The sequence below is a fragment of the Kitasatospora aureofaciens genome (assembly GCF_001188955.3).
GTDB lineage: Bacteria > Actinomycetota > Actinomycetes > Streptomycetales > Streptomycetaceae > Kitasatospora > Kitasatospora aureofaciens.
This window is the reverse complement of the sequence record NZ_JPRF03000045.1, coordinates 1-57,671: the sequence shown is the minus strand read 5'-3', so window position 1 is coordinate 57,671 and position 57,671 is coordinate 1. Positions and strand designations below refer to the sequence as shown.

The following is a 57,671-nucleotide window of genomic DNA, read 5'->3' as shown; positions in this document are numbered from 1 at the left end:
GGGCATGGCCGTACTGCTGCCCGGCGCGCCCGACCTGGCGGCCTACTGGCGGAACCTGGTCGACGGCGTCGACGCGATCACGGACGTCCCCGAGGGGCGTTGGGACGCGGAGTACTACGACCCGGAGGCCGCCTTCGGGCCGGCCGCGCCGGACCGGCTGTACTGCCGGCGCGGCGGCTTCGTCGACGGGCTGGCCGAGGTGCAGCCGACCCGGTTCGGCCTGATGCCGAACTCGCTCGCCGGCACCGAGCCCGACCAGCTGATCGCGCTCCAGGTCGCCGCGGCGGCCATCGCGGACGCCGGCGGAGCCGACCGCCTCCCGGACCGCGACCGGGTCGGGGTGGTGCTGGGCCGCGGCGGGTACCTGACGCCGGGCCTGGTCCGGCTCGACCAGCGCGTGCGCAGCGCTCACCAGCTGGTCCGCACCCTGGGCGAGCTGCTGCCGGAACTGACGCCGCCTCAACTGAACCGCGTGCGCGAGGTGTTCGTGCAGCGACTGGGGCCTGACCGGCCGGAGTCGGCGATCGGCCTGGTGCCGAACCTGGCTGCCTCCCGGCTGGCCAACCGGCTCGACCTGCGCGGCCCCGCCTACACCGTGGACGCGGCCTGCGCGTCGTCGCTCGTCGCGGTGGACCAGGCGGTGGGCGAGCTGGCGACCGGACGCTGCGACGCGGTCCTCGCGGGCGGGGTGCACCACTGCCACGACGTCACGCTGTGGAGCGTGTTCGCCCAGCTGCGGGCGCTCTCGCCGAGCCAGCGGATCCGCCCGTTCCACCGGCAGGCCGACGGCATCCTGATCGGCGAGGGCACCGGCGTGGTGGTGCTCAAGCGGCTCGCTGATGCCGAGCGCGACGGGGACCGCGTCTACGCGGTGATCCGGGGCACCGGGGTGGCCGGCGACGGCCGGACGGCCGGGCTCACCAACCCCGACCCCGGCGGGCAGAGCCGGGCGGTGCGGGCGGCCTGGCAGGCGGCCGGGCTCGACCCGGCCGCGCCCGGCGCGCTCGGCCTGCTGGAGGCGCACGGCACCGCGACCCCGGCCGGCGACGCCGCCGAACTCACCACGCTGGCTGCAGTGTTCGGCCGGGCGTCGGAGGGTTCGGAGCGCTCGGTACTCGGCTCGGTCAAGTCGATGATCGGCCACACCATGCCGGCCGCCGGCATCGCGGGCCTCGTCAAGGCGGCGCTCGCGGTGTACCACGGGCTGCTGCTGCCCACGCTGCACTGCGACGACCCGCACCCGGCCCTGGCCGCGACACGCTTTCGCACCATCGGCGCGGCACAGCCCTGGGAGCCCGGTCCGGGCCCGCGGCGCGCGGCGGTGAACGCCTTCGGCTTCGGCGGTATCAACGCCCACGTGGTACTGGAGCAGGCCCCCGATGCAGGCTCCTCGCCCGCTCTTGCGCCCGTGCGGCCGGCTGTCGTGGCCGAGCCAGAGCGGGTGCTGCGGCTGGCCGCCGACGGGCCGGAGCAGCTGGCGCAGCTGCTGGCGGCCGGGGACTCCGCCGTCCTGGCCGCCGGCCTGCCCGAGCGGGGCGGACCCGCGCCGCGCTGCCGGGTGGCGATCGTCGACCCGACCGCCGAGCGGCTGGCGCTGGCCCGGCGGGCGGTGAGCCGCGGCCGGGCCTGGCGCGGGCGCAACGACGTCTGGTTCGCACCGCACCCCCTGCTCGGGGAGCACGCGGCCGGGCGGGTGGCGTTCCTCTTCCCCGGGCTGGAGGGCGAGTTCACCCCCCGGGTGACGGAGGTGGCCGACCACTTCGGCCTGCCCCGCCCACTCGGCGCCGACACCGCACAGGTGGGCGACGTCGCCCGGCACGGCGCCGGCGTGGTCGGTGTCGGCCGACTGCTGGACGCCGCGCTGCGCCGGATCGGCGTGCGGCCGGACGGCGTCGCCGGGCACAGCGTCGGCGAGTGGACGGCGATGATCTGCGCCGGGCTGCACTCCGGCGCCGCGGTGGACTCCTTCCTGGACACCTTCGACCCCGCCTCGCTGCACGTTCCCGGCCTCGCCTTCGCCGCCCTCGGCACCTCGGCGGCCGAGGTGCTCGATGCGCTGGCGACGGTGGAGGGCCTGGCGGAGGTGGTGCTGTCGCACGACAATGCGCCGCAGCAGGCGATCGTCTGCGGCCCGGAGCAGCCGGTCGCCGAGATGGTCCGGCACTTCCGCGCCCGCGGCATCCTCGGCCAGGTACTGCCGTTCCAGTCGGGCTTCCACACCCCGATGCTGGGGCCGTACCTTGCGCCGATCCGGGAGGCCGCCGAGCGCTTCGAACTCCACCGGCCCACCGTGCCGGTGTGGTCGGGGACGACCGCGGCGCCCTTCCCGGCCGGTGAGGCCGAGGTGCGTACGCTGTTCCTGCGTCACCTTCTGGAGCCGGTCCGATTCCGGCCGCTGGTCGAGGCGATGTACGAGGCCGGGTTCCGAGCCTTCGTCCAGGTCGGCACCGGGCAGCTGGGCTCACTGGTGGGCGACACCCTGGGCAAGCGCGAACACCTGGTCGTCGCCGCCAACTCCCCGCACCGGGACGGGCTGGCGCAACTGCGCCGGGTCGCCGCGGCGCTCTGGGCGGACGGCGCCTCGCCGGACGCCGCCGCCCTGCTGCCCACCGCCCCCGAGCAACGCCCGCACCCGGCCGTACCGGTCGACCTCGACAGCGCGCTGGTCTCGCTGGACCCGACCGCGCTCACCATCCTGCGATCCGAACTGGGTCCGGCCGCAGGGACGGTGTCCACGCCGCCGGTCGGCGAACTGGCCGCGCTCGCGGCCCGCTTCCCGGTGGCGGCCGAACTCGGCGCGCTGCTACGGGAGACCGAGCGGACGGCGGCCGAACTGATCGGCGCGCGACGGCGGTTCAGCCCCGCCCCGGCACTCGCGACACCGCGGACCGAACCGCCCCGGGCCGGCAGGCTGCGGATCTCCGTGGACACCATGCCGTACTTGCTGGACCACTGCTTCTTCCGCCAACGGCCGGGCTGGCCCGAGGTGTCGGACCGCTGGCCGGTGGTCCCCGCCACCACGATCATCCAGCACCTGATGGACGCCGCCGAGCGGGCCGACCCAGAGCGGGTCACCGCCGCGCTGTCCGACCTGCGGTTCGAGCAGTGGGTACCGGCTGCCACGCCGCTGGACGTGGAGATCACCCTCAAGGACGCCGGGCCGGGCCGCCTCGCCGCCTTCTTCGGCAAATTCGCCAACGGCACGGTCGAACTGACGCATCGGTACGATCAGCCGCCCGCCCCCTGGCCGGTGCAACCCACCGCCGAACGAACCCCGGACCTCACCGCCGCCGGGCTCTACCAAGAGCGCTGGATGTTCCATGGCCCGGCGTTCCAGGGCGTGACCGAACTGACCGCGATCGGCGAGAACCACGTCCGCGGCGTGATCACGGTACCCGCCGCCCCGGGCGCGCTGCTCGACAACGTCGGCCAGCTGCTCGGCTATTGGATCATGGCCACCCGCACCGACCGTTCCGTGGTCTTCCCGGTCGGCATCCGCCGACTGTGCTTCTACGGGCCGCCACCCGAGCCCGGCACCCGGCTCCCCTGCCACATCCGGATCACCGCCCTGACCGACGACACCCTCGAAGCCGAGGTGCAACTGCAGTCCGGCGGCCGGGTCTGGGCGCAGGTGCAGGGCTGGCAGGACCGCCGCTTCGACAGCCATCCCGACACCAGACCGACCGAACGCTTCGTGGAGCGCGCGACGCTCTCCCGGCCGCAGCCCGGCGGCTGGGTGCTGCTGCACGAGCGCTGGCCGGATCTCGCCTCCCGCGACCTGATCATGCGCAACCACCTGGGCTCCGCCGAGCGCGCCCGATACGAGCAACAGCCGCCCCGGACGCGCCGGGCCTGGCTGCTGGGCCGGATCGCGGCGAAGGACGCGATCCGACGCCTGCTGTGGGCCGAGGACGGACGCCGGCCGTTCCCCGCCGAGATCGAGGTACTCAACGACCCGTCCGGCCGACCCCTGGTCCGCGGCCTTCACGGCCTGCGGCTGCCCGAGCTGGAGGTCTCGCTGGCCCACCGCCCGGAGATCGCGGTGGCCGTCGCCAGACCGGCCCGGCCCGCTGGCGTACCCCGCGTCGGCATCGACATCGAGGAAGTCACTCCGCGCCCGGCCGAGACCCTCCAGGTCGCGCTCGGCCAGGCGGAGCTGGAGCTGCTGGCCGCCTGCCGGGCCGGCGACGGCGAGCCCGAGGCTCTGTGGTTCACCCGGTTCTGGGCCGCGAAGGAGGCCGCGGCCAAGGCCGAGCGGACCGGACTCAGCGGCCGACCGCGCGACTTCACGGTGGTCGCCGCGGAACCGTCCGCGCTGCTCGTCGCCGTCGTCGGGCCCGACGGCCCCCGCACCCACCGGGTGCGCTGCACCCGCCTCAGCAGCCCACCCGACCTGCCGCCCCGGCAGTACGTGGTGGCCTGGACCACCGACGACCTCGACCATTCCCACCACCCCGAGCATCCTGAAGGGAACCGAGCCAAGTGACCATCAGCGAACACCCCACGGGCCTGCGCCCGCCCACCGAGCCGGAGGTCCTGGCCGAGCTCGCCGGCATGCTGACCGTGGTGCTCGACGATTGCGGCCTGGGCGACGCCGAGGTCACCATGCAGACGCGGTTCACCGAGGACCTCGGCCTGGAGAGCATCGACCTGGTCACACTGGCCGGACAGCTGCGGGAGCGCTGGGGCGACCGGATCAACTTCGCCGAGTTCGTCGCGGGCATGGAACTCGACGAGATCATCGGCCTGACCGTCGGCCGCCTGGTCGAGTACGTGGTCGACCGACTCCAGCCCGGAGAACGGGCCTGACCATGACCTTCGTCGACCTCGACGGCCTGCGCTGCCACGTGCAGCGGCTCGGCCCGCAGGACGGCCGTCCGCCCGCCGCCACGGCCGTCCTGCTGCACGGGCTGCTCACGGACAGCCTCGCCAGCTTCTACTTCACCCTCGCTCCCGCCCTCGCCGCGGCCGGCGTCGAGGTGCTGATGTACGACCAGCGCGGCCACGGCCGCACCGCCCGGCCGCCCGCCGGCTACCGGCTGGAGCAGTTCGTCGGCGATCTGGAGCGGCTGCTGGACCGGCTGGCCGTCACCGACCGGGTGCACCTGGTCGGCAACTCCTTCGGCGGCACGGTGGCCTTCGGCCTGGCCTCCCGCCGGCCGTCCCAGGTGGCCTGCATCCTCGCGATCGAGTCGGAGCCGGCCTCACCCGGGTGGGCCGGCAAGCTGGACGGCATCCTGCGGCGCTCCGAGCAGCACCTGCGCGACGAGGACACCCTCGCCTGGGTCGCCACCCAGCGCGGCGCGCACACCGCCCGGCTGGCCCGCTCGGCCGGGGCGCTGCTGGCCGGCACCTCGCTGGCCCGGGACATCCCGGCGAGTCGGCTGCCCGCCGAAGCGGAACTGCGGGCGATCCACTGCCCGGTCCTGGCCGTCTACGGCAGCGAGTCCGACCTGGCCGACCAGGCCGCCTGGCTGGACGCCCTGCTGCCCGACTGCCGCAGCGTCGTGGTGCCGGGCCAGGAGCACTCCATCCTCATCGAAGCACCGGATGTGGTACGCGAGTTGACGCTTTCCTGGTTCGCCGGGCACGGCGTCGCGCTGCGCGGCCCGCAGGCCGGGCGGCGGCTGCAACCCGCGGTGGCCAAGAGGAGCCTGGTGTGAGCCGGGTGCTGTTCGTCGTCCCGCCGCTGGTCGGGCACGTCAACCCGACCGTGGGCGTCGCGGCCGAGCTCGCCGCTCGCGGGCACACGGTCGCCTGGGCCGGACTGCCGGAGCTGGTCCGCCCGCTCGCCGGGCCGGCGGCCGAGGTGTTCCCCTGTGCGGTCGCTCCCGGAGCAGAGCCCGGCAGCGCCGTGCGACGGCCGCCGGAGCTGCGCGGCACGGCGGCGCTGAAGTTCCTCTGGGAGGACTTCCTGGTCCCGCTCGCCGAGGCAATGGCTCCCGGAGTGGCTGCGGCGGTGACCGACTTCGAGCCCGACCTCCTGGTGGTCGACCAGCAGGCGCTGGCCGGCCCGCTGGTCGCCGAGCGGCTCGGCCTGCCGTGGGCCACCTCGGCGACCACCTCCGCCGAGTTCACCGGAGCGCTGGACGGCATGCCGCTCGTCGAGGCGTGGATCTCCGGCCTGCTGACCGACCTGCGCCACCGCCTCGGCGACCCGGCCGGCGCCGCCGATCCGCGCTTCTCCCCGCACCTCGTCCTCGCCTTCACCACGGCCGAGTTGGCCGGCCCGCAGGCAGACCGCCAGGTCTGCTTCGTCGGCCCCTCGATCGCCGGACGCCCGGCCTCCACGGCGTTCCCGTGGGAGTGGCTGGACCCGGACCGGGCCACCGTGCTGGTCACCCTCGGCACGGCCAACACCGACGTCGGCGCGGCCTTCCTGGCGGATGGCCAGACGGCCTTGCGGGCCCGGTCCGACCGCCTCCAGGCGGTGATCGTCGACCCCGGCTGCGTCCTCGGCGAGCCGGCGGCCGACCCGGACGTCCTGGTGCTGCCGTTCGTGCCGCAGCTCCAGCTGCTGGCGCACTGCTCGGCCGTGGTCTGCCACGCCGGGCACAACACGGTCTGCGAGGCACTGTGGCACGGCGTGCCGCTGGTGGTCGCGCCGATCCGGGACGACCAGCCGGTAGTCGCCGGCCAGGTGGTGGCGGCCGGCGCCGGTGTGCGGGTGCGCTTCGGCCGCAGCAGCGCGGACCGCCTCGGCCAGGCCGTGGACATGGTGCTGGACGACCCCGGGCACCGCGCCGCCGCCCGGCGTATCGCCGCTTCCTTCCGGGCGGCCGGCGGCGCGGCCCGCGCCGCCACCCAGGTGGAACGGCTGCTCCGCGAGGTCCCGCAGCCGTCGGAGAGGAGAACGCGTTGACCACCGCCGAAACCGGGCCCGCGGACCGCGGCGCGCAGGTCGCCGCCCGGCGTCCCGCCTACCAGGCCGAACTGGCCGACGGCACCGGCCGGTTCTTCGGACCGCGCCGCGCCACCTGCCCGTGGTGCGAGTCCGCCCGGCTGACCGTCCGGCTGCGCACCACCGACCTGCTCCAGCACAAGCCGGGCCGCTTCGTGCTGGACGCCTGCCAGGACTGCGGGCACGTCTTCCAGAACCCCCGACTCAGCAGTGCGGGCCTGGAGTTCTACTACCGTGACTTCTACGACGGCCTCGGCGAGCAGCGCCTCGGCGGCATGTTCGGCACCCGGGCGGCCGCCTACCGCAACCGCGCGCTGTCCGTCACCGCGTTCGCCGCCGCCCCCGGCAGCTGGCTGGACGTCGGCACCGGCCACGGACACTTCTGCGAGACCGCCCGCGGGCTCTTCCCCGACACCGCCTTCGACGGCCTGGATCTCACCGAGGGCGTCGAGCTGGCCGAGCGGCACGGCCGACTGCGCCGCGGTTTCCGGGGCTCCTTCCCCGCGCTGGCGCCCGAGCTCGCCGGGCAGTACGACGTCGTCAGCATGTTCCACTACCTGGAGCACAGCACCGACCCGGCCCGCGAACTCGCCGCCGCCCGACAGGCGTTGCGACCGAACGGCCTGCTCCTGATCGAGGTGCCCGACCCCGGGAGCCGCTACGCCCGGCTACTCGGCCGCTGGTGGCTGCCCTGGCTGCAACCCCAGCACCTGCATCTCGTACCGGTAGCCAACCTGCGCCGCCGCCTGGGCGAGCTGGGCTTCACCGTCCTGCTCGAACAGCACCGCGAACCGCACGACCCGATCGACCTGCTGGCCGCTTGCTGGCTCCTGCTGGACGAGATCGCACCGCGCGAGGACGCCCCCTGGCTGCCCGGCAGCCCGCCGGGCCGCCCGAGCCGGGCGCTTCGGACCGCGGTCCTCCTGGCCGGCGCGCCCGTCCTCCTGCTGGCCGCCCTGCTCGACCGTCTGATCGCCCGCGTCGCGGGCCGCACCGGAATGTCCAACGCCTACCGGCTGCTCGCCCGCCGCGCCGAACCGGGCTCATGAAGACCGCCCGACCCGCGCGGCGCCCTCCGGGAAACCACCGCCCGCCAGGGGATCACCGGCTCCCCGGACGGGTAGAGTCTCGCCACCACCGAGCGATGCGATCGGTGGTGGGGGACGGAGGGGACGTGGGCGAGCGACGGCGCGAGCACGGCGCGCTGGAGGCCGAGGTCATGGCCGTGCTGTGGGCCCGGGCCCGCCCGATGACGGCCTCCGAGGTGCACGAGGCGCTCGGTGATCCGGAGCTCCTGGCCAAGACGGTGCTCACCGTCCTGGGCCGACTGCACGCCAAGGGCCTGCTCGACCGTGAGCGGTCCAGCCGGGCGCACGCCTACGCACCGCGGCGGGGGCCGGCCGACGAGGTCGCCTCGCAGATGAACCAGGCGCTCGCCCGAGGTGCCGACCGCGCGGCGATCCTCCAGCATTTCGTCGCCGGGCTCGATCCGGAGGACGAGCGGGCACTGCGCGACCTGCTCGACACCCGCGAGTAGGTACTGCGACGCCGGGGGCCGCTCGTGTACTTCACCGTCTACCTGCTGCTGCTCGTTCCCGTCGCAGTGGCCGCCGTGGCACCCCGCGCCTCCCGGCACCTCGCGCCGGCGGCCGGCGTCCGGGTGCTCACCTGTCTCGCGGCGACGGCAGCCGCCGCCACCGTGTGGGGCCTGACCGCGTTGTCCCTCGCCGGTTTGGCCAACCTCCCACCCGTGCGGGCGCATCTGCACAGTGAGCCGCGCGTCCTGGCCGCGGCGGATCCGGTGCCGTGGGGAATCGGGGCGACTGCCGGGGCCCTCCTCGCCGTCCTCGCCGTGCGCGTGCTGGTCACCACACACGGAATGGCACGGCAGCGTGCGACGGTGGCGGCGGTACGACGCCTGCCGGCGGCAGGCCATCTGGTCGTCCTGGCGGACGATCGCGCCGACGCCTCCGCCCTGGGGCCGGTGCTCTACACCGCGCCCGACCGGGAACGGACCCTGCCCGCGGCCGTCCGCCGCTGACGTTCCCGCCCCGCCTTCCCGCCGCCTGCGGGAAGGCGGGGCTTTCTGTTGTCCTTCAACTTTCTTCACTGATTTGGTTTTAGGCATTCGTTATGAGAATTCCCTTCACTCCGACCCGTTGAGCCGCGAGGCTTCGGTCTGTTTCCGCCGGGACCGCACGACCTCGCGACCCGCCGCATGGGGAGGGACCCACCATCGTGCCCAACAGGCAACGCCGACGGCTGCTGCTGCCCGCCGTCACCCTGACCGCGCTCGGACTGACCACCACCCAGGCCCTCGCCGCGCCGTCCGAGACGCCCAAGCCCCGCCCGCACCAGGCCCAGCAGCAGGCCGAGATCGGCAAGAAGCACGCGAAGAAGGTCCAGGGCACGGCCGCGACCGCCGGCCCCGCCTTCAGCGCCAAGGCGTCGTCCGCCGCTCCCGGCGAGGACGAGGGCGACGAGGCGGAGAACTCCGCCGAAGGCACCGCCCAGTACACCGAGGCCCGCACCGCCCCCGGCGTCGTCGCCCCCGGCGCGTACGGCGCGGCCTGGTCGCAGCTGCAGTCGATGCCGCACACCGGCGGCAGCTGGGACCACGTCACCAACAAGCCTTACAACGAGGACGACCCGCGCTACCGCGACGTCAACTCCAACTCCAGCGGCGGCGCCGGATTCACCACCGGCCGGATCACCGGCATCGCGGCCGACAACGACGGCTACGTGTACGCGGGCGGCGCCAACGGTGGCGTGTTCCGCTCCAGCACCGGCGGCGGCCAGTGGAAGTCCATCTCGGACAAGCTGCCGTCCCTCTCCACCGGCGCGCTGAACCTCGACGAGGGCGGGCGGCTCTGGTACGCCACCGGCGAGTCCAACACCGGCGCCACCTCCTACGTCGGCACCGGCGTGTACGTCCTCGCGGACCCCAAGCACGGCGAGTTCCAGCCCGGCAACCGGGTCGGCGGCGCCGAGCTGGAGTCCACGATCATCCACGCGCTGCGCTTCGGCGGCGGCAAGGTGTGGGCGGCCACCAGCCGCGGCGTGTGGAGCCACTCCACCACCACCCTGTCCGGCCCGTGGACCCTGGAGTTCGCGCCCAACCCCGACTACCTGCCCGGCGGCGCAAAGGCGGCCGACCCGAGCGCGCCGTACAAGAACATCGCCAACGACATCGCGATCGACCCCAAGGATCCGACCAAGGTGGTCCTCGCGGTCGGCTGGCGCGGCGGCGACACCTACAACGGCTTCTACAGCAAGGCCGCGGACGGCAGCTGGCAGCGCGTCGCCTCGCTCGGCGACCTTCCCACCGACGCCGCGAACGTCGGCAACGTGACCTTCGCCCGCTCGGCGGACGGCTCGCGCTACTACGCCATCGACCAGTCCCCGGACGTCATGGCGCACAACCCGGACACCGGCCTCAAGGGCATCTACGTCTCCAAGTCCGGTTCCCCGTCCGGCCCGTGGACGCTGATCGCGGACAAGGACAAGATCAAGAACTCCGGCTCCGCCCTCCAGGGCGCCGGCTACCAGCCGGGCATCCAGGCCTGGTACAACCAGTTCCTCCAGGTCGACCCCGCCAACCCCGACCACGTCTACGCGGGCCTGGAAGAGGTCCTGGAGACGAAGAACGGCGGCAACACCTGGATCGTCCCCGGCCCCTACTGGAACTTCCCGTTCCCGTGCTGGAGCATCGACCCCACCAAGCAGACCGGTGACTGCTCGTCGACCACCCACTCCGACCAGCACGCCGTCGCCATCGGCAGCTACAAGGGCAAGACCAGCGTCTACGTCGGCAACGACGGCGGCATCTACACCCGCCCGGTCAACGGCGCCGTCGACTCCGGCGGCCACGCCAAGGACTGGAAGTCGCTGGCCGACGGCACCATCGACACCCTCCAGTACTACTCGGTCGGCGTCGGCAAGGACCCGGCGGACCGCTCCGGCAAGGGCGTCATCGTCACCGGCGGCCTCCAGGACAACGGCCAGTCCATCCTGCGCGCCCACGACAAGGTGATGGGCTCCGACTTCGGCGGCGACGGCGCCGACACCATCGTCGACCCCGCCAACGGCTGCAACACCGCCGCGGAGTACGTCTACCTCGACATGTGGGTCACCCAGAACTGCGCCGTCAACGACGGCAGCTGGAACACCGACCCGACCAAGGCCACCTCCTACGAGGTCGCCCCGCCCGACAAGGACACCAGCGCCGCCCGCTTCATCGCGCCGATCACCAGCGACCCGAAGAACGTCAACACCTGGATCGCCGGCGGCCGGCACGTCTGGGTCCAGAACAAGGGCTTCGCGATCCGCAGCGGCAGCGAGTGGACCTCCGCCTACGACCTCGGCGCCGGACACGTCGCCACCGCCGTCGCCACCGTCAACGGCACCGTCTACGCGGGCTGGTGCGGCCCCTGCAACAACCAGGGCTTCAGCCGCGGCATCGCCGTCGGCAACACCGACGGCACCGGCTGGCACCAGCTCGACCTGCCCGTCGACGGCGCCCTGCCCAACCGCTACATCTCCTCCTTCGCCGTCGACGAGAACGACGCCAAGCACGTCTTCGTCGCCTTCAACGGCTTCTCCCGGACCTGGACGGAAGGCCCGGGCGCCGGCATCGGGCACCTCTTCGAGACCCACGACGGCGGCACCACCTGGACCGACGTCTCCGCCAACCTCCCCGACGTCCCGGCCACCTCGGTCAAGATCCTGCCGAACGGCGGCCTCGCCCTCGGTACCGACCTCGCCGCCTTCTACCGCGCACCCGGCGAGACCGACTTCCGGGTGCTGGGCCGCAACCTGCCCACCACCTCCGTCCAGCAGCTCAAGCTCGGCCCCGACGGCAAGCTCTACGCCGCCACCTTCGGCCGCGGCATCTGGTCCTTCAACCTCCACAGCCTCGGCCACGGCCGGCGCGACGAGGTCGAGGGCTGATCCGTCCCCTCCGGCTCCACCGGTGCCCGGCCCGCTCCCCCGAGCGCGCCGGGCACCGGCGCAGTCGGAACCGCTTCCTCGTTGATGCCGTCCAACCGCGGACCGAACGAGACCGGAGACCGCCACTATGAAGAGAATCGCCGCCCTCCCAGCAGCCGCCCTACTCCTCGCCCTCACCGCGACCGCCTGCGCATCCAGCGGAGGAACCGGCGGCGGAACCCCATCGGCACCGCCCTCCCGGACCACGGTTCCGGCGTCCACCGCGGTCCCGGCACCACCGCCCGGCATCGCCTCCGGCGAGCCGGCCCCCGTACCGGCCCCGACCACCGCGAGCCCCAGCGCACGACCCCTGGCCACGGGCACCAGTGCGGCTCCCGGCCGGACGGCGCCAGCGGGCACCACCGCCCCGACACCGGAGCAGGCGACCCCGCCACAGGCGAGCCCCGCACCCACGCTCCCGCCGAACGACGGCGAGAACCCGGTCGACCTCCAGCACCGCCCCGTTCCCCCGCCCACTCGCTGACCCCACTGTCGACGTTCGTCATGTGCACAGGCCGAACAACTCGTTGAGCACGGCCGCCCTGTGCGCGGGCCCCGTATCTCCACGGGCCTCTGGACCGTCGAAGTGGAGCCGGACGTCGGGTCGCGACGGACCTACTGCGACAGATGGTGCCGGAGCGCCTGTCACTCGCGGTAGAGCAGGAGGGTGCCGCCGGCCAGGACGGCACTGGCGACCAGGGCCCAGGCGGTCTGTCCGTGCAGCACGAGGACGGCGCCCGGGGCGGCGCCGGCGAGCATGGTGACGACGGAGAGGATCTTCCTGCGTCGGCGGGGGGCGGTGCCGCCGGCGAGGCGGGAGTCGGCGGCCAGGCCGGTCAGGGTGAGGGTGAGCACGGTGGTGGTGAGGTCCGGCACGCCGAGGCCGCGTACGGTGCCGTTGCGGATGCCCATCGCCAGGGCGAGCAGGGCGATCACGGCGTACTGCGCGGGCCCGTCCGCGCTCCGGGCGAAGACGGTGGCGGCGGCCGCACCGTACAGCGCGACCTCCAGGATGAAGACCGTGCGCAGCTGTGCGGGGCGCCGGGTTCCGGCGTGCCGGGTGGCGATCCTGCCGGCCAGGAGCGCGCCGAGGAGGAAGGCTGCGAGCGAGGTCAGTGAGCCGGTGACGGAGAATCCGGGTGCTCCGGCGAGCGCGAAGGCGATGACGACGACGTTGCCGGTCATGTTCGCGGTGAAGACGTGGCCGAGGCCTAGGTAGCTGACGGCGTCGATCAGACCGCTGACCAGGGTGAGGCCGAACAGGGCCAGTGCGAGCGGGTGGCGGTCGTGGATCTTCGGTCCGGGAACCGGCGGCGGGGGTACGGTCCGGGAATCGGGTGCGGGCGTGGTCACGACGGGTCCTCGGGCGGTAGGGGGAACGTGGGGGGGCACCGCCGTGGTCCGGCGGTGCCCCGGGCGGAACCGGCTTCCGGTCAGAAGAAGTCAGAAGAAGCAGGGGTCCAGCGGCACCTGCGGCTGCCCGGGCAGGGCGAGGCCGCGCGCCGCGCGCCAGGCGTGCTGCTCGCCGGAGGCGGCCACGGCCTCCAGCACGCCCTCGGCCTGGCGGACGCCGGTCAGGCTGGGGGCGGTCAGGCTGGGGGCGGGGGTGGCGTGGTAGCCGCCGAACCGGGTGACCGGACTCCAGGACGGCGACACCTCGGGCAGTTCGGGAGCCAGCCCCTGGTGCTCCGCCGCGGCGTGGACGATGCGTCCGCCGACGACGGTGAGGACGGACTCGATGTGCGCGATGTCGGCCTCGGGCACGCTGAAGTAGTCGGCGCTGAGCAGTGCGAGGTCCGCGTAGCTGCCGACCGTCAGACGGCCCTTGACCTCCTCCTCGCCGGTGAGTCGGGCGCCGCCGAGGGTGTAGAGCTCCAGGGCCTGCTCGCGGCTGAGCCGGTTGTGCTCGGCCGCGAGGCGCCGTCCACTGACCGCCCGACCGGAGACGAGCCAGTGCAGGGCCACCCAGGGGTTGTAGGAGGACACCCGGGTGGCGTCGGTGCCCGCGGCGACGGTCAGGCCCCGGTCCAGCATCGCGCGCAGCGGCGGTGCCTCGGCGGCGGCCGGAGCGCCGTAGCGCGAGACGAACGCCTCGCCCTGGAAGGAGAGGCGGTTCTGCACGGAGACGGCGCCGCCCAGGGCGGCGATGCGGTCGAGGCTGGCCGGGCTGACGGTCTCGGCGTGGTCGAAGAGCCAGCGGTTGCCCTGCGGGAAGAGGCCCTCGGCGGCGAGCTTCTCGAAGACGGCGAGGTCGCGGCGGATGGTCTCGTCGTAGGTGGCGTGCAGCCGGAAGCCCCAGCCGTTCTCCGTCAGCAGGCGGACGGCCTTCTCGAACTCGCTCTCATACGCGCCCAGTTGCGGCCGGGGTTCGGTGAAGTTCTCGAAGTCGGCGGCGGCCCAGGTGAGGTTCTCCCCCGCGCCGTTGAGCCGCAGCCACTCGTCGCCCTCCCCGGGGCGCACGGTGTTGACCCAGCGGGTGAGATCGTCCAGCTCCTGCCCCGCGGTCTGCGGGAAGAGGTGGTAGGCGATGCGCAGGGTCAGCTCGCCCTGGCGGGCGAGTTCCATGACGGTGCCGTAGTTCTCGGGGAAGCTCTGGAATCCGCCGGCGGCGTCGATCGCGGAGGTGAGGCCGAAGCGGTTCAGCTCGCGCAGGAAGTGCTGGGTGGAGCCGATGCGGTCGGCCTCGTCCAGTACGGGCGCCTTGGCCAGGGTGGAGTAGAGCAGCAGCGCGCCGGGGGCGGCGATCAGCAGGCCGGTGGGCTCGCCGTCGTGTCCGCGGACGATCTGGCCGCCCGCCGGGTCGGGGGTGTCCCGGGTGAAGCCGGCGGCGCGCAGCGCGGCTCGGTTGAGCAGCGCCGACTGGTAGAGGTGCAGCACGAAGACGGGGGTGTCGGGCGCCGCGGCGTTGAGCTCCTCCAGGGTGGGCAGGCGCCGCTCGGCGAACTGGTCGGCGGACCAGCCGCCGACCACCCGCACCCACTGGCCGGGCGGGGTGCGCTCGGCCTGGAGCCTGAGCATGGCCAAGGCCTCGCGCAGCGTCGGAACGCCGTCCCAGCGCAGCTCCAGCACGTAGTTGAGGCCGCCGCGGATGACGTGCAGGTGCGCGTCGTTGAGTCCGGGAACGGCCCGACGGCCGAGCGCGTCGACCACCCGGGTGTCGGGACCGACCAGCGGGACGACGTCCGCGTCGTCGCCGACGGCCTGGATCAGTCCGTCCCGGATGGCCACAGCGGTGGCCCGGGGGCGGCGCGGGTCGTTGGTGTGCACCTTGGCGTTGCGCACGACGAGGTCGGCGGGCTGGTCGTGGGTGCCGGGACGGATTCCGGCGACGGGCATGGTGGACAAGGGAGGTCCCTTCGTTCGGTGGTGTTCGGCGGTGGGGGTGGAGGGTGTGCGCGGTGTCAGTGGAAGCCGAGCGCGGAGGGAGTCACCGCTGGGCTGCCGGCCGGCCGCGGATGCGCCGGGGCCGCGAGGACCAGCGCCGCGAGCTCTCCGCCGGCCCGTTCGATCCGCGCCGGCAGGCTGTCGGTGTGCGTGTCGCCCGTCCCGCCCCAGTCCTCGGAGGCCGCGAAGACCGCGGTCGGCGCGACGAGCGCGCGCTGGTAGGCGAACAGCGGGCGCAGCGCGTGTTCCAGGGCCAGGGAGTGGCGCGCGGTGCCGCCCGTCGCGCCGATCAGCACCGGCTTGCCCGCCAGGGCGCCGGGGTCGAGCAGGTCGAAGAACGACTTGAACAGGCCGCTGTAGGAGGCCGAGAAGATCGGGGACACGGCTATCAGCGCGTCCGCCGTGCTCACCTCCTCCAGCGCCTCACCCAGCGACTGGGCGGGAAATCCGGAGAGCAGGTGGTGCGAGATGGGGGTGGCCAGGGGACGCAACTCCCGCAGGTGCACCAGGACTTCACGGTCGGCCCGGGCCAGGTGGCCGGTGGCGGCCTCGGTGAGGCGGTCCGCGAGCAGACGGGTGGACGAGGGCTGGCTGAGCCCGCCCGAGATCACGGCGAGCGTGATCGGCGAGGTCGGTTCCATGGAGGGCTCCGTCCTGGTCAGGAGGCGGCGGGAACGGCGTCCCGGAGCGTGGCGTGGGTGGGGGCGTCGGGAACGGTCGCGGGCCGGCCCTTGGCGAACTCCTCACGCAGGACGGGCACGACCTCCTCGCCGAGGATGTCGAGCTGCTCCAGCACCGTCTTCAGCGGCAGTCCTGCGTGGTCCATCAGGAACAGCTGGCGCTGGTAGTCACCGACGGCCTCGCGGAAGCCGAGGGTGCGCTCGATGACCTCCTGCGGGCTGCCGACGGTCAGCGGGGTCTGCTCGGTGAACTCCTCCAGCGAGGGCCCGTGCCCGTACACCGGCGCGTTGTCGAAGTACGGACGGAACTCGCGCACCGCGTCCTGGGAGTTCTTCCGCATGAACACCTGCCCGCCGAGGCCGACGATCGCCTGCTCAGGCGTGCCGTGGCCGTAGTGGGCGAAGCGCTCGCGATAGAGCCCGACCATCCGCCGGGTGTGCTCCTGGGGCCAGAAGATGTTGTTCGCGAAGAAGCCGTCGCCGTAGTAGGCGGCCTGTTCGGCGATCTCGGGGCTGCGGATCGAACCGTGCCAGACGAACGGCGGCACGCCGTCCAGCGGCCTGGGCGTGGCGGTGAAGGCCTGCAGCGGGGTGCGGAAGCGGCCTTCCCAGTCGACCACGTCCTCGCGCCAAAGCCGGTGCAGCAGCGCGTAGTTCTCCACCGCGAGCGGGATGCCCTGACGGATGTCCTGGCCGAACCACGGGTAGACCGGGCCGGTGTTCCCGCGCCCGAGCATCAGGTCGATGCGGCCGTCGGCGACGTGCTGCAGCATCGCGTAGTCCTCGGCGATCTTCACCGGGTCGTTGGTGGTGATCAGCGTGGTCGCGGTGGACAGGATGATCCGCTCGGTCTTCGCGGCGATCCAGCCGAGCATGGTCGTCGGGGAGGACGGGACGAACGGCGGGTTGTGGTGCTCGCCCATGGCGAAGACGTCCAGGCCGACCTCCTCGGCCTTGAGCGCGATGGTCAGCATCGCCTTGATGCGCTCGCGCTCGCTCGGTGCCCGTCCCGTGGCCGGATCGACCGTCACGTCGCCGACGCTGAATATCCCGATCTGCACGGGTTGCCGCCTTTCCGCTGGCTGATCGCGGCCCGACGGGGCCACCCGGCGAACCTAGGCAGCCGACACGCGCGAAGGACATCCGCAGCGCATGACCGATGGCCCCGCAGCGCACTGAAGCGGCGGCCGGCCCGGTCCGGCCGGTCGTGCGTTGTCAGGACAATCCCGGGCGCACAGCGGGCAGAGCACCCGGGCCGCCGCGCACTAGCGTCGTCGAACGAGGCACCCCGGTGATCCGGGAGGCTCCTGATGTGTCGTCAATTATTTGCATCCACAAGGGAAGAGAAGACCCATGGTCGACTTCGCCAACGTCCACGCCGCCCCGAGCCCGGACCTGCTCACCCCCGACAACGCGATGATGCTGTTCGTCGACCACCAGCCGCAGATGTTCTTCGGCACCGGCAGCGGCGACCGCACCGCGATCATCAACGCCACCGTCGGCCTGGCGAAGGCCGCCAAGATCTTCGGCGTGCCGACGGTGCTGTCCACCGTCGCCGCCGAGTCCTTCTCCGGCCCGATCCTCCCCCAGCTGAAGGCCGTCTTCCCCGGCCAGGAGATCATCGACCGCACCAGCATGAACGCCTGGGAGGACGAGGCCCTGGTCGAGGCGGTCAAGGCGACCGGCCGCAAGAAGATCATCCTCTCCGGCCTGTGGACCGAGGTCTGCCTCGTCCTGCCGGCCCTCTCCGCGCTGGACCAGGGCTACGAGGTCTACGTCGTCGCCGACGCCTCCGGCGGGGTCAGCCCGCTGGCCCACGAGCACGCCCTGCAGCGGATGACCGCCGCCGGCGCCGTGCCCGTCACCTGGATCCAGGTCCTGCTGGAGCTCCAGCGCGACTGGGCCCGCACCGAGACCTACGTCCCGGTGACCGAGCTGGTCAAGGAGCACGGCGGCGCCTACGGCCTGGGCCTGGTCTACGCCCAGTCCATGATCAACCCGCACGCCGCCGGCTGACCGACCGCACCGACCCAACGGAGTCCGAAATGAACACGGGCCTTCTCCTGCTGCGCCTGGTCGCCGGTCTGCTGATCGCGGGTCATGGCGTCCAGAAGGTCAGCTTCCACCTCGGCGGCGGCGGTCTGGAGGGCGGCAGCGCCGAGTTCCGGGGCGACGGCTTCCGCGGCGGCAAGCTCACCGCGATAGCCGCCGGTGGCACCCAGGTCGGGGCCGGGCTGATGCTGGCCCTCGGCCTGCTCACTCCGCTGGCCGGCGCGGGCGTCATGGGGGTGATGACCGTCGCGCTGACGGTCAAGTGGCCCCACGGGCTGTGGGTGCAGCACGACGGGTACGAGTTCCCGTTCGTCCTGATCGTCATCGGCGCGGCGCTGACCGCCACCGGCCCCGGACAGTGGTCGGTCGACGGCGCCCTCGGCCTGGCCCAGTGGCCGCTGTGGTGGCTGCCCGCGGCCCTCGTCGCCGGTGTGGGCGGCGGCCTGGCCACCAGGCTCGCCCTGCACCGCGCCTGAGACGGCCGCGACCGAACGGGCCCGGGCCCCTGGACAGTTCCGCTGCCCGGGGGCCCGTTCGCATGCGGGGAGGCCCGGCTCCCTCGGCGGGCACGGGCGCAACAGCGGCCGTACACATCGGGACAAGTCCCGGATCATCCCAACTCATAGTCTTCTGAGGCGATTTCAGCCCACCAACCGGGGCGCGTCGCAGACGAACCGGGTGGCCACCCTGTTGGCGGCCACCCCGAGGACGCGAAGTACCGAGAGCGAGGAGCAAGATGATGGTGGCGGCAACGAGGGAAGACGGGCGCGGGCGTGAGCCGGCCCCGACGGTGGCCGGGATCGAGACGCCCACCGGCACGGATCCGACGGCCGGCACCGGAGCCGAGCCGAACCTGCACGCCATGACACGGATCACCCTGCGGCCGATCGCCTCGCCGATGCCCCTGGGCTTCTTCACGGTGGCCATCTCCTCGGTCGTGACCAGCAGCCTGCAGCTCGGCCTGATCGACGGTGCGCACCGGCAGGCCGTGGCACTCACGGTCTTCTCCGCCTTCGTACTCCAACTCCTCGTCAGCGTACTGGCGTTCGGTGCCCGGGACGTCATCGCGGCGACGCTGATGGGCGGGTTCGCCGGCGCCTGGCTGGCCAACGGGCTGGTCACGTCGACGGACGCCCACGGCGGGGGGCAGGTGCTGGGCGTGATGAACCTGACCTTCACGGTCTTCGCCGCGCTGATGGCATCGGTGGCCAAGCCGAAGAAGGTGCTGTGGGTGCTCCTGCTGATCGCCGTACCGCGCTACTTCGTCGCCGGCCTCTACGGCCTCTCGGGTGCGGCCTGGCTGGGCCAGGCCGCCGGGGCGCTCGGCATGCTACTGGCCGCGGTCGCGATGTACGCCGCCTACGCCCTGATGCTGGAGGAGCTCCGGGGCAGGGAGGCCCTGTGGATCGGTCGCAGCGGTCACGTGCGGGAGGCCATGCACGCGGGGCTGGCCGACCAGCTGAACCGGCTGGAACGGCAGGCGGGTGTGCGCCGGACCCTGTAGTCGGTGGCCCCGTCCGACCGCCCGGATCCGACGGCGGGACGCGACTCGCCGTGCTCCATCCCGGTCCTCGGGTACGAGCACGGCCGAGTCGCGTTTGCCCACGGCCTGCGGTCCGCAGCGCCTCTCCCCCGCCGCGACCGCGCCCGCCGCGGGGCCCCGGCGGGGGAACGGATGGCGTCCGGGCACGGCACTCCGAGCACGACGGGGGGACAGGTACGGCCGCCCGCCGGCCGCCCGCGCGGCTTCCGCGATCGCGCGGGCAGCGCCGAAACCGGTGAACGGCACGAAGAAGTGCCGGGCCCGCCGACGAACGGACCCGGCACTGAGCGGGCCGGGCCCGCCGACGAACGAACCCGGCCCGCGGTCACGCCCCGGTCTCGGGGGTGACGACCAGGTGCTCGGCGAGGAACCAGACCTGGGTCTCACCGGTGCGGATGATCTGGGAGACCAGGAGGTCCTGGGTGCCGTCGTCGCCGAGCCCGGCCACCCGGGTGGCGGCGTCGCGGACGTCGGCGAGGATGGTCTCGTGCGCGTCGAGGAGCCGCGAGAGCATCGAGTGCACGTCCTCGATGCCGTCCGGCGGGCGCGGCACCCCGGTGATCCGCGCGGCGTGCCGGGGGTCGCCCACGGCGACCCCGCCGAGCGTCTGCACCCGTTCGGCGAGCGCGTCGACCAGCTCCAGTTGCTCCTGGGCGTGCTTGTCGAAGAGCAGGTGCAGCTGGTATGCGGTCGGCCCGCGCATGCCCCAGTGGCACTTCTTGTACAGCGCGTACAGGAACTGGGTGTCCGCGAGGACGCGGTTGAGCCGCTGGCACGAGTACTGCCGGGCGTCGTGGGAGAGCGCGATCGGCAGCTGGGTGACGGTGCCGAACTCCTGGATCTCGGCGGCGTGTTGATGAAGGTGTGGCTGGCTGGTCATGGCGCTCCTGGGGACATCTGGATCGTTCGGGGGGATCAGGCTAGGAACGCGCGGGCCCACGGCCTGTTCCGACCGCGCACTTCCTGCGGTCCTTCCGCGCACCCGCGCGGGAGTTGAGCCCGTGTGAGCCGCCGGGCGCACGCGGAGCACTCTCGGACGACACCGGGTGCTCTCCGAGGCAACAAGCCGGCGACGGCCGCCCCTAGCGTGAGCCCCATCGCAGCCACACGCTGTCCGGAAGATAGGAAGAAACCCCATGCCGTTCATCACCGTCGGCCAGGAGAACTCCACCTCCATCGACCTCTACTACGAGGACCACGGCACTGGGCAGCCGGTCGTCCTCATCCACGGGTTCCCGCTGAGCGGGCACTCCTGGGAGCGGCAGAGCGCCGCGCTGCTCGACGCCGGCTACCGGGTCATCACCTACGACCGCCGCGGCTTCGGCCAGTCCTCCCAGCCCACCACCGGCTACGACTACGACACCTTCGCCGCGGACCTCAACACCGTGCTGGAGACCCTCGACCTCCAGGACGCCGTGCTGGTCGGCTTCTCGATGGGCACCGGCGAGGTCGCCCGGTACGTGTCCTCCTACGGCACTGCCCGCATCGCCAAGGTCGCCTTCCTGGCCTCCCTGGAGCCGTTCCTGCTGAAGACCGACGACAACCCGGACGGCGCCGCCCCGCAGGAGTTCTTCGACGGCATCGTCGCCGCCGTGAAGGCCGACCGCTACGCCTTCTACACCGGCTTCTTCAACGACTTCTACAACCTGGACGAGAACCTCGGCACCCGGATCAGCGAGGAGGCCGTCCGCAACAGCTGGAACACCGCGGCGAGCGGCGGCTTCTTCGCCGCCGCGGCCGCGCCCACCACCTGGTACACCGACTTCCGCGCCGACATCCCCCGCATCGACGTCCCCGCGCTGATCCTGCACGGCACCGGCGACCGCACCCTGCCCATCGAGAACACCGCCCGGGTCTTCCACAAGGCGCTGCCCTCCGCCGAGTACGTGGAGGTCGAGGGCGCGCCGCACGGCCTGCTCTGGACCCACGCCGAGGAAGTGAACACCGCGCTGCTCGCCTTCCTCGCGAAGTGACCCGGACGGCCGCGTTCCCCCGACCGCGGCCGTCCGTCCCATCGCCGGTACCGCCGTCACCGCCCCGGGTCCGGACGGCGACGGCGGTACCGACCACACACCCGCGCCCGGAGCCCGCTCGAGCGGGCTCCGGGCGCGAACCATGACCAGGAGGTCACCCGTGAAGCTTCGACTCGTCCGACGCGTGGTCCCGTTGGCGGCGGCGGTCGCCGCTCTGACGGCGATCCCCACCGCCTCGGCAACCCAGAGCACCCCGGCGAGGCCGGGCTCGCACCACCAGTTCGCCGTCGGCCCGCAGTACGACACCACCCACGTCTACGTCGCACCCGGCACCGAGCAGGCCTTCGTGACCAGCTGGACGTCCACCTTCGGCGGCACCACGATCGGGCCGGTCTCCACCCAGGTGACCCCGACGCCCAGCCGGACGCTGTCCGAGCTGGTGGTGTCGCCGGTCGGCACGCTGTCGGTGTTCGACTACACCACGCCCGTCCCGTATCCGTTCGGCACCGAGCGCACCGGCTGGCTGGTGACCGACCTCGACCAGGCGGTCCGAGCCGCCCGCGCCGACGGCGCGGCCGTCACCGTGGCGCCGTTCGCCGACCCGATCGGTCGGGACGCCGTTGTCCAGTTCCCCGGCGGGATCAGCGCGCAGCTCTACGTGCACAACGCCCCGACGTCGTATCCTGCCCTGGCCAGCGTGCCGGAGAACCGGCTCTACCTGTCGCCGGACTCGGTCCGCGCCTTCCTGGACAGCTACCTCGCCTTCACCAAGGGCCGCATCGTCTCCGACGACCGGCACGCCGACGGCGCCGCGATCGGCCTGCCGGGGACGACCTACCGGCTCATCCGTCTCACCTCCGGCTTCGGCACCACCACCGTCACGGTGACGGACGGCCACCTGCCCCACCCGTTCGGCCTGGAGACCACCGGCTACGGCGTGCCGGACCTCGGCGCGACCCTGGACCGCGCGAAGACGGCTGGCGCGACGGTGCTGTGGGGACCGGTCTCGGCCGGCGGCCAGGACAGCGCGATGGTCAGGTTCCCGGGCGGCTACATCGCGGAGATCCACACCGACCGGTGACCGCCCGCAGGCCGAGCCGCTACCCGGCGCTGCACCGTCCGTCGTCACCGGGACCGGCGGTGCGGCGCCGTGTGCACGGTGGCCGACCTGCGGCAGCGCGGCCCGGGTCGTGCCGGTGGGGCAGCGTGCGCCGAGCAGCAGGAAGCCGCGCGACACCCCCTGGTAGCGCGTCGCCACCACCGGGACGCCCGCCGGCCGGAGCCCAGGCGGCGTCCCCGAGCGACCAGCCCAGACCTGGCAGGAACAGCACCACCGGGCTCGGCTCGGCGCCGCCGACGGGAGGAATCAGGAGGCAGGGTTGTGGCCCTCGGTCCGGGTGGCGTAGGCCTGCCACTCGCGGGGCGAGACGCCGAAGGCCTCGCGGAACGCCCGGCTGAAGTGGGAGTGGCTGACGAAGCCCCAGCGGTGCGCGACGGCGGACACACTGCTCTGCCGACGGGACGGGCGCTCCAGCTCCCGGCGGCAGGCGTCCAGCCGGCGTCGCCGCACCCACTGGCCCACGGTCGTCCCGTCCTGCTGGAAGAGCTTGTGGAGATAGCGCACCGAGATGTGCTGCGAGCGGGCGATCGATTCGGGCGAGAGGTCCGGGTCGGCGAGGTTCTCCTCGATGTGGGCGCGGATCCGGGACAGCAACTCGGCCGCGCCGGTGGGGTGTTCCGGGTTCTCCCGGTCGAGCAGCTCGGTCACCAGAATGGCGACGATGTCGGAGACGCTGCGCGCGAGGTGGTTGCCCGGCCGGGCCCGGTGGGCCCGCGCCTGGGCGGCGAGCGTGCGGAGGAACTGGGAGGCGAGCGAGCCGATTCCCTCGTTCCCCCGGGCCAGCAGCCCGCCCGCACGCCGGACGTCGTCGTGCCGGACACCGAGGTAGAAGCAGGGGACGCGGAAGCGGAGCATCCGGCACTCGGAGTCCTGCAGCAGGCCCGCCGGATGCGGGGTGGTACCGATCAACAGGTCCCCCGGGGCCAGCACGGTGCTGGCCCCGCCGCGCCGGACGGAGGCCGCGCCGTGGACGTGCAGGGCGACGTGGAGGCAGTCCTCGGGATCGGTTCCGGGCGGCGGGGAGAGGACGTCGATGCAGCCGTTGCCGCCATCGTGGGTGGCCTGGTCAAGCTGGTGGACCGCGACTTCGGGCGCGGGGGTTTCGGACACGGGTGAGGGACCCGACTGGTTCACGGGAGGCTCCGACCGGTTGGAAGTGGTGCTGTGCGGATGCTGGCGAGGGTGGCTCGCCGCACGGCTGGGCGGTGAGCCACCGGCAACGGGGCGTTCAGGAGGGGAAGTCCTTCCGGCGCCATTCATACAAGGAGTGGAACGACTGGACAAACTTCAACAAGCCGAGGTTCCGGCGGCTCCGCCCGACCCGGACGGCGCTCATCCCGCGCGGCATCCACTCCTCGGAGAAGGTCCCGCCGACACGTTTCCCGGAAGATCAACGAGCTTGCACGGCAATGAAGTTCGGTCCACCGGCGCCGAAGCTGCGACGAGCGGCGAGACCACCTGACCGCGCCGCTCCCGACCAGGGGCACGGCCGGGGCGAGCCCGCTTCCCGGCCGAGCCCGCTGGCGGGAAGGTGCACGGGCCGTCACGTCGCCGTGCACCACCGGAACATCCCCGCCAACCCCCTCCCTGGCGTGGGCGGCGGATCCGCCGCCCCGAAGCAGGCGTCTGGCAGTTCTCCCGCGATCTCCTCCGGGAGGGACCGCAGCGGCCGGCCGGCGCCGGCGACGTCCGGATCCGGCCACCCCGCACCTGCCACGTGACAGCCGGACCGGCGCCACCTCCGGTGAAGCGGCCGACCACCCACGGCGTACCCTCTGGAGCCGGGAACAGCGGCACGGACGGAGCCCGGCTTCGGCAGGCGAGGGCGGACGGGAAGAAGCTCGAATGGCAGGGTCAGGCGGTCCGCTGTCCCATCGTGGCCTGCGCGGCCGGGAGGCCGAGCTCGCAGAGCTCCAGGCGCTGATCGCCTCGGTGGCCCGCACCGGGAGCGGGGGGCTGGCCCTGATCCAGGGGGAACCGGGCATCGGCAAGACCACCCTGCTGGCCGAGGCCGCGTCCCGGGCCGGTGCGGCGGGCTTCTCCGTGGGCCTCGGCAAGGCCGATGAGCTGCACCGCATCGTGCCGCTCTCGTCGTTGGCGGCCAGCGTCCTGCACGGCGACCGGCCGCTGCTGTCCGGCGACGACCTCGCCGATCTCGCCCGCAACCATGACCAGCGGATCTGGCTGGTGGAGCGCCTGGCGGAGGCGATCGAGGCCAGGGCCACCGACACGCCGGTGCTGATCGGCCTGGACGACGTGCAGTGGGCCGACGCGCTGAGCCGCTTCGCCCTGCAGCAGCTGCCGACCCGCCTGCGGACCTCGCCGGTCCTGTGGATGCTGACCGGGCGCCGGGAGCCGGCCGGCCCGGCGGAGGAGATCGTGGCGGCGGCCACCGGGAACCTTCCGACGGTCACGGTGTCCCTGGGCCCGCTGTCCGGCGCGGCCATCGGTCAACTGGCCGACGACACGCTCGGACCGGCGGTCGACGCATGGGTGCGGGACCTGCTCGACGGCGCCGGCGGGAACCCGTTCCTGGCGATCGAGATGCTGGCCGGACTGCGGACCGCCGACGCCTCGCAGGAGACCGTGCCCTCCCGGCTCGTGGTCGGCGTGCGCGGCAGGCTCCGGTCCCTGCAGCCCGGCACGCTGCGCTTCCTCCAGATGGGCGCGGTGCTGGGCCGCCGGTTCGGCTTCGAGGACGCCGCCGCGCTCTGCGACCGCCCGGCCGCCGCCCTGTTCCCCGCGCTCGAGGAGGCCGTCCGCGCCGGGCTCCTGGACGACGACGGCGACCAGCTGGTCTTCCGGCACGACTTGCTGCGCCAGGCGGTCTACGCCGACATCCCGCCGTCGGCCCGGAAGGCCCTGCACCGCGAGGCCGCCCGCCGCCTGGTCTCCGCGGGCCGGCAGCCGATCGACGCGGTGCCGCACATCCTCCGGGGTGCCGTACCCGGGGACGAGGAGGCTGTGACACTGCTCCGGCGAGTCGCCGACGAGGTGCTGGCGGTCACCCCGGGGCCGGCGGCCGACCTGATGCTGCGAGCCCTCGAACTGTCGCCATCGTCAGGACGGTTGAAGTTCGAGGTGGGCGAGCAGACGATCCTCTGCCTGACCCGGGCCGGCCGCAACAGCGAGGCGCTGGAGACCGGCGACCGGCTGTTGGCCGGCCGGCCGCCGCTGGAGACCTTCGGCCGGTTGCAGTCAGCCCTGGGCGGGGCGCTGTGGACCATGGACCTCACCGACGAGCTGCGCCGCCGGGCCGAGGCCGCGCTCGCCGCGGGCGGCTCCGCCCCGGAGATCTGCGCCCGGCTGGCCGCCCTGCGCGCGCTGGCCCTGTCCCGGGGCCGTGACCTGGCCGCGGCCCGGGAGGCCGGCGAGACCGCACTGCGGACCGCCACCGACATCGGCGACCGGGAGGCCCATGTGCTGGCCCTGTCCGGACTGGGCGAGACCGCGCTGAACGCGGGGGAGAACGCGGTCGCGCTGGAGCGCTTCGCCGCGCTCAGCGCCATCGACTCCGCCTTCCTCCCCGAGGAGGTCGTCGCGCACCTGCACGTGGACGACTTCGCCTCCGCCGAGCGCCTGCTCCTGCGGGCGGCGGAGCGGGGCGGGGCGGTGCGTCAGGCCATGCTGCTGTGGGCCCAGGGCCAGCACGACCTGGGGCTCGGCCGGCTCGACGACGCCGAGGCCGACTTCGTGACCATGGAACGTCTGGAGGACGAGGTGCGGGTGTCCGTCCAGCAGCTGAACGGTCGGGTGATCCGCTCCCGGATCGCCCTGCTGCGCGGCGACCGGGAGGCGGCCCGGGAGCACCTGCTCGCCGCCCGGGAACGACTGGCCGTCAAACCGAACCCGGGCAACACGGCCGCGGTGCGCTTCCTGGAGGCCGTCCACGCCGAGGCCGACGGGGACGTCGCACTCGCCGTCGACCGGATCCGCCGGGTGCAGCAGCAGGGGCCCTTCATGCGGTGGCGGCTGCTGCGCGACTGGGTCGACGCCGCGGTCCGGATGTCCCTGCGCGGCGGGGAGCGGCGGCTCGCCGAGGACCTGGCCGCGCAGGCCGAGGCCCACGCCGGACGCAACCCGTCCGTGCCGACCGCCACGGGCGTCGCGGCGCAGGCGCGCGGGCTCGTGCGGAACGACCCCGCCGTGCTCGGACACGCCGTGGAACTGCTCGAGGCGAGCCCCCGCCCGCTGACCCGGGCCGCCGCCCACGCCGATCTCGGCCTGGCCCTGCTGGCCGCGGGGCGGCCCGGCCCGGCAGCGACCGTGCTGGCCCACGCGCACGGCACGTTCGCCGGGGCGGGCGCCCACGCCGAGGCGGCACGCGTCCAACACGCCATGGAGAGCACCGGGGCCGGCGGCCGGCGGGCCGCGACCGTGCAGCGCCCCGTCCAGGGCTGGGGCGCCCTCACCGCCTCGGAGGAGAAGGTCGCGCGCCTCATCGCCCAGGGCCACACCAACCGCTCGGCCGCCGATGTGCTCGTGGTGTCCCCGCACACCGTCAACACCCATCTGACGTCCGTCTTCCGCAAGCTGTCGATCGGCTCCCGGGTCCAGCTCGCCAACCTGGTCGCCTCCCTGCCCGAGGGCTGAGCGGGGCACGTTGGTACGTTCACGCGATGCCCCGCCACGGCCGGACACGATTGGCTGGGTCATCGCCCGCCCCGCCCAGTCGAAGGTGATCGGCATGCACAGCCCCTCCCCCGTTCCGCCGACCGTCGTACTGGTGCACGGCGCGTTCACCGACGCCTCGTCCTGGGCGGGGGTCGTCGACCTGCTGCACGCCGCCGGAGTGGCGGTGCACGCCCCGGCGAACCCGCTGCGCGGCCTGGAGCATGACGCCGCGTGCGTCAGGAGCCTGGTGCGAGACCTCGACACCCCCGTCGTCCTGGTCGGCCACGGCTACGGCGGCGCGGTGATCACCCACGCGGCCGGCGACGCCGACCAGGTGGTGGCCCTGTGCTACGTCGCCGCGTTCGGCCTCGATGCGGGCGAGTGCGTGCTGGACATCACCAATCGCTTCGCCCCCTCCCCGCTGGCCGACGCCACCATCACCACGGCCTTCCCCTCCGGCCCCGACAGCGAGGTGTACATCCGTGCGGAACGGTTCCGACAGGTGTACGCCGACGACCTGCCACCGGCGGTCGAGCAGGCGCTGTCCGCGGCACAACGCCCGATCGCCTGCGGCGCGCTGACCGACAGATCGGGTTCGCCGGCCTGGGCGTCCAAGCCGTCCTGGTACGCCATCGCGACCGCCGACCGGATGCTCAACCCCGCCGCCCAGCGCTTCATGGCCCAGCGCATGGCGGCCACCGAGTACGTGCTGGACGCCTCGCACGCCGTCCCGCTGTCGCGGCCCGACGCCGTGGTGGCGATGATCCGGGAGGCCACCCGGCACGCCATGGGCACTTTCGGGGGTGTTTAATATGCGTTCGAACGGAAGGGTCCGGCTGGTCCGGTGAACGGCGCCCCCGCAGTCCGCCCCGTTTCGCACGACCCACCCCCGTCACCAGTCACCCCGTCACCCCGTCACCCGGCAAAGGCACCAGCATGACCTCACCGGCCAGATCGTCGGCTCGGCGGATCGCCGCCCTCCTGACCGGGATCCTCCTCCTGGTGCCGGCCGCCACCGGGTGCGGTCACAACGCCGGTTCCGGGGCGGCCGGGGGCGAGGTCACCGCCATCACCGCGCTCGACTACTACACCGACGAATCCGAACACACCCAGTGGGGCGACCTGCTCACCGCGTGCGGCCGGACGGTCGGGGTGCGGGTCGAGCAGACGAGCGTCCCGGGGGCGTCCCTGATCCCCAAGGTCCTGCAGCAGGCGTCCTCGCGAACCCTCCCCGACCTGCTGATGCTCGACAACCCCGATCTGCAGCAGATCGCCCGGACCGGCGCGCTGACCCCGCTGGACGGATACGGCATCGACGCCGACGGTTTCGCCCAGGGCATCGTGTCGGCGGGCACCTACCAGGGCAGGGTGTACGGACTGGCCCCCAACGTCAGCACCGTCGCCCTGATCTACAACAAGGACATGCTCGCCGAGGCCGGCGTCGCCGTCCCGAGGACCTGGGACGAACTGAAGGCGGCCGCGGCCGCGTTGACCCGTCCCGGGCGCTACGGCATGGCGGTCGACGCGAACGCCACCTTCGAGGGCACCTGGCAGTTCCTGCCCTTCCTGTGGTCCAACGGCGGTGACGAGCGGCAGTTGGACACCCCCCAGGCCGCGCAGGCGCTCCAGCTCTGGGTCGACCTGGTGAAGAGCGGATCCATGTCGAAGTCGGTGCTGAACTGGACGCAGGCCGACGTCCACGACCAGTTCGTCGCCGGACGGACGGCCATGATGATCAACGGCCCGTGGCGCATCCCGGCCCTGGAGAAGGACGCGAACCTGCACTGGGGAGTGGCCCCCGTGCCCGTCCCCCGGCTGGGACAGAGCCCGGTGACCCCGCTCGGCGGCGAGGTGTGGGCGGTCCCGCAGAACCCTTCCAAGGCCCGGCAGGAGAAGGCGGCCCGGGTCCTCTCCTGTCTGAACTCCCCCTCGAACATGCTCACCCTGGCCCAGGAGCACCACACCGTGCCCTCCCGCACCTCGGTGGCCGCCCAGCACGCCGAGGAGAACCCGTCGACGGCCGCCTTCGCCCGGAGCGTGGCGGCGGCGCGCGCCCGTACCAGCGAGCTCGGCACCGAGTGGCCCAAGGCGGCGACGGGGATCTACACCGCGATCCAGTCCGCGCTGACGGGTGAGCAGACACCGGAGGAAGCCCTCAGCCATGCGCAGCAGACCGCGACCGGCCACTGACCCGGTGCCGGTTCGGCACGGGGAGCGATGGGCACGGTGGCTGTTCATCGCGCCCGCCGCCGCGTACCTGCTGCTGTTCTTCGGCTACCCGGTCGTCGAGAACGTCGTGATGAGTTTTCAGCGGTACACCGTCACGACCTTCTACACCGGTGACGCCCCGTTCGTCGGGCTGCGGAACTACGCGGCGATCCTCTCGTCGAGCCGTTTCCCCCGAACCCTGCTGACCACGGCCGTGTTCACGGTCGGCTCGGTCCTGGGACAGTTCGCCGTCGGCCTGGCCCTCGCCCTGTTCTTCCGGCGCCGCTTCCCGCTCGGCGGCGTGCTGCGATCGCTCCTGCTGCTGCCGTGGCTGCTGCCGCTGGTCGCCTCCGGAACCACCTGGAAGTGGATGCTCGACCCCGACACCGGCGTCGTCAACGCGGTGCTGCGCGGCCTCCACCTCTCGTCGTCCGGCGTCCCTTGGCTCACCGGCACCTCCCAGGCGCTGCTGTCAGTGGTCCTGGTCAACGTCTGGGTCGGCGTCCCCTTCAACACCGCGATCCTGTACGGCGGTCTGCAGGACATCCCCCCGCACCTCTACGAGGCGGCGAAGCTGGACGGCGCCGGCTCGCTGGCCTCGTTCCGCCACATCACCTGGCCACTGCTGCGGCCGGTGGTGAGCGTGGTGCTCGTGCTGGGCGCGGTCTACACCGTCAAGGTGCTGGACATCATCCTGGTGGTCACGGGCGGAGGACCGGCCGACGCCACCGGGACCATCGCCACCCAGTCCTACGAACTGTCCTTCCGGCAGTTCGACTTCGGGCGCGGCGCCGCGATGGGCAACCTGCTCATCGTCCTGTCGCTGGTGTTCGCCGTCCTCTATCTGCGCGCCGACCGACGCGCCCGGACCGTCTGAGAGGCGATCCCGTGAAGCGCTCACCCGGCCGCGGCGGCCTGCTGTCCGCCCTCGTCGGGACCGTCGTGCTCGCACTGATGCTGTTCCCCGTCTACTGGATGGTGAACGCCTCCCTCCAGCCGGCCGGCAACACCCTGGGCGGAGGGTGGTTCCCGCTCCACCCGGACTTCAGCGGGTACGCCACCGCGCTGCGCGACCAGGGACACAACCTCGTCACCAGCCTCGTGGTGGCCCTCGGCAGCGCGGCGCTCAGCCTGGCACTCGCCGCGCCGGCCGCGCACGCGCTGGCCCGGTTCCGCCTACGCGGCACCAACGTCGTACTCCTCGGCATCCTGACCACCCAGACGGTGCCGAGCATCGTGGTGGCCAACGCACTCTACGGCGCCTACAACGACCTGGGGCTCCTGAACTCCCACCTGGGGCTGGTCCTCGCCGACTCCACCGCCGGCGTCCCCTTCGCGATCGTCATCCTGCACTCGTTCATGCGGGGCATCCCCGAGGAGATCATCGAGGCCGCGCGGGTGGACGGCGCGGGCCGACTGCGCGTCTTCCGTTCCGTGGTACTCCCGTTGAGCCGGAACGCGTTGATCACGGCCGGCGTCTTCACCTTCCTCTTCGCCTGGAGCGACTTCCTCTTCGCCCTCACCCTGACCACCACGGACACCGTCCGGCCGATCACCCTGGGCGTCTACCGGTACCTGGGCGCCCACACCAACCAGTGGAACGCCGTGATGGCCACCACCGTCCTGGCATCGCTGCCCGCCGCCGTCCTGCTCGTGGTCGCCCAGCGCCACGTCACCAGCGCCGCCACGGGTGCGGCCGTCAAGTGAGGGTCACCCCGATCTAGTGGGTTCACGCGATGTCCCGCCCCGGGCCCGCTGGCATGGTGACCCGGAAGGCGCAGCGGTGGACGGGACCACCGCCGGCCGACCGACCCGAGAGGAACCCGGTGCCCGTATCTCTCTCCACCGCGCGACTGTCCGCCTCCGACCGGGCGGCGAGCTGGCACGAGGCGGCGTCCCACGCCTTCGTGCCGATTGTGGTGGACCTCCTGGAGGAGGTGCCTTCGCCCGGGGCGATCGTCTGCCACCAGCTCGGCCCGGTGCGGATAACGAAGGTCCAGGCAGCCCCGCAGGTGGTGACGCGCAGTCGGCGCATGATCGCCGACGGTGGCCCCCCGTCACTGATCCTCAGTCTGCAGGAGCGTGGCACCGCGCTCAAGGAGCAGGACGGCAGGGAGTCGGTCGTCCGGCCGGGCGAGCTCCCCATCACCGACACCTCCCGGGTCTTCCGGAAGAAGATGGAGGAGGGGTTCGTCTTCGCGTCCTTCCACTTCCCCCGCGCGGCGCTGGACGTCTCGGAGCGGGACCTGCGGGCGCTGACCGCGACCCCGTTCAGCGGGACCGAAGGCAGCGCCGCGCTGGTGGCGACCTACCTCTCGCGGTTGGCGCGCGAGGCGGAGGTGCTGGACGAGGCCGCCGGCCGTCGGGCCGCAGCGACCGCGCTCGACCTGCTGGCGCTGCTGGTCGACGACCGGTCCCGACGCTCCCGGCCGCAGGCCCCGCGGAGCGCGGCCTCGCTGGAGCGGGTCAAGGCGCACATCCTGCGCAACCTCCGTGATCCGGACCTGTCGCCGTCCACGATCGCGGAGGCGAACTTCATGTCGGTCCGCTTCCTCCACAAGCTCTTCCAACGCGAGGGCACCACGGTCGGCGGGTGGATCCGGACCCAGCGGCTGGAGCGGTGCAGCCGGGACCTCCTCCGCCCGGTGGCCGCGGAACTCGGGGTGGCGGGGATCGCCCGCCGCTGGGGCTTCGCCAACTCCAGCCATTTCAGCCGCGCCTTCCGTGCCGCCTACAGCATGACACCGAGGGACTGGCAGGTCGGCGGCGAACCGGCGCGATGCCCCTCCGTCGCCCGCGACACCTCCGCCCCTGGCGGTCGGCGATCCGGTACCCGTACGGCGGGAGCGTGACGCCGGTCTCAGCCCCGGGCTGATCGTCTGCACACAGAGCACGGACGGCGACTCGGTCAGTAGCGGATAAATGGGACAAACCCCGACATAAACCGTGACCCTGCTCACACCTGAACAGGTCCACGACGGGCGATAGTGGTCGCCCCAGGCGCCACCCGCCACCCCCGACCGCGGCATTTGCCCAGCTCAGCACCGTCGCCGACCGCACGAGCCGCCCCGAGAACCAGCGCCGACGGAAGCGCCGGATACGACAGCGGATCGTAGCAAGGGGGGGCTTGTCGAAAACCGATCCCACCTGGCAACAATTGCTGCATCGCCACACCGGCACCTGTCCCGCCGGTGAGCGGCCTACCGCCAAGTCACTCCCCGCGACCGTTATGGCCCCTGTCCGGCCACGGTCCAAAACGGGGGGTGACTCGGCCCAACCCGATTGAGGTCTTGCTCTATATGCCCACTTTCAAGCTGCGTATGCGTACCTCTGCCGCAATCCTCGCCGGCGCCGCCGGTCTGACCGCCCTGGGTGCCGCCGCGGTCCCCACCATGGCCTCGGCCGCGGACGCCTCCCCGCAGGCCATCGCCGCCCAGATCGTCCCCGCGGACCAGCTGGCCTCCTTCAGCCAGATCGTCTCCCACGAGTCCGGCTGGAACGTGACCGCGACCAACCCGAGCTCGGGCTCCTACGGACTGGGCCAGGCCCTGCCGGCCTCCAAGATGGCCTCCGCCGGCGCCGACTGGAAGACCAACCCCGCCACCCAGATCAAGTGGACGCTGGACTACATGAACACCCGCTACGGCAGCCCCAACGCCGCCTGGGCCTTCTGGCAGACCCACCACTGGTACTGAGCCACCCCTCGGCCGCCAGCACCGCACCCGAGACCTTGACCATCCTCCCCCTCACCCCGGGGGCCGGACAGGGACCACTGGGATGACCCGAAAGGGCCCGCGCCCGCGCGATCCGCGTGGCACGGGCCCTGTCGCGGTTCACTCCGGAATCTCCGGCTCCACCGGGCCGCCGTTGTCCGGTGGTGCCCAGGCGCAGGCAAGCGAGCCGCCGATGAGCCCGGGCAGCAGCCCCAGGAAGAAGCCGCCGAAGTTGGCGACCGGCACGGAGAGCAGTGCGAGCAGGATCGCGGCGACCCCGGCGAAGATCCGCACCTGCTGCTGGAGCCAGAGCATGACACCCAGCGTGATCAGCAGGCACCCGATGAGGAGTGAGCCCGCGCCCGCGGTGGTGGAGAGCGCCAGGCCGAGACCGCCCGGGCTGAGGTGGGCATAGGGGAAGGGGAAGTAGAGGATCGGCAGGCCGCCGCTGAACGTCAGCAGGCCGGCCCAGAAGGGGCGGGTGCCGCGCCAGACGCGGAACTCCCGTCGGGCTGTGGCGATCGCCTCGCGCGGCTGGGACCACGGGGCCGTGGTTCTGTTCCACACGTGGCGACTCCCTGTGCGGTCGATGGGATTGAGACGGGACATCGGGGTACCGGATCGGCAGGTCAGAAGCACTCGTCCCGGCCGCGCACCAGCGAAACACCCAGACCGGGAACATCGAAGCTGCCGGCCGCTACCGCGACCGCGGTCACCCGCACGTCGGTCAGGTTGATCGAACTGGCCTGCTGTGCGGGGCTGTTGGGGTTGAAGAAGCGCGAGTCCCGATCGCCCTGGCTGATTTCGCCCTTGGTGAGCGCTCCGGCGGCGACCCCGATGTCGAGGTGGTGGGAGCTCGACTGGTCGGCCGCCAAGTGCTTCGCGTCGATGAAGAACCCCTTCGCGGTGGCCGCTCGCTTGTCACCGGTGAGCCGCAGCGTGAAGGTGCCGAGCACCGGGATCGGGAAGACTGCCGACTGGCAGAGCCCGTGGATCGTGGCGGACTCGAACCCCGTCACCATGACCGGCACCGGGTCGTGCTCGCGGGTGAGGTCCACCGTGCCGTACAGGCTGAAGCCTTCGCCATGGAGCTCCTCGGCGGAGACCTTGAACTCCTCGCCGGAGATGAGGAAGGACGCGGCGAGCGCGTTCTCGGCCATCCCGGCCACGAGGGCCGCGGTGGCCGCGAGAGACGGCAGCAGGACGACGGCGAAGCGCTTCCAGCGAGTCCTGCCGAAGCGTTGCGACATGCCGTCCCTCTCTGACCTGGACCGTGGCTCCCGTGCGCCCGGCCGGAAGCGGGCGCACGGGAGACCGCACCGACTGCCCGAGATCGAGGAAGACCGAACACGGCCGATCATGCGGTGCGGGTAACGGCTCCGCAAACCATTCACGACCACATTGACGACCATGTCGCCGCACATCACCCCAGCGGCCCATCGGCCACGGCAACAGGGGCTCGCCGATCAGTGAGGTGACCGGTGCCGGGCAGCCAAGGGGAAGATTCGAACGGTGCGGATCCTGCTCGAAAAGGCGTCTACCGTACGGCCCGGCGGTCGGGGGGCCACCGGGCCGGGGGCGCTGTCGAGGGGCGCGTCAGGTGAGGACGAGCTCCTTTGCGCGCCGGTACTCGTCCGCGGTGAGCGGGCGGCGACGGGGCCCGCTCACCTGCCGGAAGGGAGGCGGCGCGCCGGGGAACGGGTGATCATGGGCTGAGCGGGTTCGACGGTCGTCCCCGGCCGGGGACGGGAGGAGGCGCATCGTGTCCATGCCCGACAGCCGTCCTCCCACCGCGCGCGGGCCGGCCCCGGAGGGAACCGCCGACCGGACGGACTACGCCGGAGCGGTCTACGGTTCGATGCTGGCCGCCTCCGTGATCGCGGCCTCCGGAGTGCACGAAACCCGTCCGCGGCTGTCGCTCATCCTGCTGCTGGTGGTCAACGGGCTGGTCTTCTGGGTCGCCCACGTCTACGCGCACCTGGCGGGAGAGCGCGAGGTCGGCCGCCGGGTCGGGTGGCACCGGGTGCGGGAGGTCGGCCGGGAGGAGTGGCCGCTCGTCGAGGCCTCGGCGCTCCCGGCCCTGGCGGTGTTGGTCAGCCCCTGGCTCGGGACGGGCGACAGCGCCTGGCTGGCCGTCGGCGTCGCCGTGGCGCAGCAGGTGGGCTGGGCGACCCTGGGCGCCCGTCGGGCCGGCGCCTCCACCGGCCAGGCGGCCGTCGAGGGCGTGGTGAACCTCCTTCTGGGCCTGTGCATCGTGGCGGCCAAGGTGGCGGTCGGGCACTGATCCGGCCCCGACGGGTCCCCCGGCGGGTCCCGGGGGCCGGTCCGGATGCCGTGGTGCCCCGTCCCGACGCCGGACCGGGGCGGGGCGCCGGCCCGGGGTTGCGGCGAGTTGCGTCTCCAGGCCCGCCAGCGTCCGGTAGCAGGACATCACCTGGGCGACGGGCGGGCAGCCGTGCCGCCGACCGACCACGCCGACGGCGCCGGGGAGACGGCGACCGCCGACGGCGACCGGGCAGCGGGCCGGTGAGGGGGCGCAGGCCGTCGGGACGGCCTCGCCCCCGCCACCGGGGGCCGGGCTAACCGGGCGCACCGGCCCGGGCCACCAGCAGGGTCCACTCCGCGAGCAGCACGGTCAGCTCCTCGCGCCCGACCCGGCCCGGCGAGCTGACCGCCAGCCGTGACCCGGACCGGACCGTGAACTGCACCGGACCGAACGCGGGGTTGACCCAGGACTGGAGCAGCCACCCGTCGGGGAGCACCGGCTCCGCGTGCAGGGCGAAGGAGTAGCGGCTCCGGTCCTGCTCCGGACGGCGCCGCAGCAGTTCCTGCCAGCCGGCCAGGGCGAGCACGGCCGCGTCCTCGACCGCGAGCCCCGCCGCGGCCGGGAACGGCCCGGTCAACGTGACCGCCCGCGCCCCGGCCGTGGGCACCTCGCCCGCCACAGGCACCGCCCCGGCAGCACCGCCACCGGGAACGCGCAGCACCCGCTCCACCTCCCCCGCAGCTCCCGGACCGGCCGGACAGCCGACCCACGCCTGGGGCCCGTCCCAGCCGTCCCGCACGACGACCGTGAACCGCGGGTCGTCGGCCACCGGGGCCAGGCGCTCGCGCAACCGCTGCACCGTCAGCAGTGGGACCACCGCGTGCAGCACCGCCGACTCAGCCATCTCCCGCACTCCCCTCCGGCGGCCACCGCCGCAGCCAGATCCGACCGAGCTGACCCCGCGTCACGAATGAGGCCATCAGCCGGGCGTCCGTCGTCGCCGGCGCCTCCAGCAGCGCCGTGCTCGCCGCCCACGGCTCGCCCCCGGTCCGGGCGATCCCCAGCAGGGCGGCGCCGCCGCGCGCGGGGAAGGAGAGGGTCACGTCCCCCACCCCCTGGGCCAGCCCCCGCCCGGTGGCCTTCACAGCGGCCTCCAGCAGGGTCCAGGCGGAGAAGAAGAACTCCGGTCCGGCCCCGTCGGCCTGCGGGGGCAGGGCCGGGTAGAGCGAGGCGAGCACCTGGGTGGCGGACGGGATGAGCCGGATCCGCTCCAGGTCCACCCCCAGCGCCCCTCGGTCCGAGATGCCGAGCAGCAGCAGGTCCTCCGAGCGCGACCAGCTCACCTTCAGCTCCGGATGGTCCGGCAGGTAGGGCTTGCCGCCCCTGGTCCGCGCCAGCCGCACCGCTCCCGGGGCCTCCCCCAGCCGCGCGGCCAGCAGCCGCCGGACGACCAGTCGGGACCGCAGGAAGAGCCGGGCGTCCTCGCCGTTCAGGTAACCGGCCGCCCGGCGGCGCTCCTCCTCGGTCAGGTCCACCTCGTAGTGCGCCGGCGACAGGGGCTCGGCGTCGGCCGCCAGGTCGGCGAGCCAGGCCTCCACCCCTGCGCCCGGGGCCGTCACGTCGGCCGCAGGCCGAAGACCTGCGTGGCCGATCGGGAGGGGTCACCGGGTCGCAGGTGCAGTTCCCCGCGCCCGGGCAGCAGCACCACGGCGGCGACCGTGCGCTCGCGCCGGATGTCGCCCTCGTCGGGCACGCAGATCGGCGGCCTGGACAGCAGTGCGAAGTGCTCCTCCGGCCCGGCCGCCGGGTCGAGCTCGGCGAGCCCGGCCTCGGCCTCCTTGAGGCGGCGCACCGAGGAGTTGCGGGCGAACACGTTCAGCTCGTCGCCGCGCGCCAGGTCCGGGTCCAGGAAGTGGTTGGTGTGCGCGGTCTGGTACCCCTCCCGCACCCGCAGCTCGTCGCCCAGGACCTCGACGCAGACGGCCCGCTCCCGGTCGCACAGGGTCAGCGAGCGGGAGCTGGCCAGCCGCATCCCGCGCAGCAGCTCCAGCGCCCGCGTCACGCTGTCCGCAGTGTCCAGCAGGTGGCGGATCGCCAGGTACGGGGGGAGCCCGGGACGCCAGTCCCCGCCGAGCACCAGGTTGATCCCGATCGCCAGCCCGTCGCTGTTCAGCCCGAGGTACCCGAGCAGTCCGGCGAAGGAGAGCACCAGCGAGCGCCGGGCGGACCCGGCCGGCGCCACGTCCAGCACGCTGATCGCGTCGTCCAGGTTGCCGTTCAGGTCCACGGTCTGGGCCAGCACCGGGTGCCCGGTGTACCGACCGCCGGCCCGTGCGTAGGTGGTGCAGTCGCCGGCCGTCGGCACCTTCTGGTAGCCCATGATCTCCCGCCGCAGCTGGAGCAGCCAGGCCTCGGCGGGGCTCAGCCCGGCCCCGGCGGCCAGGCCCTCGACCTCGGCGGCCAGGTCCGGGGTTGCGGCCTCGACCGCCGCCCGGTAGGCGTCGATCCGCGGCCGCAGCCCGTCCAGGGTCAGCGGGGTGGCCGTCAGGTGGTTGAGCCGGGCCAGCCCGTCGTCCAGGAAGGCGCGCAGCTCACCGGCCAGTGACCGCCCGTGCTGCTCCCCGCGCTCGAACGCGGTGCCCTCCAGCAGCAGTCGCCCGGTCATGCCCCCTCCTGTCGGACCACCCGGGGGCCGCGGGCCAACTGCTCGCGCACCTCGGGCCATTCGTCGCGCAGCACGCTGTAGAAGACGGCGTTGCGCCGCCGACCGTCGGGCATCGGGTTGAAGCTGCGCAGCGTCCCCTCCTCGCGGGCGCCGATGTTCAGCAGTCCGCGCCGGGCCTGCTTGTTCAGCTCGTCGGTCTTGAACTCCACCCGCAGGGCGCCCAGGTTCTCGAAGGCATGCCGCAGCAGCAGGTACTTGGCCCAGCGGTTGACCCCCCGGCCCTGGAAGTCCAGGCCCAGCCAGGACCAGCCGATCTCCAGGCGCCCGTCCGCCTCGGCCATGTTGCCGAAGCTCATCGACCCGGCCACCCGCCCGGTCCGCTTGTCGGTGATCACGAACACCGCCCGCCGGCATGCCTGGTGGTCCGCCAGGGTGGCGTCGAAGAAGGCCTCGTAGTCCTCCGGGGTATCGATCCGGGTGACGAAGTACCGCCAGATGTCCGGCGCCAGCGCGATCGTGCGCAGCCCGTCCCGGTCGGCGGCGGTCAGCGGGCTCAGCCGCACGAACTCGTTCTCCAGCACCACCGGTGCGTGAACGGCCCAGGTTCCCATGGTCACACCGCCTCGATGGTCGACGGGGCGACGGCGTCGACGACCTTGCGCAGCGTGGTCATCCGGGCCAGGTCGTGCTCGGTGAATCGGGACAGCTCGGTGCCGGTCTCGTCGCACAGCGAGGTGAGGAAGAGCACCTTGTTGAGCGAGGTCAGGCCGTAGCGGGCAGCCAGGTCGGCGTCGGGGTCGACCTCCTCCGGCTCGACCGGACTGGTCAGCACCAGCACCAGGTTCTCCCGGGCCGCGGTCTCGGTCTCAGCGTGCATGGATACCCTCCTGGGGGTTGGCGAGGTCAGCTGCGTAGGCGGCCCGGATCTGCGGGCGCCGGGGTTTGAACTGCGAGGTGAGCAGGCCATTCTCGACGGTGAACGGCTCACGGGCGACGATCGCCCGGGCGATCCGCTCGTCCTTGCCGAGCGCCGCGTTGGCGTCGGCGAGCGCGTCGGCGATCACGGCCTCGTCGGGCGGGTAGTGCGCGGGGCGGACCACGGCGACCAACTCGGTCTGCCGCGGACAGAACAGCACCGCCTCGGTGATGGCGGGCCCGGAGGCCAGCCGCTCCTCGATCGGCCGGACCACGATCTTCTTGCCGTTCTCCAGCACGATCACGTCGTCCGCGCGGCCGAGGATGTAGAGGTAGCCGTCCTGGTCGATCAGGCCGAGGTCGCCGGTGCGGACGATGCCGCCGGGCCGGAAGACCTTCTCGCTGTCGCCGGGGGCGGCGTAGGCGTAGTGGTCGTTGACGGGGTGGTCGCTGCGCACGCTGATCACGCCGTCGGCGTCCAGCAGCACCTCCTTGCCGGGCACCACCCGGCCGACGCTGCCCTCGCGGGAGGCGCCGGGGTGGTTCTTGGCCACGATGCAGGTCTCGTTCAGGCCGTAGCCCTCGAAGATCGGCAGTCCGGCCTCGTTGAAGAAGCGCAGCGTCGCGGGGGCCGCCGGGGCGGAGCCGGTCCACAGGTAGCGGATCCGGTCGCCGAAGAGCTGCACGGCCTGCTCGCCGACCGGCTTTCCCGACCGGGCCGCCCGCGCCCCGATGTGCCGACGGGCGGTCTCGAAGAAGGCCGGCACGCCCATCACCACGGTCGGCCGGGCCCGCCGCAGGGTGGCGAAAGCGGCCTCGTAGGTGGAGACGGTCACGTCGTGGCCGTGCCGCAGCGCGGAGTAGATCCAGTACCGCTGCTGCAGCAGCGACAGCGGCAGGAAGACGAACAGGTCGTCGCCCGGCCGGTGGTGGAACATGTCCTGGACCGCGCGCAGCGAGCTGTCGATCGAAGCGGCCGTGGCGCCCAGGCCCTTGGGCTCGCCGGTGCTGCCGGAGGTGAACTTGACGGTGGTCACCCGGTCGGGCTCCCAGACCACCGGTTCGGGTGCCGAGTCGGCCTTCTCCACCAGCCGGTCCACCTCGGCCAGCGGCAGCACGCCGGCGGCCTCGGCCGGGCGGTCGGTGAACAGCAGCCGCAGTCCGTACCGGCTGACCAGCTGCTGGTCGGGCTCGAACTTGCCGGGCTCGAAGCCGGCCGTCTCGGCGCCCAGCCAGAGCGCCGCCAGGTCCAGCAGCACCCACTGCGGACTGTTGGCCGCCAGGATCCCGATCCGGTCGCCCGGACCGATTCCCAGTTCGGCCAGCGCGCCCGCCAACCGCCCGGCCCGGCGGTGCAGTTCCACCAGCTCCAGGGTCTCGGTGCCGTCCAGCCTGGCGAACGAGATCCGCCCGCCGGTCGGCGCGTTCGCCGTGATCCGGTTGACGATCACCGCTGCGCCTCCTTCGCCGCCACGACCGCGTCCACGTGCGCGGCCATCAGTCGCACCGTCTCCAGCGCTGCCAGCTGGCCCAGTTGGATGCCCACGCCGAACCGCTTGCGCACCGCGGTGAGGATCCGCGCGGCGCTGATCGAGTCGCCGCCCAGTGCGTAGAGGTTGTCGTGCGGCCCGACCACCGGCCGGTGCAGGATCTGCGCCCAGATTCGGGTCAGTTCGGTCTCGGTCGGCCCGGCCTCGCCGTCGTCGGCCACCGGCGCGGCCGCCTGCTCGGCCGGCTCGGCCGCCGGCGCCCGGCGGATCAGCTCGCCCCGGTCCACCTTGCCGTTGCGGGTCAGCGGCAGCTCCTCGTGCCACACCACGGCGGCCGGCACCATGTACTCGGGCAGCGCCTCCCGCAGCTCCTGACGGATGGCCAGCACATCGGGCCGGTCGGCGGCGGCGGGCACCAGGTGGGCCACCAGCCGGTCGCCGCGGCTGCCCTCCTGGCGGACCACCACGGCCTGCCGCACCGCCGGCAGCGCGGCCAGCCTGGTCTCCACCTCGCCGGCCTCGATCCGGTAGCCGTTGACCTTGATCTGGAAGTCGCTGCGGCCCAGGATCTGGATCTCGCCGCTGGGCAGGTAGCGGCCCAGGTCGCCGGTCCGGTAGAGCCGCTCGCCCAGCCGCTCGTCGTAGCCGAACTTCTCGGCGGTGCGCTCCTCGTTGCGCCAGTAGCCCCTGGCCACACCGGTGCCGGCGCCGCAGATCTCGCCGGTCACCCAGTCCGGCGCATCCTGGCCGTCCGCGTCCAGCACGTAGGCGCGGTTGTTGGCGTTCGGACGGCCGTAGGGGATGGACTCGGAGCCGTCCTCCCACTCCTCGACCGGGTGCAGGATGTTCCAGACCGTGGTCTCGGTCGGTCCGCCGAGCGAGACCACCTCCAGGCCCGGTACCAGTCGGCGCAGCGCCGCAGGCAGCGCCGGCGGCAGCCGGTCCCCGCTCATCATCACCAGCCGCAGGGCCGGCGGCGCCGTGCCCTCGGCCAGCGCCTGGTCGTGCATCAGGCCGACGATGGCGGGCACCGAGTTCCACACCGTCACCCCGCCCGACTCGCACATCCGCAGCCAGTGCGCGGGGTCGACCGCCCGGTCGGCGTCCGGCATCACCAGCGCGGCGCCCGCGGTCAGCGCGCCGAACACGTCCCAGACCGACAGGTCGAAGTTGAAGGCGCTGATCGCGAAGAACCGGTCGTCCTGGTGGATGCCGAACCGGGTGTAGCAGTCGGCCACCACGTTGGCCACGTTGCGGTGGGTGACCATCACGCCCTTGGGCGCGCCGGTGGTGCCGGAGGTGTAGAGAACGTAGGCCAGGTCGTCCGGGTCGGCACCGGCCAGCGGTTCGAGCAGCGCGGGCGCACCGGTCGGCGCCGGGGCGGTGGCGTCCAGCCGCAGGACGGCGCGGCCGTCCCGGTCGGCGTCGGCCACGTTGGTCAGCACGCAGCGGACCTCGCCGTCGGCCAGCATGTACCGGCGGCGCTCCTCGGGCAGTGCGGCGTCCACCGGCAGGTAGGCGGCCCCGGCCAGCACCGTGGCCAGGATGCCGATGATCTGCTCCGGCCCGCGCCGCATCACCAGGCCCACCAGCTCGTTGCGCCCGACTCCGTGCGAGCGCAGCCAGGCGGCGGTCAGCGCCGCACGGCGGTGCAGTTCGCCGTAGCTCATCCGGAGCTGGGAGGTGATCAGGGCGGGGTTGTCCGGGCAGCTGGTCGCCCGCTTGGTGAAGGCGTCCTGGAGCAGCACCTCGGGCAGCTCCACGGCGGTGTCGTTGGCCTCCCACCGGCGCCGCAGCTGGTCGCCGGGGAGCAGGTCGAAGCCGGTGCGGGCCCAGCTCCGCTCCTCCAGCAGCTGCTCCAGCAGGGACTGGTAGCCCTGGGTCAGGGCCTCCAGCAGGCCGGCCGGGAACAGCTCGTCCAGCCCGTCGAGCTGGATCACCAGGCTCTGGTGCTGCTCCATCGCGAAGGCGTTCAGCCAGATCTGCGGGGTCTGGCTGACGCTGAACACCTCCGGACCGAACAGTTCGAACGCCGAGCCGTCCACCTCCTCGGTGTAGCCGATCGCGCTGTTGAAGGTGAACGGCATCCGCGCCTCGGCGCTGCCGCGCCGCCGGCCCAGCTCGCGCAGCACCTCGATGCCGGACTGGTGCCGGTGGTCCAGGTCGGTGCGCAGCCGCCGCTGGAGCGCCTGGGCCCGGGCCGCGAACGGCTTGCCGCGGTCGACCTCGATCTCCACCAGCAGGGTGTCGGAGAACTGGCCGACGGCCTCGGCGATCCGGTGGTGCACCGGCGGGCGGTTGGCCACCGTGGTGGTCACGGTGAACCGCTCGCCGGCGCCCCAGCGGGAGAGCACCTCGCCGTAGGCGGCCAGCAGCGCGCCGGACGGGGTGAGCCCCTCTCCCGCCGCCCGGCGCTTGAACGCGGCCCACTGGGCGGCGTCCAGCCGCACCTGGCGCTGGACGAACCGCGGCCGGGTGATCGCGGCCGGGCTCGCCGCCACCGGCAGGTCGGGGTGGGCCGCCAACTGGTCCAGCCGGCCCGCCCAGTAGGCCCGGGAGCGGGCCGCGGGCGCCTTGACCGCCGCCGCCGCCAGCGCCGAGACGTAGTCCTCCAGCGCCAGTCCGGTGCCCTCGGCGGCCAACTCGCCCTGGTAGGCCCGCCACCACTCGCGGAAGAACAGGAAGGAGCTGATCCCGTCCATCACCAGGCCGTCGTGGCTGACGTGCAGCACCATCGCCCGGTCGGAGAGCTCGGTCACCTCCACCGCCAGCAGCGGCGCGCGGTCGGCGGGCAGCACCCGGTGCGAGCGCTGCTCGCGCAGCGCGGCCCGGGTCCGCAGCTGCTGCTCGGGGCTCTGCCCGCGCAGGTCCAGCCGCTCGATCAGCACCGGGGCGACCGAGGCCTCCACCACCTGGCGGCCGTCCTCGGTGAACCGGGCCCGCAGCGCGTCGTGCCGGCCGATCACCGCGTTCAGCGCCGTCTCCAGCCGGCCGACGTCCCAGTGCCCCTCGATCTCGTGGTAGACGTGACTGGCGGTGGAGATCTCGAACACTCCGCCGCGGCCCAGCAGGTAGGCGTGCTGCAGCGGGGTGAGCGGGAAGCTGCCGCTCTCGTGCGGGGTGGCCTCGCTCAGGTGCTGGATCAGCTCGGCCTTCAACCGCTTGATGCGGCCGACCAGTTCCGGGTCCATCCGGTCGCGCATGCCCTGCAGGCGAAGGTCCCCACCGGTCACCGAGACGGACAGGCCCCGCTCCTCGATGTCATGGACCAGTTCGACGAGTTCGGCGTTCATGCCGCCGCCTCCACGACCGCCGTGGCCGCCCGCTCGCCGATCAGCCCGGCCAGTGCGGTCAGGTCGTGCTCGCCGAGCAGCTCGTCCACCAGCACGTCCACGTCCAGCGCGGTGAGCAGCTGGTACTGCAGCTGGACCGCCTGCAGCGAGCTGGTGCCCAGGTCGATCAGGGTGGCGTCGGCGGCCGGCCGTTCGGCCAGCTGGAGCGCCTCGGTGACGAGGTCGGTGAGCAGGCCCAGGTGTTCGGGCGGTTCGGCGGCCACGGCGGCCGGGGCGGCGAAGAACACCGCGTCCGCCAGGGTGACCTCGGTGCCCGGCGCCAGCAGCTCGACCGAGGTCGGCCAGTGCGCCGGCTCCGGCAGACCCAGCGCGGCCGACAGCCGGGCGGCGAAGCGCGGCATCACCGGCGCCGCCACCCGGGCCAGCAGCTTCGCGGCCGCCAGCTCCAGCGCCACCGCGGTGCGGGCCTCGGCCCGCCAGCGGGCGTCGTCCGCCGTCAGGCTCTCCAGCTCGGCGAACCGGACCGTGTCACGCACGATGCCGTCCAGTTCGGCGGCGGCCTGGTTGAGCGAGAACCCGGCCTGGCCGAGCGCCCCGGTCACCGCGGTCAGCCGGGCGCCGAGCCGGGCCAGGAACGCGGTCTGCTCCGGGGTCCAGTTGCCGGCGTCCGGCGCCGCACCGTCGTACCCCTTGCGGACCCGGGCGCCCAGGTCGGTCAGCCAGTGCTCCCAGGTGCCGACCAGGGTCTCGGTCAGCACCCTCTGGTACTCCTCGCGGCGGAAGTTGGTGCGCCGGCCCTCGGGTCGGGTCAGGCTGAGGAAGAACCGCACCGCGTCGACCGTGTCGGCGCCGAGGATCTCCTTGCCCCAGATCGCGTGCCGCCGGCTGGTGGAGAACTTGGCGCCCTCCAGCAGGTAGAACTCGTTGACGTGGTAGTCGATGTCAGGCGTCCAGTCGGGGTACGCGACCCGGTACAGCGCCGGGTAGAGCACGCCGTGGTAGAAGCTGTTGTCGTAGCCGAAGAAGTGGACGATCTTCCAGTCCGCGGCGGGCTCGGCGGCCCGCCAGTCCTGGTCCAGCCGGCGGCCGAGCGCCTGGATGCCGTGCAGGAAGCCGTAGGACATCTCCGGCCAGACCCAGATCACCTGGTCGGCGCCGGCCTCCTCGGCCGGGCGCACGCCCCAGTCGGCCGGGTGACTGACCGGGATGTCCAGTTCCGGGCGGGCGAACAGCCGCCGGGCGAGGTCACGCAGCCGGACCGGGACCCGGCCCAGTCGGTGGTGCGCGGCGATCTCGTCCTCGAACTCGTGCAGCGGCAGCGAGAAGCGGGTCGCGGTGCCGGTCCGCGGCGCTGCCTGCGAGCGGGCCGAGCGCGGCGCGACCAGGTCGACCACCAGGTTGGGCTCGCCGCACTCCTCGCAGATGTTGCCGCTGGTCCCGGCGGCGCAGGTCGGGCAGGTGCCCTTGGCGTCCACCTCGTAGAGGTAGGCGCCGGTCTCACCGTCGAACAGGGCCGGTGCGGCCTTGGGGGCGACCGTGCCGGAGTCGACCAGCCGGGTGAAGAACTCCCGGAGCCCGTCCGGGTACTCGGCGTCCGCGTTGGTCACCGTGTACTGGTCCAGCGGGATGTCCATCAGCTCCAGGGTGGCAGCGATCTCCGCGCTGAAGTGCGCGGCGGTCCCGGCCGGGGTGTTCCCGTCGCGCTCGGCCGCGCCGACCACGTAGCTCTGGAAGTCGTCGCTGCCGGTCAGGTGCCAGGCGCGGGCGCCGTTCATCCGCTGGAACCGGACGAACGCGTCGGCCCCCAGGTACGGGCCGGAGAGGTGGCCCAGGTGGAGGTCCCCGTTCGGGGTGGGCGGAGTGGAGAAGACGAAGACCGGCCGGTCCCCGAAACCGGTGCCCGCGGGGGCGGTGGCCGCCCGGGCCGCGCGCTCGGCGTCGCGCCAGTACTGGGTGACGAACACCAGGTCGTCGGCGCCGGTGTTGTGCAGCACGTGCGTCTCGAAGGGCTCGAACAGGGCCACCGTGCCCGGCACCGCCGGATGGCGCTCCCCGTCGACCTCGAACTCGCCGCGGCCGGCCACGATCACGAAGAACTCGGTCTCGTCGTGCCGGTGCAGCTCGGAGCTGACGCCCGGGGCCACCCGGCCCCAGCCGGCGCCCGGGCCCTGGCTTCCCGCGATTCCCTCGATGCTGCTCATGTCGATGCCGAAGGCCTCGTGCAGCACGCCCTCGTCGTAGCTGCTCAGTATCATGCGTGACTCCTGGTCGGACTGGTCAGGAACGGAATGTCGATCAGATCGGCGGCCTGCGCGGCGATCGCGGGGGCCAGCCGGTAGCCGGAGCCGTTGGCGGCGCCGGCGAAGACCACCCGCGGGTCGGCGGGCAGCGGGCAGACGATCGGCTCCCCGGTGCCGCTGTAGGCGTCGCAGAAGACCCGCCCGGAGGCGCAGTGCGCCGCGTACTCGGGGGCCACGGCGCGCAGCACCGCCAGCGCGTCGCCGAGGTCCTGGTCGGACAGGCCCTCGCCCAGCGCGTCGGGGTCCACGCCCCACTCCTGGCAGGTGTAGCTGAACAGCCAGTGCCCGCGGTCGTGCAGCGGGAGCAGGAAGGCGTCCTCCGCCTGGAAGACGACCACCCGGTCGGTCGGTGCGGGCACCAGGTCGATGTGCAGCGCGACCACCTTCTTCACCCGCACCCCCAACGGAGCGACCAGCTCGCGCCAGGCGGGGGCCGCGATCCACGGCCCGGGCGCCAGCACCACCTGACCCACCGTCAGTTCGCCGCCGCTGCTCAGCGCCAGGGTGATCCGCTCGGGGTCGAGCCCGATCGCGGTGACCCCGGTGCCCTCGTGCACCACCGCGCCGCCGCGCAGCTCGCTGGCGAGCCGACCGGTCAGACCCGACACGTCCGCGTACTGGCCGCCCTCGACCTGCCAGACGCCCGCGGTGGCCGGGGTCGGCCGGGCACTGGCCAGGTAGCTCCGGCGCACCGTCTGCTCCGCGCCGACCACGTCCATGCCGACCTGGTGGATCGGCAGTTCCGGTCGGTGCGAGGACAGTTCGGCGTAGTACTGCTGGCTGTAGGCGGCCATGCCGCGCACCCGGCCGGTCGCGCCGCGCGGGAAGTGCAGGCCGGCCGAGCGGCGGCTGGCGCCGGAGCCGACCGAGTCCCGGTCCAGCACCGCCACCGTCCGCTCCGGGCGCCGGGCGAGCAGTTCGCGCGCGGTCAGGCAGCCGATGATGCCGCCGCCGACGACCGCGATGTCCACCTCGTTCATCGCCGCTCACACCCCCCAGCCGGCGTCGGCCCCGACCTTGGCGGACCAGTCGATGAAGGACTCCAGCGGCTCGTTGCTGCGCAGCCCGCGGATCCGGTCGACGATCCGGCGGCTGCGCCAGGCGTTCAGGCTGAGGTTGGGGTCGGCCAGGCCGCGCTGCTGCTTGGCCGCGTTCTGCACGAAGACGTTCCGGTCGGCCGGACCGTCCCAGCGGACCGCGTAGTCCTGGTCGATCCGCAGTTCCTCACCCTCGCGCTCCAGGCGGTCGGCGATCGGGGCCAGGAAGTCGGTGGCGGCCGGGCGGAAACCGGTGGCCCAGACGATCACGTCGGCGTCGAAGCGCTCGGTGCCCTGGCGCTGGTCGTTGTGGCGCACCTCGACCGTCCAGCCGCCGCCCTCGGCCGCCCGCACCGTCTCCATGGTGCGGTTGGGGGCCAGCGCCACCAGGTCCTCGGCGCCCTCGATGAACCGGTGGACGTAGATCCGCTGGTAGATCTCGCGCAGGGTGGCCTCGGAGACCCCGTCGCTGGTCAGGTTGTGCTCGGCGTTGAACCGCTCCCGGGCCGCCGGCGCCAGCCGGTAGAAGTACTCGGCGTGGCCCGGCATGTAGAAGTCGTTGGTGAAGGGCGAGTCGTCGATCGGGAAGTAGTTGCGCCGGCGGGAGATCCAGGAGACCCGGCGCGGCAGCTCGCTGCCCGACCGCGAGATGAGCTCCAGGAAGGCCTCGGCGCCGGACTGGCCGCCGCCGATCACCGCGACCCGCTTGTCGCCCAGGTGCTGGGCCCGGTCCAGGAACTCGCTGACGTGGAACTGGGTCGGGCCGATCAGCCCGGCGGCCTGCGGCGGCACCCACGGGCGGCTGCCCACCCCGAGCACCAGGTTGTCCGCGGTCAGCCGGCGCCGGTCGGTGTCCACCACGAACCGCGCGCCGTCGAAGTCGACCGCCCGCACCTCCTCGCCGAACCGCACGTTCGGGTTGCGGCGGCTGGCCCAGTCCAGGTAGTTGCGGAACTCCTGCCGGGGCACGTCGCTGAACTGGGCGTTGAGGAAGTGGTAGATCCGGCCGTGCTCGTGCAGGTAGGCGAGGAAGGAGAACGGGTTGGTGGGGTCGGTCAGGCTGACCAGGTCCTTGTAGAGCGAGACCTGCAGGGTGGAGCCGGGCATCTGCTGCCCGTCGTGCCAGCCGAACTTCTCCTTGCGGTCGAGGAAGAGGTTGCTGACCTCGGGCACGCTGTGCAGCAGTGAGGCCAGGCTCAGGTTGGCGGGGCCGGCGCCGACACCCAGGCAGGTGTAGTGGGCCTCGGCGGGGTGGGTGTGGGACATGTCGCGGGCCTCTCTTTGTTCTCGGACGACGAAGGTGGAGAAGCGGGCACAGCGCACTGCCCGCCCAACGGGGCGTCGGGGAAGTCGGGTGGGGGGGAGGGTCAGCCCGCGCGGGGCGAGGGCCGAACGGCGGCCAGGCCCAGTACGGTGGCCGCCAGCGAACCGAGCGCCAGCAGCGGCCAGACCAGCACGCCGGCCTGGATGAACAGCCAGCCGCCCAGCATCGGACCGAGCGCACTGCCCAGGCCGAACACGAACTGGAAGCTGCCGATGTAGCGGCCCTTCAGCTGCTCCGGCCCGGCGGTCCCGGGGTAGGCGAACACCGTGGGGCCGCCGATGATCTCGCCGATCGACCAGACCAGGGTGCCCAGCACGATCGCGGCCGCTCCGATCGGCAGTGCGTAGCAGGCCACTCCGGCACCGACCAGGGCGAACCCCAGGCCGATGGTGATCCGCGCCGGCCAGGACTGGGCGAGCCGGGTGACCAGCAGCTCGAAGGCGATCACCACGACACCGTTGAGCGAGACCGCGACCGTGTACCAGACGATGGCAAGGTGCCGGTCCTGCACGAACAGCGGCAGGGTGGACAGGTACTGGACGTAGACCACGGCGTGGCAGAAGGCGGCGGCCAGGTAGCGCAGGTAGCGGCGGTCGCGCAGCACGGCCCGGTAGCCGCCGGCCTGCGGCGCCGCGGCCGCGGTGGCACTGCGGCGGGTGGCGGCGGGCAGCGTGGCCAGTGCGAGAACCGCGTAGGCCAGCGCGATCAGCGCCTCGCCCCAGAAGAGCAGCAGGTACCGGTCGTGGCCCGCGTGGTAGAGCCAGAAGCCGACCAGCGGGGCCGCGGTGGCGCCCAGGTTCAGGCCGAAGCGGTACATCGCGAAGACCATCACCTGCCGATCGTCCGGCGTGAGTTCGGCGAGCAGCGTGGCCGAGGCGGGCCGGAAGACCTGCGCGCTGAGGCCGGCCAGGCCGACCGCCGCCATCAGCAGGCCGTACCCGGGCAGGTAGAGCAGGGCCGCCGTGAGCACCGCGGTCGCGCCCATGCTGGCCACGGTGGCGTTGCGCACGCCCAGCCGGTCCGCGAGGGAGCCGCCGACCAGTACGCCGAGCACGGCGCCACCGCCGTACACGCCCAGTGCCAGCACGGTCTCCGGTTCGGAGTAGCCCTTCGAGCCGAGGAAGAGCACCAGGAAGACGTTGAGGAAGCCGCTCAGCCGGTTGACCAGCACGCCGGCCAGCACGGTCTTCACCGCGAGCGGCGCGTCCCGGAAGGTGGCCCAGACGGTCACCCGGGCCGGCGCCGGTTCGGCCACCGTCTGCACCTGCGCAGCCGGCTCCGGGCGGACGGTGTCAGTCGACATCGCGCACCTCGATCGCCACCGCCGCGCGCACCCGCTGCTCCAGCGCGTCCAGCTCCTCGGGTGACGGGGCGTCGATCAGGAAGCAGACCGCGCGGTCCTCGGAGCTCTCCAGCGGGCCGAGCCGGCTGCCGCGCTCCTTGAGCACCAGCACCGCGCGCAGCTCCCCCGGCCCGTCGGGGCCGCCGACTGGCGGGTCCGGCCAGATCCCGGCCTCGCCCAGCCAGACCGGCCGGACGCCGGGCCAGTCCACCCGGACGTCGTCCAGGACCCCCTCCCGGTGCTCCAGGTAGACCTGCCGGGTCCAGCGGCGCGGCTCGGGGTAGTCGGCCGGTTCGCCCAGCGCCAGCCGGACGATCTCCGGTTCCAGCGGCTCCCCGGTGGCCAACCGGTAGAGGGCCAGCAGGCCGTCGCCCGGGGTGCGGGCGGCCACCTCCATCAGCACCGGGCGGCCGGCGGCGTCCACCCGCCACTCGGCGTGGGCTATCCCGCTGCCGAAGTCGAGCGCCGCCAGCATGGTGGCGTTGGCCTCCAGCAGCGCCCGGTCCACCGGCTCCGGCGCGCTCGGCACCGAGTGCGACAGCTCGACGAAGGTGGCCGCGTGCGACTCGGTGGTGGTCTTGCGGGTGACCGAGGCGAAGACCACCTTGCCCTCCTGCACCAGGCTCTCCACCGAGTACTCCTGGCCGACCACCTTCTGCTCCACCAGCAGCGTCTCGTGCTCCGGGTAGTCGGCCAGCCGCGCGGCCAGCACCTGCTCGTCGCCGACCGTCACCACACCCGAACTGGAGTGTCGGGCAGCGGGCTTGAGCACCACGGGGTATTCGACCGAGGCCGGTTCGAAGGCGGCCCGCTCGGCCGCCGGCAGCACCGCGCCGGGCGGCGCGAACTCCGGCAGGTACCAGCGCTGCAGCGGCTTGGAGCGGCAGACCCGGGTGGCCCGCAGGCCCGGGCCGGGCAGGCCCAGCGCGTCGGCCAGCAGCCCGGTGGGCTCCACCAGGGTCTCGCCCACCGCGTAGGCGCCGACGATCCGGTAGCGCGCCCGCCAGTCGGCGGCCCGTGCCAGCACGCCTGCGGTGAACGAGCCGTCCTGGTTCAGCTCACCGTCCACGAAGGCGATCTCGTCGATCATGGCGGCCGGCCCGGTCGGGTCGGCCTGGGCGGCCAGCGCGCGCTCGCGCCAGCCGCGCGGGGTGATCAGCAGGATCTTCAGCCCGCGGGCGGCCAGCTCCTGCAGGTAGCGCGGATTGCGGCAGACCACCCAGAAGGCTCCGGTCAGGACGAAGGCCGGTGGTCGTCGATCGGTCACAGCAGTGCTCCTCGCGTCGTGCTTTCGGTGGTGCGCAGCTCGGTGGTGATGCCGCGCGCGGCCAGGAAGTCCAGCCACTGTTCGGCCTTCCGGGCGTCCTCGGCGGCCCGGTGCAGGCCCGGGGCCAGCGCGCCGTCGAGGATCCGGGTGATGCCGTACGCCAACGGCAGCGAGACCAGCAGGGCCATGGCGCTCTCCCGCTCGTCGCCGCGCAGGTCAAGCAGGCAGTTCCCCGACCAGGCGCCGTCGGTCCAGCTCAGGTCCAGTGCCACGGCGAGCACCACGCGGTCGCGGTCCGTCTCGCGCATCGGGTGGCGCTCGGCCAACTCGCCCGCCAGTGCCGCGATCCGCCCGTCGTCGCCGGACTCCACGGTGGCGAAGACCTCGGACCAGGCGGCCCGCCAGCCGGCCGGGCGCAGCGTGCCGCGGACGAAGGAGCGCTTGCGCCACTGCGGCGGGAAGTCGTACTGCTCGGCGAAGGGCAGGCTGTCGCGGTTGGGGTACACCTCGAACTGCTCGCCGGCCACCGGGTACTCGGTGGTCGCCTGCCAGGGGCGCGGCGCGGTGCGCACCTGCCAGTCGCGCAGGTAGCGGGCCGGCGAGCGCAGCGCGTTGAGCACACCGAGCGGGGCCCAGCTGAAGCGGTAGCGGAACTCGTTGAGCTCGGCGGGCAGTCCGCCGCAGTAGGAGGTGAAGTCGGCGGTGCAGGCGGCCTCCCCGGCGGCGGTGCGGCCGAGTTCGACCAGGCGATGGGCCATCAGGTGGTCGATGCCCGGGTCCAGGCCCGCCTCGGTGAGCACCACGGTCCGCTCGGCCGTGGCCGCCAGTTCGGCCAGCTCCGGCGAGACGTAGCTGGAGCAGGCGAAGTGGGCACCGTGCGCCAGCGCGAGGCGCAGCAGCTCGGGGTGGTGGGCCGCCGGGAGCATCGACACCAGCACGTCGCCGGGGGCCAGCGCGGCGGCCAGGGCCGCCGTGTCGAAGGCGCGGGCCCCGGCCCGGCCGGCCAGGCCGCGGGCCGCGAGGCACTGTTCGGCCTTGGCCGCGGTCCGGCCCCAGAGCACCACGCGGGCACCGTGCTCCAGCAGCAGCTCCAGGCCGCTGCGGCCGGTGGAGAGCCCGGTGCCGATCCAGTGCACCGTGCGTATCGCGGTCGAGAGGTCGGTCACGGACGGCTCAGACATGGACGGCCTCCAGTTCGTGTCGGCGGCAGGCGGCCCGGAAGTCGGCCCGGCAGTGCCGCCAGGGCGCGGCCGGGTCGGCCAGGGTGCGCAGCTGGGCGACCAGTTCCGCGGAGAAGGCCCGGCTGGCCTCGGCCGGCAGCAGCGAGGGCAGGTTGTCGATGGCGATCAGGTCGAGCGGCGGGTCCTGGTGCAGGCGGCGCACCGGCTCGGACCAGTCGGTGACGGCGCGGTAGACCGGCAGCACGTTGAGGTCGGAGGTGACGTCGCAGGTCACGTCGACCACCAGGCTCAGCCGCCGGTCGGCGACCGGGAGGTCGGCGGGGCGCAGGAACGGCGGAATCGGACGGGACGTCAGCACGGTGTTGACCAGCAGGTCGTGGTGGAGCAGCGCGGCGCGGTCCAGTTCGCGGGTCTCCTCCTGGTCCCAGCAGGTGGCGGCCAGCCCGGCCACCTCCAGCGCGTCCACCGCGCCGCGCCCGCAGCGGCCGAGCGCGCCGATCACCAGCGCGTCCGGGGCGCCGGCGCGCATCGAATCGCGCAGCCGCCGGTCCAGCTCGCCCTTGGACAGCGGGCACAGCGGGGCGGTGAGCCGACCGCGGGCCTGCAGCACGCCGAGCGCCGCACCCACATAGCCGGCCCAGTAGCCGAAGGCGGCCAGCCGGCGCCCGGTGTCGTCCACCAGGTACTCCAGGTCGAGCAGCTCGCCGCCGCCGCGGGCGAACCTGGCGAGCAGCTCACGACTGCCCTGCTGGCCCTTGTAGGCGTGCCCGAAGAAGATATGACGGTGAATCAGCTGCTCGGGCAGGTCCGGGAGCTCCTTGAGCCCGAGGACGTACGCCGGTTCGGGGGCCTCGGTCCAGGAGCCGGCCTCGGCTCCCTGGCAGCCGGCGGCCAGGTACTCGTCCAGCGGGTACACCCGCTGCGGGGACTCCTCCACGGTCAGGTGGAATCCCAGCTCCACCAGCCGGCGTGCGTCCTGCGGCACCAGCGGGGCCCGGCGCTCGCTGGCGCGCACCTCGTGCCGGATCCACAGCCGCGGCTGCTCTGCCATCGATCTCGTCCTTCCTGGATGTGGTCGTGCGGGGGTAGGGCGGTGCCAGTCGAATGCGGCTGGGCCGAAGTCGGACGGGGCTGCTCAGAGCAGCGGGATGCGCGCGTTCGCCAGGGCCCGGTAGCTCGGCCCGGCGGGCAGCGCGGCCGCCTCGAAGCCGTGCGCCAGCAGTTCGTCCAGGACGCCCGCGGTGATCGCCACCGCGAGGTCGGCGCCCGGGCAGCGGTGCGGGCCGGCGCCGAAGGTGAAGCAGCTGGGCGCGGGGCGGGCGGGGTCGAAGGCGTGCGGGTCGGGATTGGCCGCGGGGTCGCGGTTGGCGGCGGCGAGTACCACCAGCACGGCCTGTCCGGGCTGCACGGTCGCCGCGCCGAACCGCCAGGGCTCGGCCGCGAACCGGCGGGTGTTCTGGATCGGCGCGTCGTGCCGGGCCACCTCGCGGGCCAGCGCGGCGAGGTCGCCGGCCGGCTGCTCGCGCAGCGCCAGCAGCGAGTTGCCGATCAGACCGGCCGTCGCGTCGTAGGTCTGCGAGAGGAAGCCCACGGCGTTGGCCAGCAGCGGCGCCGTCCGCGGCCAGTCCCGCCGACCGGCCGCCCGGACCAGGGCGGCCAGCAGCCCGGTCGGCTCGGCACCGGTCAGGCCCGGCCCGAGCAGCTCCCGCAGCCGCGCCGCGGCCTCCGCGGCCGCCCGCTGCTGCTCCGCCGTGGCACCGGCGGGGATGCACTGCACGAAGTCCCCCACCAGTCGCGCCGCCTCCGGCTCCAGCCCGGCGTCCAGGCCGCACAGCGCGGCCACCACGCGGGCCGGCACCTGGAACATCAGCTCCTCGAAGCCGGGGCCGCCGGCCCGCTCCAGGCTCTGCCGGGTCCGCTCGGCGGCCAGCTTGCCCGCCTCGGCCGGCTCGGCCTCGCCGAGCGCGTCCAGCACCACCTGCTTGAGGCGCTGCTGGTCCGGGCCGTCGGTCATCCGGACCAGGTCGCCGAAGACCGCGCCGGCAGCGGTGCCGAGCAGCCCGGTCGGCACCGGCTCGCCCGGCGGGCGGACCCGCAGTTCGGCGGCCGACAGCGCGGCGGTGACCGAGGCGGCGTCGGCGGCCACCCAGGCCTGCAGCCGCTCGTCCCAGCCGAACGGACGTTCCGCGGTCAGCCGCGCGTAGTACGGGTACGGGTCGGGGTGCCGGACGGCCTCGACCGGGTTCGTCGGGGTCTGCATGGAAGCTCTGCTCCTTGACGGGACGTCAGCGGGCCCGGCGCGCGTCCAGCGCACCGGCGATGGTCAGCTGTTGAACCTCCGAGGCGCCCTCGTAGACACGCAGCGCCCGGATCTGCCGGTACAGGCGTTCGGGCAGGCTGTCGGCGACCAGCCCGGCGGCGCCGTGCAGCTGCACGCACCGGTCGACGATCCGCTGCGCCGCCTCGGTGGCCTGCAGCTTGGCGATGCTGGAGTGCTTGCCGAACCCCCGGTGCCCCCGGTCCAGCTCCCAGGCGGCCCGCCCGACCAGCAGCGCGGACGCGTTCAACTCGACCTCCATGGCAGCCAGGTCGAACTTGACCGTGGGCAGGTCGAACAGCACCCCGCCGTAGATGGCGCGCTGCCGGGCCCGTGCCTGGGCCGCGTCGGCGGCCCGCCGGGCGAAGCCGAGCGCGGCCGCGCCCACCGTCATCCGGGCCCGCTCCAGCAGGTCCATCGCCACCACGAAGCCACGCCCGGGCCGGCCGAGCACCGCGTCGGCGGGCACCCGGCAGTCCTCGAACGCCAGGTGGGCGAACGGACGGGGCGCGATCGCGTCGATCGGCTCGCGCACCCGCAGGCCCGGGGTGTCACCGGGGACCAGGAAGGCGGTCAGCCCCAGCGGCCCCGGTCCCTCGCCCGTCCGGGCGATCACGCAGACCACGTCCGCCACCGTTCCGTTGGCGATCCACGCCTTGCCGCCGTTGAGCACGTACTCCTCGCCGTCCCGCTCGGCGGTCAGCGCCACCGCGGCGACGTCCGAGCCGGACTGCTCCTCGGAGACCGCGAAGGCACCGGCCAGGGTGCCGGCCGCCAGGCCCGGCAGGTAGCGCCGCCGCTGCTCGGGACTGCCGTACCGCAGGATCGGGGTGGCCGAGAGCACCTGGATCGCGAAGGCGAAGTCGGCCAGGTCCTCGGCGTAGGCGAGCGCCTCGCGGGCCAGGCACACCGAGCGGTAGTCGCCGTCGGTGCCGGGCTCCTCGTCGTCCAGGAAGGCCAGCCAGCCGGCCTCGCCGAGCGCGGCCAGCGCCCGGCGCACGGCCTTGTCGGGGCCGTCGGTGCGCAGTTCGGTCCAGAGCGCGGCCCGCTCCTCGCACCACCGGCCCAGCCGCTGGGCGCGGTCGCGGTGCTCGTCGGTGTAGAAGGGCAGCCGGAGGATCTCCGGGTCGAAGGCGTTGGGGGTCACGGCGGGCTCCTCAGATGACCAGGTCGTCGGCGGTGTCGGCCTCGGTGGCCAGCGAGTTGACCAGCTGGTGCTCCACGAACCAGGCGAAGGAGGCGTAGCCGCGCCAGATCCGGCGCCACTCGCGCCGCACGGCCGCCTCGCCCGCCTCCCGGCGCACCCCGTCCAGGTGGGAAACGATGATCTCGGCGGACTGGCGGGCGTGGCCGGCCGAGAAGTTGTCGATCGACAGGTGCGCTTCCTCGTAGGCGGTGTCCAGGTTGTGGCGGCGCAGCTTCTGCACCTCGTGCAGGCGCATCTCGCCGAGCCCGAACATCTCGATCCCGAGGTTGTAGCCGAGGATCTCGCTGTGCAGCCGGTCCGGGAACAGCGCCAGGCAGATCTGGTGGATCGAGAACCGGTAGAGCTCGTCCGGCAGTTCGCCCTGGTCCAGGAACTCCGCCGAGCGGATGTGCGGCAGCCGGACGTCCATGCTGGCCAGCACCTGGCGGATCAGCGTGATGTGGTTCTTGGCGAGCTCGCCGCGGCCCATCTCGTCGGCGTAGATCGAGAACAGCATCGCGTCGCTCTGCCGGTGGTAGCGGCCGTGGTTGCCGATCCGGTAGGCCCAGGTGCCGTCGATCAGGCTGCCGAGGGCGAGGGTCTTCTGGTGGAAGATCACCTCGTCGCGGTCCGGCACCTCCTGGAGTGCGCGGTACGGGCCGACCAGCTTGTCCCAGTAGATCCGGTCCACCCGCTCCAGCAGCGCCTCGGCGGTGTAGTCGAACCAGCTGGCGTCGGTGTACCGGCCGCCGGCGCCGTGGCGGAAGAGCAGTTCGGCCCGTTCCAGGCCCTCTTCGGCGGTCCGCGCGGCCAGCGGCAGGGTGTTGGGGAACTGCTCGATGTTGACCAGCCGGTGGAAGAACTCGCGGTCGTCGGCCGGGGACGCCTCGGCGAACCGCACGTCCGGCGGGGCGGTGGCGAGCACGGCCCGCTGCCAGTGCGCGGCCTGCTCGTCGCCGCTGGTGTCGGGCCGCAGCGGAGCACCGGCCGGCTCGCCGGCGGCGACCGACTCGGCCCACTCCTTGAAGACCGCGGCCTCGGCCTCGTCGAAGATGCCGAACATCGGGCCGCCGAACTTGACCGCCCGGGTGAACGGGCAGCCGCCGCTCCGCAGCGGGCGCAGCTGGCGGGAGGCGCGGAACTCGGCCATGAAGGCGTCGAGGTCGAACTGCGGGTCGGCGAAGGTCTCGGAGAGCAGCTTGCCGCCGATCTTGACGTTCTTGTGCTGGCGTCCGGCGAACGGGCGGTGCCGCTCGACGATCTCGGCGGCCCGCGCGTCCACCGACAACCCGGCCCGGTGGGAGACCAGTTCGGCCAGCAGGGCGAGCTGCTCGCGCTCGATCCGCACCACCAGCCGGACCGCCGCGGCCAGTCGCCGCCGGTCCTGCGCCCCGGTGTCCGACCGTTCGGTCAGCTCCAGGTACTCGGCGAGCAGCTCGTCGACCGCGAGCGTCGGCTCGGTGCCGTTCAGCAGGTCGTCCAGGCCGAGCGCGTGGAAGGCGTACTGGACGCCGACCACCTCCGGCAGGAAGGCGGCGGGCAGCCGGGACAGGGCCAGCAGGAAGGCGCCGTGCAGGGCGGCCAACGGGCGGGCCCGGGCCCGGACGAGGAAATCCGCCTCCTCCGGCTGCGGCAGCAGCACCCCGGCGTCCTCCAGCGCGCGGCGGCGCCGCTGCGGCACGGAGTGCTGCGGGCGGCCCCCGCCCTTGAGCGCGAAGTACTGGGCGTAGAGCCGGTTCACCACCAGGGCGGGCTGGGTGGCGGGCTGCGAGACGGTGTCCAGCCAGCAGCCGGCCAGCAGCGCGACCGGGGCCCGGCCGCGCAGCGCGACCGAGGCCCTCCCCCCCGAGATCGGAAAACCCGGAACCGAAAACCCGGGACCGGAAGCCCGGAGCCGTCACACCAGGACGG

At 73.4% G+C, this 57,671-nt stretch carries 47 protein-coding genes (1 of these 47 running past the window's edge); 22 read left to right on the top strand and 25 right to left on the bottom strand.

Features of this window, described 5'->3' with window-relative positions; translation table 11 throughout:
- From HS99_RS28415 to HS99_RS28380, 8 genes are all read left to right on the top strand, one after another.
- A protein-coding gene (locus tag HS99_RS28415) for a type I polyketide synthase (RefSeq protein ID WP_267885509.1) crosses the window boundary here: on the top strand, positions 1-4,486 show its 3' portion. 41 nt of this gene lie to the left of the window's left edge; the window shows 4,486 of its 4,527 coding nt (coding positions 42-4,527); its start codon lies beyond the left edge, outside the window; it ends in the stop codon at positions 4,484-4,486.
- Positions 4,487-4,554: 68 nt separating this feature from the next.
- Entirely contained in the window at positions 4,555-4,809 is a 255-nt protein-coding gene (locus HS99_RS28410; protein WP_046385904.1) for an acyl carrier protein, read from the top strand.
- Positions 4,810-4,811: 2 nt separating this feature from the next.
- Entirely contained in the window at positions 4,812-5,663 is an 852-nt protein-coding gene (locus tag HS99_RS28405; RefSeq protein WP_030550774.1) for an alpha/beta fold hydrolase, read from the top strand.
- Positions 5,660-6,862 (top strand): glycosyltransferase, encoded by a 1,203-nt coding sequence (locus tag HS99_RS28400; protein ID WP_030278995.1) that lies wholly within the window; start codon positions 5,660-5,662, stop codon positions 6,860-6,862. Before HS99_RS28405 ends, HS99_RS28400 begins: the two co-directional genes overlap by 4 nt.
- Positions 6,859-7,950 carry a class I SAM-dependent methyltransferase gene (locus HS99_RS28395; RefSeq protein ID WP_030550776.1) on the top strand — a complete coding sequence of 364 codons (1,092 nt, stop codon included), beginning with the start codon at positions 6,859-6,861 and terminating at the stop codon, positions 7,948-7,950. Before HS99_RS28400 ends, HS99_RS28395 begins: the two co-directional genes overlap by 4 nt.
- A 125-nt stretch (positions 7,951-8,075) precedes the next feature.
- Complete coding sequence (locus tag HS99_RS28390) at positions 8,076-8,438, top strand: BlaI/MecI/CopY family transcriptional regulator (protein ID WP_223886143.1); 363 nt, start codon at positions 8,076-8,078, stop codon at positions 8,436-8,438.
- A gap of 24 nt (positions 8,439-8,462) precedes the next feature.
- On the top strand, positions 8,463-8,942 hold the full coding sequence (locus HS99_RS28385; protein WP_030550778.1) for a hypothetical protein: 480 nt from the start codon (positions 8,463-8,465) through the stop codon (positions 8,940-8,942).
- Positions 8,943-9,139: 197 nt separating this feature from the next.
- On the top strand, positions 9,140-11,851 hold the full coding sequence (locus tag HS99_RS28380; RefSeq protein WP_370863309.1) for a glycosyl hydrolase: 2,712 nt from the start codon (positions 9,140-9,142) through the stop codon (positions 11,849-11,851).
- 684 nt (positions 11,852-12,535) lie between these two features.
- On the opposite strand, the gene HS99_RS28375 is transcribed toward HS99_RS28380, so the two are convergent.
- From HS99_RS28375 to HS99_RS28360, 4 genes are all read right to left on the bottom strand, one after another.
- Positions 12,536-13,243 carry a YoaK family protein gene (locus HS99_RS28375; protein WP_050366964.1) on the bottom strand — a complete coding sequence of 236 codons (708 nt, stop codon included), beginning with the start codon at positions 13,241-13,243 and terminating at the stop codon, positions 12,536-12,538.
- Positions 13,244-13,333: 90 nt separating this feature from the next.
- Positions 13,334-15,226, bottom strand: a complete 1,893-nt coding sequence (locus tag HS99_RS28370; protein ID WP_191898803.1) for an amidohydrolase — start codon at positions 15,224-15,226, stop codon at positions 13,334-13,336.
- A 65-nt stretch (positions 15,227-15,291) separates the two neighbouring features.
- Entirely contained in the window at positions 15,292-15,915 is a 624-nt protein-coding gene (locus HS99_RS28365) for a CE1759 family FMN reductase (protein WP_046385716.1), read from the bottom strand.
- Positions 15,916-15,932: 17 nt separating this feature from the next.
- Positions 15,933-17,015: an LLM class flavin-dependent oxidoreductase gene (locus HS99_RS28360; protein WP_046385717.1), complete on the bottom strand. Its 1,083-nt coding sequence runs from the start codon at positions 17,013-17,015 to the stop codon at positions 15,933-15,935.
- Between the two features lie 292 nt (positions 17,016-17,307).
- Here HS99_RS28360 and HS99_RS28355 point away from each other — a divergent pair, with 292 nt between their 5' ends.
- From HS99_RS28355 to HS99_RS28345, 3 genes are all read left to right on the top strand, one after another.
- Entirely contained in the window at positions 17,308-17,970 is a 663-nt protein-coding gene (locus HS99_RS28355) for a hydrolase (protein WP_030279016.1), read from the top strand.
- Positions 17,971-17,999: 29 nt separating this feature from the next.
- Positions 18,000-18,482 carry a DoxX family protein gene (locus HS99_RS28350; protein ID WP_030279019.1) on the top strand — a complete coding sequence of 161 codons (483 nt, stop codon included), beginning with the start codon at positions 18,000-18,002 and terminating at the stop codon, positions 18,480-18,482.
- Positions 18,483-18,868: 386 nt separating this feature from the next.
- On the top strand, positions 18,869-19,510 hold the full coding sequence (locus HS99_RS28345; RefSeq protein WP_037828282.1) for a GPR1/FUN34/YaaH family transporter: 642 nt from the start codon (positions 18,869-18,871) through the stop codon (positions 19,508-19,510).
- Positions 19,511-19,874: 364 nt separating this feature from the next.
- On the opposite strand, the gene HS99_RS28340 is transcribed toward HS99_RS28345, so the two are convergent.
- Entirely contained in the window at positions 19,875-20,429 is a 555-nt protein-coding gene (locus HS99_RS28340; protein WP_030279023.1) for a Dps family protein, read from the bottom strand.
- A gap of 256 nt (positions 20,430-20,685) precedes the next feature.
- On the opposite strand from HS99_RS28340, the gene HS99_RS28335 reads away from it, so the two are divergent.
- Both HS99_RS28335 and HS99_RS28330 read left to right on the top strand, forming a co-directional pair.
- Complete coding sequence (locus HS99_RS28335; RefSeq protein ID WP_030279028.1) at positions 20,686-21,522, top strand: alpha/beta fold hydrolase; 837 nt, start codon at positions 20,686-20,688, stop codon at positions 21,520-21,522.
- Between the two features lie 160 nt (positions 21,523-21,682).
- Positions 21,683-22,603: a VOC family protein gene (locus tag HS99_RS28330; RefSeq protein WP_037828217.1), complete on the top strand. Its 921-nt coding sequence runs from the start codon at positions 21,683-21,685 to the stop codon at positions 22,601-22,603.
- Positions 22,604-22,888: 285 nt separating this feature from the next.
- Here HS99_RS28330 and HS99_RS28325 read toward each other — a convergent pair whose 3' ends face one another.
- Entirely contained in the window at positions 22,889-23,752 is an 864-nt protein-coding gene (locus HS99_RS28325; protein ID WP_063737952.1) for a helix-turn-helix domain-containing protein, read from the bottom strand.
- Positions 23,753-24,173: 421 nt separating this feature from the next.
- On the opposite strand from HS99_RS28325, the gene HS99_RS48560 reads away from it, so the two are divergent.
- The 8 genes from HS99_RS48560 to HS99_RS28285 all read left to right on the top strand — a co-directional run bounded on the left by HS99_RS48560 (position 24,174) and on the right by HS99_RS28285 (position 33,159).
- Positions 24,174-24,566, top strand: a complete 393-nt coding sequence (locus HS99_RS48560) for an SsgA family sporulation/cell division regulator (protein WP_107050812.1) — start codon at positions 24,174-24,176, stop codon at positions 24,564-24,566.
- Positions 24,488-27,235, top strand: coding sequence for a helix-turn-helix transcriptional regulator (locus HS99_RS28320; protein ID WP_030557424.1), 2,748 nt, complete (start codon positions 24,488-24,490; stop codon positions 27,233-27,235). Before HS99_RS48560 ends, HS99_RS28320 begins: the two co-directional genes overlap by 79 nt.
- 94 nt (positions 27,236-27,329) lie before the next feature.
- The gene (locus tag HS99_RS28315; protein WP_030557423.1) at positions 27,330-28,067 is read left to right on the top strand and encodes an alpha/beta fold hydrolase; all 738 of its coding nucleotides are present in this window, start codon (positions 27,330-27,332) and stop codon (positions 28,065-28,067) included.
- Positions 28,068-28,192: 125 nt separating this feature from the next.
- Positions 28,193-29,446, top strand: a complete 1,254-nt coding sequence (locus HS99_RS28310; protein ID WP_030279036.1) for an ABC transporter substrate-binding protein — start codon at positions 28,193-28,195, stop codon at positions 29,444-29,446.
- Positions 29,418-30,341, top strand: a complete 924-nt coding sequence (locus tag HS99_RS28305; protein WP_046386633.1) for a carbohydrate ABC transporter permease — start codon at positions 29,418-29,420, stop codon at positions 30,339-30,341. Before HS99_RS28310 ends, HS99_RS28305 begins: the two co-directional genes overlap by 29 nt.
- An 11-nt stretch (positions 30,342-30,352) precedes the next feature.
- Entirely contained in the window at positions 30,353-31,171 is an 819-nt protein-coding gene (locus HS99_RS28300) for a carbohydrate ABC transporter permease (RefSeq protein ID WP_030279041.1), read from the top strand.
- A 119-nt stretch (positions 31,172-31,290) separates the two neighbouring features.
- Positions 31,291-32,316, top strand: a complete 1,026-nt coding sequence (locus HS99_RS28290) for a helix-turn-helix domain-containing protein (RefSeq protein ID WP_078938900.1) — start codon at positions 31,291-31,293, stop codon at positions 32,314-32,316.
- 468 nt (positions 32,317-32,784) lie between these two features.
- On the top strand, positions 32,785-33,159 hold the full coding sequence (locus HS99_RS28285) for an aggregation-promoting factor C-terminal-like domain-containing protein (RefSeq protein WP_232543010.1): 375 nt from the start codon (positions 32,785-32,787) through the stop codon (positions 33,157-33,159).
- Positions 33,160-33,297: 138 nt separating this feature from the next.
- On the opposite strand, the gene HS99_RS28280 is transcribed toward HS99_RS28285, so the two are convergent.
- Both HS99_RS28280 and HS99_RS28275 read right to left on the bottom strand, forming a co-directional pair.
- On the bottom strand, positions 33,298-33,744 hold the full coding sequence (locus tag HS99_RS28280; protein WP_050366961.1) for a DUF6114 domain-containing protein: 447 nt from the start codon (positions 33,742-33,744) through the stop codon (positions 33,298-33,300).
- 62 nt (positions 33,745-33,806) lie between these two features.
- Positions 33,807-34,427, bottom strand: coding sequence for a DUF6230 family protein (locus tag HS99_RS28275; protein ID WP_030279049.1), 621 nt, complete (start codon positions 34,425-34,427; stop codon positions 33,807-33,809).
- Positions 34,428-34,945: 518 nt separating this feature from the next.
- Between HS99_RS28275 and HS99_RS45330 the strand changes: the two genes are divergently transcribed.
- On the top strand, positions 34,946-35,461 hold the full coding sequence (locus HS99_RS45330; RefSeq protein ID WP_030557419.1) for a hypothetical protein: 516 nt from the start codon (positions 34,946-34,948) through the stop codon (positions 35,459-35,461).
- A 295-nt stretch (positions 35,462-35,756) separates the two neighbouring features.
- Here the strand turns inward: HS99_RS45330 and HS99_RS28265 are convergent, their stop codons facing one another.
- From HS99_RS28265 to HS99_RS28185, 17 genes are all read right to left on the bottom strand, one after another.
- Positions 35,757-36,347: a hypothetical protein gene (locus HS99_RS28265; RefSeq protein WP_046386635.1), complete on the bottom strand. Its 591-nt coding sequence runs from the start codon at positions 36,345-36,347 to the stop codon at positions 35,757-35,759.
- Entirely contained in the window at positions 36,340-37,062 is a 723-nt protein-coding gene (locus HS99_RS28260) for a 4'-phosphopantetheinyl transferase family protein (RefSeq protein ID WP_157846514.1), read from the bottom strand. The genes HS99_RS28265 and HS99_RS28260 overlap by 8 nt, the downstream gene beginning before the upstream one ends.
- Positions 37,059-38,108: a C45 family autoproteolytic acyltransferase/hydrolase gene (locus HS99_RS28255; protein ID WP_030279055.1), complete on the bottom strand. Its 1,050-nt coding sequence runs from the start codon at positions 38,106-38,108 to the stop codon at positions 37,059-37,061. The genes HS99_RS28260 and HS99_RS28255 overlap by 4 nt, the downstream gene beginning before the upstream one ends.
- Complete coding sequence (locus HS99_RS28250; RefSeq protein ID WP_030279057.1) at positions 38,105-38,719, bottom strand: GNAT family N-acetyltransferase; 615 nt, start codon at positions 38,717-38,719, stop codon at positions 38,105-38,107. The genes HS99_RS28255 and HS99_RS28250 overlap by 4 nt, the downstream gene beginning before the upstream one ends.
- Positions 38,720-38,721: 2 nt before the next feature.
- The gene (locus HS99_RS28245) at positions 38,722-38,985 is read right to left on the bottom strand and encodes a phosphopantetheine-binding protein (protein ID WP_030279059.1); all 264 of its coding nucleotides are present in this window, start codon (positions 38,983-38,985) and stop codon (positions 38,722-38,724) included.
- Positions 38,975-40,474 carry an AMP-binding protein gene (locus tag HS99_RS28240; protein ID WP_223886141.1) on the bottom strand — a complete coding sequence of 500 codons (1,500 nt, stop codon included), beginning with the start codon at positions 40,472-40,474 and terminating at the stop codon, positions 38,975-38,977. Before HS99_RS28240 ends, HS99_RS28245 begins: the two co-directional genes overlap by 11 nt.
- Positions 40,471-43,806: a non-ribosomal peptide synthetase gene (locus HS99_RS28235; RefSeq protein WP_030596999.1), complete on the bottom strand. Its 3,336-nt coding sequence runs from the start codon at positions 43,804-43,806 to the stop codon at positions 40,471-40,473. The genes HS99_RS28240 and HS99_RS28235 overlap by 4 nt, the downstream gene beginning before the upstream one ends.
- Positions 43,803-46,061, bottom strand: coding sequence for a class I tRNA ligase family protein (locus HS99_RS28230; protein WP_030279065.1), 2,259 nt, complete (start codon positions 46,059-46,061; stop codon positions 43,803-43,805). Before HS99_RS28230 ends, HS99_RS28235 begins: the two co-directional genes overlap by 4 nt.
- Positions 46,058-47,086: an NAD(P)/FAD-dependent oxidoreductase gene (locus tag HS99_RS28225; RefSeq protein ID WP_030597002.1), complete on the bottom strand. Its 1,029-nt coding sequence runs from the start codon at positions 47,084-47,086 to the stop codon at positions 46,058-46,060. Before HS99_RS28225 ends, HS99_RS28230 begins: the two co-directional genes overlap by 4 nt.
- 6 nt (positions 47,087-47,092) lie before the next feature.
- Positions 47,093-48,409 carry a lysine N(6)-hydroxylase/L-ornithine N(5)-oxygenase family protein gene (locus HS99_RS28220; protein ID WP_030279070.1) on the bottom strand — a complete coding sequence of 439 codons (1,317 nt, stop codon included), beginning with the start codon at positions 48,407-48,409 and terminating at the stop codon, positions 47,093-47,095.
- 101 nt (positions 48,410-48,510) lie between these two features.
- Positions 48,511-49,770 carry an MFS transporter gene (locus HS99_RS28215; protein WP_030597005.1) on the bottom strand — a complete coding sequence of 420 codons (1,260 nt, stop codon included), beginning with the start codon at positions 49,768-49,770 and terminating at the stop codon, positions 48,511-48,513.
- Entirely contained in the window at positions 49,760-51,076 is a 1,317-nt protein-coding gene (locus HS99_RS28210) for an ATP-grasp domain-containing protein (protein ID WP_030557414.1), read from the bottom strand. Before HS99_RS28210 ends, HS99_RS28215 begins: the two co-directional genes overlap by 11 nt.
- Entirely contained in the window at positions 51,073-52,257 is a 1,185-nt protein-coding gene (locus HS99_RS28205) for a saccharopine dehydrogenase family protein (protein ID WP_046386198.1), read from the bottom strand. Before HS99_RS28205 ends, HS99_RS28210 begins: the two co-directional genes overlap by 4 nt.
- Positions 52,250-53,308 carry a saccharopine dehydrogenase gene (locus HS99_RS28200; protein ID WP_030597010.1) on the bottom strand — a complete coding sequence of 353 codons (1,059 nt, stop codon included), beginning with the start codon at positions 53,306-53,308 and terminating at the stop codon, positions 52,250-52,252. The genes HS99_RS28205 and HS99_RS28200 overlap by 8 nt, the downstream gene beginning before the upstream one ends.
- Before the next feature lie 84 nt (positions 53,309-53,392).
- Positions 53,393-54,517 carry a cytochrome P450 gene (locus HS99_RS28195; protein WP_030557411.1) on the bottom strand — a complete coding sequence of 375 codons (1,125 nt, stop codon included), beginning with the start codon at positions 54,515-54,517 and terminating at the stop codon, positions 53,393-53,395.
- Between the two features lie 25 nt (positions 54,518-54,542).
- Complete coding sequence (locus HS99_RS28190; RefSeq protein WP_030279081.1) at positions 54,543-55,721, bottom strand: acyl-CoA dehydrogenase family protein; 1,179 nt, start codon at positions 55,719-55,721, stop codon at positions 54,543-54,545.
- A gap of 10 nt (positions 55,722-55,731) precedes the next feature.
- Complete coding sequence (locus HS99_RS28185; RefSeq protein ID WP_063737949.1) at positions 55,732-57,504, bottom strand: iron-containing redox enzyme family protein; 1,773 nt, start codon at positions 57,502-57,504, stop codon at positions 55,732-55,734.
- Positions 57,505-57,671: the final 167 nt, after the last annotated feature.

Coding starts and splice junctions, on each gene's coding strand:
- HS99_RS28350 (WP_030279019.1), top strand. CDS start 18,000: ATGAACACGGGCCTTCTCCTGCTGCGCCTGGTCGCCGGTCTGCTGATC.
- HS99_RS28340 (WP_030279023.1), bottom strand. CDS start 20,429: ATGACCAGCCAGCCACACCTTCATCAACACGCCGCCGAGATCCAGGAG.
- HS99_RS28335 (WP_030279028.1), top strand. CDS start 20,686: ATGCCGTTCATCACCGTCGGCCAGGAGAACTCCACCTCCATCGACCTC.
- HS99_RS28245 (WP_030279059.1), bottom strand. CDS start 38,985: ATGCACGCTGAGACCGAGACCGCGGCCCGGGAGAACCTGGTGCTGGTG.
- HS99_RS28250 (WP_030279057.1), bottom strand. CDS start 38,719: ATGGGAACCTGGGCCGTTCACGCACCGGTGGTGCTGGAGAACGAGTTC.
- HS99_RS45330 (WP_030557419.1), top strand. CDS start 34,946: ATGCCCGACAGCCGTCCTCCCACCGCGCGCGGGCCGGCCCCGGAGGGA.
- HS99_RS28220 (WP_030279070.1), bottom strand. CDS start 48,409: ATGTCCCACACCCACCCCGCCGAGGCCCACTACACCTGCCTGGGTGTC.
- HS99_RS28315 (WP_030557423.1), top strand. CDS start 27,330: ATGCACAGCCCCTCCCCCGTTCCGCCGACCGTCGTACTGGTGCACGGC.
- HS99_RS28405 (WP_030550774.1), top strand. CDS start 4,812: ATGACCTTCGTCGACCTCGACGGCCTGCGCTGCCACGTGCAGCGGCTC.
- HS99_RS28365 (WP_046385716.1), bottom strand. CDS start 15,915: ATGGAACCGACCTCGCCGATCACGCTCGCCGTGATCTCGGGCGGGCTC.
- HS99_RS28355 (WP_030279016.1), top strand. CDS start 17,308: ATGGTCGACTTCGCCAACGTCCACGCCGCCCCGAGCCCGGACCTGCTC.
- HS99_RS28230 (WP_030279065.1), bottom strand. CDS start 46,061: ATGATACTGAGCAGCTACGACGAGGGCGTGCTGCACGAGGCCTTCGGC.
- HS99_RS28285 (WP_232543010.1), top strand. CDS start 32,785: ATGCGTACCTCTGCCGCAATCCTCGCCGGCGCCGCCGGTCTGACCGCC.
- HS99_RS28275 (WP_030279049.1), bottom strand. CDS start 34,427: ATGTCGCAACGCTTCGGCAGGACTCGCTGGAAGCGCTTCGCCGTCGTC.
- HS99_RS28305 (WP_046386633.1), top strand. CDS start 29,418: ATGCGCAGCAGACCGCGACCGGCCACTGACCCGGTGCCGGTTCGGCAC.
- HS99_RS28410 (WP_046385904.1), top strand. CDS start 4,555: ATGCTGACCGTGGTGCTCGACGATTGCGGCCTGGGCGACGCCGAGGTC.
- HS99_RS28370 (WP_191898803.1), bottom strand. CDS start 15,226: ATGCCCGTCGCCGGAATCCGTCCCGGCACCCACGACCAGCCCGCCGAC.
- HS99_RS28235 (WP_030596999.1), bottom strand. CDS start 43,806: ATGAACGCCGAACTCGTCGAACTGGTCCATGACATCGAGGAGCGGGGC.
- HS99_RS28255 (WP_030279055.1), bottom strand. CDS start 38,108: ATGACCGGGCGACTGCTGCTGGAGGGCACCGCGTTCGAGCGCGGGGAG.
- HS99_RS28215 (WP_030597005.1), bottom strand. CDS start 49,770: ATGTCGACTGACACCGTCCGCCCGGAGCCGGCTGCGCAGGTGCAGACG.
- HS99_RS28200 (WP_030597010.1), bottom strand. CDS start 53,308: ATGGCAGAGCAGCCGCGGCTGTGGATCCGGCACGAGGTGCGCGCCAGC.
- HS99_RS28205 (WP_046386198.1), bottom strand. CDS start 52,257: ATGTCTGAGCCGTCCGTGACCGACCTCTCGACCGCGATACGCACGGTG.
- HS99_RS28320 (WP_030557424.1), top strand. CDS start 24,488: ATGGCAGGGTCAGGCGGTCCGCTGTCCCATCGTGGCCTGCGCGGCCGG.
- HS99_RS28225 (WP_030597002.1), bottom strand. CDS start 47,086: ATGAACGAGGTGGACATCGCGGTCGTCGGCGGCGGCATCATCGGCTGC.
- HS99_RS28195 (WP_030557411.1), bottom strand. CDS start 54,517: ATGCAGACCCCGACGAACCCGGTCGAGGCCGTCCGGCACCCCGACCCG.
- HS99_RS28265 (WP_046386635.1), bottom strand. CDS start 36,347: ATGGCTGAGTCGGCGGTGCTGCACGCGGTGGTCCCACTGCTGACGGTG.
- HS99_RS28345 (WP_037828282.1), top strand. CDS start 18,869: ATGACACGGATCACCCTGCGGCCGATCGCCTCGCCGATGCCCCTGGGC.
- HS99_RS28310 (WP_030279036.1), top strand. CDS start 28,193: ATGACCTCACCGGCCAGATCGTCGGCTCGGCGGATCGCCGCCCTCCTG.